Origin of the sequence: Bacteroides sp. OM05-10AA (assembly GCF_003439055.1) — a bacterium.
Lineage (GTDB): Bacteria > Bacteroidota > Bacteroidia > Bacteroidales > Bacteroidaceae > Bacteroides > Bacteroides intestinigallinarum.
On the sequence record NZ_QSUR01000027.1, the window covers coordinates 1 to 57,671 of the forward strand.

Consider the following 57,671-nt stretch of genomic DNA (forward strand, 5'->3'; position numbering starts at 1 on the left):
ACTATTTATAAATCTAACATTACATAATCTCCAACTCTTCATAACCAAATACGGAACTGCGTACCTTGCACGGATTTCACCCTATAGCCAACCGAAATAATAACATCAAGATTGTAATAATTAACTTCGTGGCTCTGAGTCTTATCTTCAATCGCACCATGCTGAGTGGTTGTTCGGAATTTCCGAACAACCATAGTCTCATTCAGTTCTCCTTCCTCGAAGATGTTCTTGATATGCTCACTTATCGTAGATTTAGCCTTTCCAAACAGAGAGCCGATCTGCGTTTGCGTCAGCCAAACCGTCTCCTCAGAGAATAGTACATCGACTTTTATCGTACCATCCTGAGACTGATATATGATTATTTCGTTTTCTTGTTCCATGCGTATAATGTAACTATGGCTCTATACAATTTCTACTTTGAGATTTAATCCAAATGCCTCTGATATTTTCTCAATCTGCTGTCGCTTCTGTCCGGTTGAACTATGAGTTATCAGGTATAACCCTTTGCCAATCTCCTTCTGATTATAGAAGTTATCCTGTGTATTAGAGACGAGGGGAACGCCACACTGAACGATTCCGAGAGTGCGAACTTTCTCCACACCAGCCAATACGACAACTTCTTGTAATGTTTCGTATGCAAAACGATTCTCAATTACTTTTCCGTTCGGTAAAGTTACACGCAGGTTCGTTTTCGCACTTTTAGAGGGTGAGTTGCGTTTAATCGTCCCGATATTATGCTCAATCTTTGGATCGGGTATAATCTCGATTGTTTCCATCTGCTCCGTAAAATTGCGTTTGCGAGAAATACGCACACTCAGAGGCTCATTCGGCACATAATCAACAACCAACACCAATTCCCGCTGAATCTGATTGATAATCGGCTCTATCTTTTCAGAAACGACGGGTAAAATTTCTTTTTTGATGATTTCTTGCTCCAACTCGGAAGTTTGCTTCAATAGGTCATTACCCAATTCCAAACCTAATTCTTTTAGGTTTTGGATTGTACTATATAGTTTTTGTAATTTAGTCATAGGATCGTTACTTTTTTATTGTCAGCTTTAGCTTGTTGATATAGTGGATAAAGAGAACTTTGCTCATTGAGTGACGCAAACACAACCTCGTCGGCAATAGATATAATGTATTCATTTCGCAATCTGGCAGCTACCTCTGTTTGCCGAGGTGAGTTTGAAACTGATATTATTTGCAATAGACCTTCATTAACGGCAATCTCAAATTCTATCGGTAACTTTTTGTAGGGAGCACGACCGAGAACAAGAATTGTGGGTGTTTTTGTTTTGAGTAGAAAATAGAGTACATCCTTTTCGAGTTTAGAATGAAATCCGCTCACCACACATCGCCCCAACTTTTTTTGCTCTGTTGCCCAGTCATAGCACCCCAACACCGACTCTGAAGAGATGGTGCGAGAGGCAAGAAAAGCTACATTAATCGATATACTCATAGTTTTATCGCAAATCGTTATCTACGCAATATTTTTCAACTATGGGAATATAATTCTCATACCAATACCACTCTTTGCCACCAACTAAAACGCCATAAGTGTTATCTCGTTTTGCATTTATACTCTTCCAGCATTGGGTGAATTGGTATTGATTTAATTTTGAAAATCCCTTATCAATGAGTAATTTGATTATTGCCTTTGGTAAATATTTCTTTTTTTCTTTTTCCTTTATTATAACATACTCTTTATTTATCCCTTCAGCTTCAGGTGAGTTTGCAGGAATAAATTCTATTACTTTATCTGCTTGCCCTTTTCGATTTACTGTTTTGGGCACAAATAAAACTCTATATGAATATTTAGGGTCGTTATATATTTCATCATTAATGGCGTCATCAAATTTTGTAATATAAGTAGCAATATTTGACGGTAACCCAACGATATCTGTCAATTGTTCAACTTGGGGATCTGACAATGATGTAAATTGCAAAGAAAAGGATAGATATTTACTAATACTAAATTGGTTACCTAACAATGAATTGACAGCATTATTGTAATTTATACAGCATGCTTGGAATCTTGCACTCAGCGCATTGTCAATTTTAGTTGTCATTTGATGTTCAATCTCATGTCGCAACCCAATAAGAAATTTGAGATTTTCTTTTACTGTAATATCTAATGGGCACGCATCATCATTTAAACATCGATCCAATTCCCAGTGTTTTTTTGCGCCATATTTTGTCCTATCATATTTTTTGCGCCCATTTGCATTTTGCTTATAATAACAATAATCAATGCCTTGACTTTTATAAAAAGAGTGTAAAAGATAAGTCCATGATATTACAGCAAGAACAATGAATGTTTCTGCTTTAAATTGAATATTAGGATTGTTATATACTTGCACCGCAGAGAGCATCGCTTCGCGTGATTTTACAGCAAGCTCATTCTTTACAGACCATAATTTTCGATTTCCCATGCTTTCTTAGTTATCATTCGTTATCAGTATCGAGCTCGGAGCCCATGCGGTATTTGATGTCGTAGTTGATGATGAAATCTAACTCTTCGTCTGTGAAGTTATAATGTTTGGCTAATACTTTATCAATCTCGTTGATAATCGGTTTAGACGCTCTCACATAGTATTGTTTTTGCATGATTTGACCTTTTGTTTTAGATTTAATTATCTCTTGTTTGGCATTAGTTTCCAACGATTGCAAATAATCGTCACCTAATTTATCAAGCAGTGAAATAACATCATTATTGTCGCAGTTAAATCTAAATCCAAAAATCATATAATCTTTTAGATTAAACATATCAAAATGTACGGAGTAGTACCACCAAAACACATCACTACTTAAAATTGAAACCAATTGAGTTGGTGTTAATACGGCAAAGGAAGTACATTTTTCACTTGCTGTTTTTGTGTCAAAACTCTTATTAAGAAATACTTTCCAGTATCTTCCACCAGCAGTTCTATAATAAAGCCGATTATTGCTATCAACATTTGATAGCAAGTATGAAATAGGATTATTCTTATAAAACTTTTCCAATATGGATGTCTCAATTTTATCTTTTTGTTTTAATATAGAAACAGAGTAACTTTGTGATTGCTTATTCTGTTCAGAATAATGCAATGATACGAATAATAAATTTCTATGCGCAGACAACCATCTGTTAATCCCTGTAGTGAAGAAGCCTTGATTATTACCTCTTCTTATTATTTCAATAATGAGACGTTGATCAACTCCTGAAAATAAACCACTTGGCCTTTCATCATACGCAGAGATCCAAGTGCTTTGATTTTCGGATAATTTTATTACTTTTTGCAAAGACTCCATTCTGTTAGTGTTAATGGAAGGAAGAGGAACAATCAGACCTACTGCAGTATTTAAGTGACTTAAACTAAAGCAACGTTCTGCAATAAAAGCATGAAGATTTGAGCAAGACAATGTCTTGTATTTCTTAGCATCAATAGCATAAACACTTTTCAATTTATTCCCATACTCCACATATGGCGGATTTCCAATTACAACATCGAAGCCACCATTACCTTGAATAATCTGATAAAATTCAGCTATCCAATGGAATGGTTGATGAGAAGCAAGCCATTTTTCGTAAGTACAAGCACTAACAGAATGATGCATTTTTTGGTTCAGTAGCTCATTCAATTCTCTAAGTCTTGTTTGTAAACCATCTTTGGCACGTTTGAAATCTTCAATACTATCATGTTGATTCAATTGAATATGCTTAAATATATCATAAGCCATTGCAACCTTTTGCATCTCAATTTCTATCTTTTCCTCAAATTCAGCTTTAGCAAAGATGTCCCCGAAAGCAATATCATTCATCAACTCTTCTTTAGTGGCATAGCCCACTAAAGTATTTCCGCAACGGATATTAAAGTCAATATCGGGTAGCGGGTCAAGTCCCAGGTTGTCGGCACGCCTATCCACATCGACAACGGCAACCATCTTTAAGAAAAGACGTAGTTTAGCTATCTCGGTAGCCTCTACCATTATGTCAACTCCATATAGATTGCGTAGGATGATGCTCTTGTAGATAAAATGCTGAATATTACTACGGTATTTATTCTCAATCTCGTGGAGCTCCTCGGCAAAAAGCTTGTCATTCTTGCCGTTAAATTCTATCATACGGTCGATACATATCTCGTATAGTGGCTCCAGAATGTTCATCGCGGCAAACAAAAACGCCCCTGACCCACATGTAGGGTCAAGTATGGTTACTCGCTGCAAAGCAGAATAGAAGTGCTTTACAAAAAGGTGATCTTCAGTTGTAGCCAATAGGTCATACACAAATTGGCGGATGTCAAGATTATAGGTGATAAAATCATTTATCGAAGTAATCTCTCCGCCTGCAATTTTATTTTTGATGTCGAAATAACGTGCCCGACGGTCAATCGTCTCTCGCCATATTTCGGTAGGTAATGCCAATTCATCGTGCGTTTTCTCATTCCACCTAACTCGACGCTCCAAAAGATTAGGTGCGGAAGTATCGATGCCTTGTTCGATATAATCTGGCAGAGGTTTATCACACCCCCTGCTAACAGCACTGTAAATGTACTTATCCCCACTATCTCGGAGCATATGCCACACAAAGCCGTTTGCCTTAAAATCTTTTGCAGATGATGTTTTTGCCACCTCGTCCACAAGAAAAGGAATAATACAGTTCTTGCCTATGTACTCAGTAATATCCTCTTTCGTGTAATAAGCCCCCATTTGAGCCCGGTCATTGATATACTGCTCGAAAATATAACCCAACACATCGGGGTTAATATCCTTACCTGTTGCCGTAATCCTTGTGTCGAGATGCCATCGCCATTTGTCGAAGAATTCAAACAACTCTTCGAATGCTTCATCGGGAATGTCAATGTCTTCGTATTGTTTCTCTAATTGGTGCTCGTCGAACATACCACCATTAAGGTATGGGATACGCCCATAAATTGCCTCAAACTCTCGGTTGTGGATCGGATTATTAAGTCCACCATGAAACAATACACACAAGAATCCTTTATAGAAACTACTAAAGAATTTATTGTTACCTCGTTGTTGTTTAGACCATTCTAATTTATTCCGTAGATAGTCTACATCAAAATTCAAAAAACCTTTCTTCTGAATGAAATAACAAAACATCAGTCGATTGAGCATCACCGAAGCATACCACTGACGATCTCCTTCTACTTCAATGCCCTTAATGAAAGAGACAAACGAATTATGCTGTTTTTTGAATCCGGCATAGAATTCTTTGGTAATCTTACCCGAATTAACCTCAAATGCTTGATGAATGCGGGCGGTCACATCGACAATTGTTACCTGTTCATCTATCTCAAAGCTTACATTGTCGAGCTTACTAAATAGGAACTCAGCCTTAGTAGCTTCTGTATACTCAATCGTAACTAAATCACGCTTCTCGACAGTCTTAACTGGTGTTACCCAAAGGTGGTGTTCTGAATTTCGTTGCGTAAATATCAATATATAATCATTGGAATATCTACGCAATTTCATATCTATTTTTCGACATAGTACATTTTGAGGAATTACATCGACCTCACACGTATAGACTAAAAATCCACTTTTATGAGCGACGGCTTTAAAATCAAAGTCAGACTCGTCAATGGCAATTGAAGTGTCGTACTGCGTATTACGGACATTGTCCCATCCTAACTCATTGAACAGTATGCGGAAATCTGCTGACTTAATATAGTTATTAAAGTGTGTTCTATTCATAATTACAGTACATTACTTAAGCCCATTGAACAAATTATTTGAGGATCTCTTTGCATAGCCTCATCTTCGTTGATGATACACAACTCATCGTTTTTTCGGAGTTCAATCACCATATCAACAATGTCATCAATACGAGCTCCTCTTTTAAGTTGTTGTCCTAAAATGTATTTGGCATTTTCATATAGAGGATAGTTATATATATCATCCGTTGCAAGCTTTATTTCATCCTTAAAGAATAAAGATCCCTGTTCGTTCTTACAATACCCATCTAGTAAGGTATAAAGACGATACTTTGTACTAAATCTGCTCCCCAATATGCCACTTGTACGCACCTCCTGTTGTTGCATCATCGATATTGATCTTGATACTATCTCATGGTGAGAGTCAAGTGCTTTAACTGGGGATTCATCCATAGAGCAAGATAGAGCTTTAAGGATAGTTTGCTGAGATTGAGTAACAACCTTCATCTTTTTATCCATCCACGTGAGCATATCATTTCCTTCAGGAGTTTTTGCGTAGGTAATTACCCCCTCTTTTAGCATGCCGTGAGTATTCGCTTTTGTTGAATAAACAACATTACTTAAACTAGGGATGATTTTTTTTAATATCGGATTAGCTTCCGTAGCTGATTTCCAGATTTGAAATGCTTGGGAAGCCAAGTCAATCTCGCCCTCTTCTTCTTCGTCAAGCACTCCATTCTTTTCATTATATATATCCGTTAGGTTTTGCTCATTACCTTCAAAGAAAATCTCATCTCCACCTACCACATTAGCACTTTCATTGATGCGATTATTCAACCTGTGGCGAAGTCTAATAATACTTTCAATACCGTCTGCAGGGAAGAATGAGTAGCAGAATATCTCTTCGGCTGACTGCCCAATTCTATCTACGCGACCGGCACGCTGAATCAAACGGATAATAGCCCAAGGTAAATCGTAGTTTATAACGATATGTGAATCTTGTAGGTTTTGTCCCTCACTCAATACATCTGTAGCAATCAGCACACGATATTGCTGTTCGATTGGTAATGGATGTTCTACCTTATTGCTTATTGGTGAGAACTGTTCTACAATTTGTGTCGGATTGGCAGTGTTACCAGTTACACATCCTACATTTGTTATTTTCCTAGCGACTAACTGCGACTCCAAATAGCTTGCAGTGTCCGAAAATTGTGTAAAAACAATTACCTTTTCTCCATTGTGCGTTTTAGTAATCAGGTCAACTAACGCATTGAGTTTCTGATCCTCTTTCGGTTGCCACGCTCCACATAGTTTAATCATAGCGATTAGCGTGTCGCAATCTTGTTTTAGGGTCTGCTTAAGCGTCCGAGTGAAAAATTGGCTATTAATCCAAGAAACATTACTTCTGTTGTCAGCACTAATCTTTTTGTAGTACCTTTCCCCTAACTTGAGATATTCATCATGATCATCACAAAATGAAATTGCATCCTTAACCCTTTTCTGCGTTTCAGAAATAGTACTTTCAAACAGGGTATTACCCTCATCGTCATCTTCACTATAGCCATCTGGCAAACTACCTTCTTCGCCTATTGGAAGAGGTAATTTATTTTCAATTGCATATAAAAATATTGCATTTCTGAGTATGTGACGATAGAGTGAAATCAAAAAAGAGACACCACTACTATCTAAGCGTTTGAAGAAATTAGTTCTACAAAATCCCATCATACGAGCACCGGCACGTGATAGGTTATCAAGAATCTGTTTTTCAACTTCGGATGCTTCGGATTGTTTTTTATCCGAAATATATCTGCTTAAGCCATAACGAGGCAATCTGAGACCACTCATCAAGTCTATCATTTCAGCAGAATATAGTCTGCTAAACTGATCTCCTTCTACGGTTGGAAATTTTATTGCTTTGGGTAATCTTTCAGGAAAATATGAACGAGTCCCATCTCTAAACTGCAAATACCGTCTATTGCGGTCATTGTCCAGTGGAGCATAGTTGTCCTTAATAAAAGTACGAGTTCTTCTTACCAAAAACAATCGCATTAATTCCCGCCAATCATCAGCAGAAGTGCTTCTTTCAAAGGCTTTGATGCTGCGTATAAAGTCTTCGCTATGCCTCATTGAGAACTCTCGTGCTCCACCAAGGCTGCGAATATACTCTTCGGGTTGCACTCCTAGATCAGCATCTTCACGGATGAATAGCTTAAGCTGATTACTTAAATCACTAAAATCTTTATTGTATGGCGTAGCAGTCAATAGTAGCACTTTGCTACCATGATACTCTATTAGCTCTCGTATATTCCGATACCTTGCCCCATTGTTATTTCTTAGATTGTGGCTTTCATCAACGATGACCAAACGGTAATACTTCATTTGCTTATAGTCTAATCGTTTGGATATAGATATAATATCTGCCTTAAGATCATATTTGATGACGTATTTTTTCCACATCTCTTGTAGATTGGCAGGGCAAATTATAAGGGTACTACAAGAATTACGCATCTCATAAACCTTTGCAATGGCACAGGCTGTTATTGTTTTCCCTAAACCAACAACATCACCAATCATTGCTCCACCACGTTTATCCAAATGCCGAGCAGCTAATTTCACTGCGGTCTCTTGGAATTCAAACAAATCTTCCTTAAACTCAGTTGGTAGCTCATATTCATTGATACCACTTCGTGCCTCTTGGCTTAAGTGATATGCTGTTTTAAGATAAATATAGTAAGGAGGTATTGTATTTACCGAAGCCCAACTCTCATCAATTATTTCTACTAACTCTTTTGTAATATCAACGCAGTATCTATCTTCCCATCTATCATTAAACCAAGTGGCAAATTTCTCAGCACTATCGCTATCTCCAAATTCTGCGTTCAACTCTCCCTGCCCGGATAACCCACCATAAGTAAGATTGCTGCTACCCATGATAGCTTGAATCTTATTAAAATGGTCGTCTGGTCTATGTGCTAAATATAATTTAGCGTGTAGGGGTTCTTTAAGATAAAGTTTCACAGCCACACATTCTTCTTTCATTTGTGCCGACAACCGTCTGAGTGTCCACTCGTCATTTGCAGTTGGAACTCCTATAGTAAGTTGTTTGCGGAATTCGTTTGCAATCTGACGTTTGCATTTCTTCACAGCTTCAGTATCAATAAGGTTATTATTGATCGTTGAATACATCTCTCGTATCAACTCATCGGGTGGGCGGTGCATACCTATTAGCAGCCTGCACGTCCTTAGTACACGCTCATCGTTTCCGTTTTTCTTTTCGTATATCCAATCACCTTGTAGGTTATCAATCTCGTTGACAATTACTTTCCAGCCCCTCAAATTGAAATAGCCAACACAGAAGTCGACTCTCTTAACCCCAACATTAGAGATGATCCCCTGCAATCCGGGAGTAAACATTGTTTCTATATTATCGTATATTCTTGCCATAATCTATTTACTACTATTAAACAATTCTTTCATATCAATATTCAGCAATTCGGCTATTTTAGCGAACGTTTCGACGGATGGCTGTATAGAATTGGAACACCATCTCGATACCGTAGCAGGATCTTTCCCTAATTCCTCGGCAAGCCATTTGCCTGTCCTTTGTTTCTCTACCAAAACGACTTTTAATCTATTGATACGCTTCATGTCGACTGATCTAACTTGATATTTCATGTAAAGATATTGATTATTCCCGGAAATGGTATAATATTTAGCAAAAAATTGATAGCCTAACTATTATACTCTTTGTCGTCCCTCTTTTGCTATTGTAATCGGATTGATGTTAGCTCGTATATTTTCACATTATCTTATAGGATTTCCATCACCAAAATCGCCCGACTTCGGAGGGTGATTACTCCCGCAGGGCAAGGCTTTTTAGAGTAACTAAAAAGGTATCGGGTAACTCGATACACACCTTGCTGTGGGAGTAACCCACAAGCCTTTGAGTAACTCAAAGGACACCTTGCTGAGTTCAAATGAACTCAAAATCCGCCTTTAGGACGGATTGAAAAGTTAGCTTTATTTCCGGTGTATTTAGTACATTCAATCAGCAAACTGTGTCTGCTGGTTATATTATGCAGATTTAGAGGTAAGGGAGTTGAGTTGCATTAAAATCAATAAAAAAAGCAAGCACTCCGGTGCAGCGAATGTGCTTGCTTTTAGAATTATGCGTCATTGTCGGGTCGGTCGTTTTCGTTGCAGGGGCTTTTCTCTGTGCAGGGAGAGGGAACAGGCAAGTTTTACGGCTGAAATACAACCCGAAGCATAGCGCAGGTGTGGAGATTTCAGCCGTAACCCGTTAGGGCTTGAACTTGAATATTCACTCGTACGGAACAACCTTTGCCCCTTCAACGTAAATGAGTGACACGATTACAAGAATTATGATACTGTTGTATAGACGTATTGTCGTATTGGTTTAATGACTTCAATAAGTATAGACGTCTCAATTTACGTATTCAGATTGTTTTTGCACAAAATTTCTGCCTACAGAAATATATAAGGGTATAACACTTTGAGTTATTGCCGATATCATTTTTTGAATCACAAAATCTCTGAATAACTGAGCATTCATCGAGTTTATCCGAAACGCAAGAGCCATAACCATATCCAGCCCGAAATAGTCCTGTAAAATGTTGCGACCAACCAACGTTGCGCCGTTGGTCGTGTCCTCTGCAACAACGTTTGATTTCAGAATTGCCCGTATGTTGGATTTGATGGTGGGTAGCATTACCCCGAACAATTCTGCTATATCAAAGTCCCTCATCCAAATAGTTTTAGTCGGATTACTCGGTAAAGTAATTATACCGTCCTCGCTGATAGTTATCTTTTCTCTTTTCATCGTCTATTATTTTAATGGTTGATTAAATTGCCTGACAGATAAATGATTCCATCTGTTCAATCTGTTTCGACAGCTTCTCCATATCTCGGCTGACTTTCTCCGCTGTAATCTTCGCATAAATCTGCGTGGTGCGGATGCTACGGTGTCCAAGCATTTTAGAGAGTGTCTCAATGGGCACATCGTTCGACAGGCACACGGTCGTGGCGTATGAGTGCCGACTTTGATGCCACGTGACGTTTTTCTCTATACCACAGTGATTTGTGACTACTTTAATGCCATTTTTGCAGTTGGGATAGCAGGGAACGGGTAACAGCTTGCCCTCTTTCGCCATACCTTCGTATTTCTCGATGATGTGTTTGGCAACTTCCAATAATCGGATGTTACTTTTCGTGCCTGTTTTCTGGCGGGTGGTCTTAATCCATAAATGACCATCAAAGGATATTTCCAGATTCTCTTTTGTGAGGTTCGCCATATCCGTCCAACTCAGTCCGGTGAACGTGCAGAAAATAAACAGTTCACGAATGAGTTCATAGCTTTTCTTCTTGAACGTACCATTGATAAGCAGTGTGATTTCCTCTTTCGTCAGAAAGCCCCGTTTAGTTTCTTCTTTCGTGATGCTGTACCCATAGAACGGATCACGTTGCAACCGGCCATTATTGATAGCCATATAGATGATTCTCCGTAGTGGCATCATGTATGACCAGACCGTATTGGTGCAATGGTCTTTCTTCGTTCTTAGGAATAGTTCAAAGTCGGTAATGAAGGCAGGGGTAAGTTCTTTGAGGGCTATATCGCTGACCTTGTAGCGTTGTTTGATAAACTCGGACAAGTGGTTGTATACGGTGCAGTATTTCCAATAGCTGCGCTCGCTCTTGATTTTGCCAACTTGTTTGGCGTAATCCTCGTTGTGCTGACTGAACACGGCAAGCAGGGTTTCATGTTTCATGCCCATCCCTAAGAAAGCATTTCGCACTTTCTCGGCGGTTACATAATTGTCACGGTCGCATATCTCCTGATAGGCTTTATTGATACCCACACGGATTTTATCCAGCATCCGGTTGCCTTCCTGTGCAATGAGGCTTCTGCCGGATAATCTGCCCAATTCGACATTCCATGATTTTTCCTCTACATCCAGCTTGCAACTGAATTGAGATACTTTGCCGTTTACGGTCACACGACACATGACTGGCACAAGCCCGTTCTTCTTTGTGGCATTGCGCTTGAGATAAAATAAGACTCTAAATGTTGATCTCATACTCTACATTTTTTTGATTGCAAAATTATTACCTGTAGAGTTGTTTCTTGATACGCAAAATACTGCCAATCAGTGCAAAAGAATCGGATTTACTTCTTTTTTCATACTATCGCCTCCTTTTCTCGAAAATTCGGTTACATTTGCAGGCGAATAGCGTTTGAAATCCATGTAAATCAGCTCTTTGAAAACCATCTTAAATCCTGCTGCCAGCCAAAAGAAAGTAACGGGATAGTAATGTAACTCTGTCCTCACTTGGCTTTTTGTTGGTTTCGGATGGCTTTCTGCTCTCTCCTTCCTCTCGCTTAAAACGCTATTCATCAGCCTTATTACTGAGCTTTGCGCTAAGTTTCAATTTTAGTTCTTATCTTTGTCCCCGATATCTGAAATTTGTAAATAATAAAATTGTAAATCAAATGATTACTATTGAACAACTTAAAGACGTGAAAGAGCGCACTGATGCGCTGAGGAGGTATCTTTGACATCGACGGGAAGAAAATTCAAGTCGAAGAAGAGCAATTAAGAACACAAGCTCCGGGATTCTGGGATGACCAGAAGAGAGCCGAAGCTCAAATGAAACTGGTGAAAGACCTGCAAAAGTGGATTGAGGGTTACAACGAACTCAAAACGCTGGCAGACGAACTCGAACTGGCATTTGATTTCTATAAAGAAGAACTGGTGACTGAGGAAGATGTAGATGCTGCTTATGTAAAAGCCAGTGAGGCGGTAGAGGCACTCGAACTCAAAAATATGCTTCGTGATGAAGCCGACCAGATGGATTGTGTGCTGAAAATCAATTCAGGTGCCGGTGGTACGGAAAGTCAGGACTGGGCTTCCATGCTGATGCGTATGTATCTGCGTTATGCCGAGACGAATGGTTATAAAGCTACCATTGCCAACCTTCAGGAAGGGGATGAAGCCGGAATCAAGACCTGTACTATCAATATCGAAGGTGACTTTGCTTATGGTTATTTGAAAGGAGAGAACGGTGTGCACCGTTTGGTCCGTGTTTCTCCCTACAATGCGCAGGGTAAACGTATGACCTCTTTTGCTTCTGTGTTTGTTACTCCGTTGGTAGATGACAGTATTGAAGTTAATATTTTGCCTGCCAATATCTCTTGGGATACGTTCCGAAGCGGTGGTGCCGGTGGACAGAATGTGAATAAGGTGGAGTCCGGTGTCCGTTTGCGTTATCAGTATAAAGACCCTTATACCGGTGAGGAAGAAGAAATCTTGATCGAGAATACCGAAACCCGTGACCAACCAAAGAACCGTGAGAATGCAATGCGTCAGTTACGTTCTATCTTATATGATAAGGAACTGCAGCACCGTATGGCAGAACAGGCGAAGGTGGAAGCTGGTAAGAAGAAAATCGAATGGGGTTCTCAAATCCGAAGCTACGTATTTGATGACCGTCGTGTGAAAGACCACCGTACCAACTATCAAACCTCGGATGTGAACGGTGTGATGGATGGCAAAATAGATGGTTTTATCAAAGCTTATTTGATGGAGTTTTCTTCACAAGAATCATAAAAAATAAAATTAGCAAGAGTTATTTTTGGAAAGTTAATAGATTTGTACTTACTTTGTTAGCGTTGAACTTTAAAGCTAACTATTATGGGTAAGGTGAAGAAAAAAGTAGCAATTAGTAAGAAAGAAGAAGAACAAGCCCAGAAGGTTGTCAAAATAGTGTTCGTCTCATTAATTATTTTGGCATTGATTATGCTGATCGCATTTTCCTTTTTCGGCTGATAAGTTCGCCACAAACTATACGGTTAACCCAGATTGTTTGGTTATTGATAGGATGAATATCAAATCCGATCTGTGTTAATCTGCGTAATTTGTGGCGAACTCTTTGTTTTGTAATGCATTTGTGTTCTCTGTAATATAAATGTAACTTTTCTGTCATTTTCCCGTAGTTAATTTGTCATCTCCGTGTATCCTCGCAGTTGTACTTTTGCCGTGAATTTAGTAGCAGACAACTGAAATGAGTAGAATCACAACAACCGTCGTTATGCTTTTGCTGGCGACAATGGCCTTTGGACAGGCAAAAGAAGATGCAGGGGATGGTAAGATGCTGGATAAGCAGACCATGGAGTTTAAGGATTATCTGCCGGAGATTCACGGAACAATCCGGGGAAAGTACGAATACCAGACAGAAACAAGTGAAAGCCGTTTTGAAGTACGTAATGCACGCTTCAGTGTTTCGGGAAATGTGCATCCGATAGTTGCTTATAAAGCGGAAATCGACCTTTCCGATGAAGGCTCTATCAAGATGCTCGATGCGTATGCACGTGTTTTTCCGGTGAAAGACCTGAATTTTACGATTGGTCAGATGCGCGTTCCTTTCACAATAGACGCTCACCGTTCACCACATCAACAGTATTTTGCAAATCGCTCATTCATAGCTAAACAAGTAGGAAATGTGCGTGACGTTGGTTTTACGGCTGGCTATACGAATAAAGGTGGCTTCCCTTTTATCCTTGAAGGAGGATTATTCAACGGCTCCGGTTTGACCAATCAAAAGGAATGGCACAAAACGCTGAATTATTCCATAAAAGCACAGCTATTACCTAATAAGAACTGGAATCTGACACTCAGCACCCAAATGATAAAACCGGAAAATGTGCGTATTAATATGTATGATGCCGGTATTTATTATCAGAATGATCGTTTTCATATTGAAGCGGAATATTTATATAAAATGTACGGGCATGAAACATTCAAAGATGTTCATGCAGTGAATAGCTTTATTAATTACGATTTGCCATTGAAAAAGATATTCAATAAAATTTCTTTCCTGGCTCGCTATGATATGATGACCGACCATAGTGATGGCAAAATGGATGAAACGACAAAAGCCCTGATTATAAATGATTATGCTCGCCATCGTGTAACAGGTGGAATCACATTAAGTCTTTCCAAAGCCTTCATTGCCGACCTCCGGCTGAATTTCGAAAAATATTTCTATAAGAACTCCGGAATCCCTAAAGAATCGGAACGGGATAAAATCGTGATTGAATTCATGACGAGATTCTGATATAAATTGAGAATTGAAAATTGAGAATTAAAAAATGATAGTTTGATACCTCACACCGTGTATCAGAAAACTACAGCGTTTTGATTCTCAATTTTCAATTTTTAATTTATCTTTGTGTCATGGCACAAGAAATAGAACGTAAATTTTTGGTTACCGGTGAATTCAAATCTTTGGCTTTTGCGCAGAGTCGCATTGTACAAGGGTATATCAGTAGTGCTCGTGGGCGTACTGTTCGGGTTCGTATTCGGGATGACAAGGGGTATTTGACGATAAAGGGAGCCTCTAATGCTTCCGGTACGAGCCGTTATGAGTGGGAAAAGGAACTGCCTTTATCAGAAGCAGAAGAATTGATGAAACTTTGCGAACCGGGGATCATTGACAAGACCCGTTATTTGGTGCGCAGTGGCAAGCATATATTTGAAGTCGACGAATTTTATGGTGAGAATGAAGGTCTTATCGTGGCTGAAGTAGAGCTTGAGTCAGAAGATGAGGTCTTTGTGAAATCCGGTTTTATTGGTGAGGAGGTAACCGGAGATATACGCTACTATAACTCACAGCTAATGAAAAAACCGTATAAAACGTGGTGAACGTTAACAAATAAACCGTATATTTGTTCTTAGTATAAAAAAGAGAGCAGTGTATGGATATGGAACAGTTATACGGTTATGTGCCGCGTGAATTGGTTACTTTTGTTTTAGTTACTTTGTTTTCATTACTAATCGGACTTTCGCAGCGTCGAATCAGTCTGAAACGTGAGGGTGAGACTACTCTTTTCGGAACCGACCGTACTTTTACTTTTATCGGTATACTGGGTTACTTGCTTTATATACTCGACCCTACGGATATGCGTTTATTTATGGGAGGCGGAGCCGTGTTGGGATTGCTATTGGGATTAAACTATTATGTAAAGCAATCACAATTTCACGTCTTTGGCGTGACTACCATTATTATAGCTCTGATTACTTATTGTATGGCGCCTATCGTAGCCACCCAACCTTCCTGGTTTTATGTCATGGTGGTCGTGACAGTGCTTCTGCTGACCGAGCTCAAACATACTTTTACGGAATTTGCGCAACGAATGAAGAATGATGAAATGATTACGTTGGCAAAGTTCCTGGCTATCAGTGGCATTATCTTGCCGATGCTTCCACATAAGAATTTGATCCCGGATGTAAATCTCACTCCTTATTCTATCTGGCTGGCAACAGTGGTGGTATCCGGTATTTCTTATCTTTCTTATTTATTAAAGCGATATGTATTCCATGAATCCGGAACATTAGTCTCAGGTATTATCGGCGGATTATATAGCAGTACGGCTACTATCTCGGTGCTTGCCCGTAAAAGCCGGAAAGCCTCGGAGCAAGAAGCCACTGATTATGTTGCTGCCATGTTACTGGCTATCAGTATGATGTTTCTGCGCTTTATGATATTGATACTTATTTTCAGTCGAGAAATCTTCTTGTCTATTTATCCGTATCTATTGACTATGGCAGTGGTGGCAGCTATTGTGGCCTGGTTTATTCATTCCCGTCAAAAGCGTTCCAACGACCAGCCTGTTGAAGAGGAAGAGGATGATAGCAGCAATCCGTTGGAATTTAAAGTTGCTTTGATTTTTGCCGTACTCTTTGTCATATTTACTTTCTTAACTCATTATACACTTGTTTATGCAGGTACAGGCGGATTGAATCTCCTTTCTTTTGTATCCGGTTTTAGTGATATCACTCCTTTCATATTAAACTTATTGCAAAATACGGGTAGTGTTGCTGCATTGATAATTACTGCTTGTAGTATGCAGGCTATCATCAGTAATATAATGGTAAACATGTTCTATGCTTTATTCTTTGCTGGGAAAGGAAGTAAACTTCGTCCTTGGATTCTGGGAGGATTCGGGGTAGTGATTGCTTGTAATCTCGTGTTGTTGCTGTTCTTCTATATTTAAAGAGGCTTTTAGGTATAAAACAACTGTTATTTGTATGGACGAGATAGATTCTTAGATTTATTTTAGAATAAAATGCTCATGTATATAATTCCATAAAAATATCCCTATCTATTTTTACTTGATATTAATAGATAGGGATATTTGTAGAAAGAGCCTTTACCAAGACCAGTCGCTCTCTTTGTAATTTGCTTCTACTGCTGTCTCGATCTCATCAGGTAGATTATGATAGAAATCAAGCCCGGTTATGGATTCTAACTCATCGATAGATTTTGCACATGCTTTAATATTTTTTGATTTGTCGCTTTTGTGCTCTATATAAAATCCAATAGCTTTGTACTGTCCATTCTTGTAAGATAAGATTGTACTGAAGTAATATTTAGGTATCTTGACACCATACGTACCTGTTTCCAGTATTGCATAATCTATGGATGTTCCTTTCACAATGTAAGTTGTATCTTGAGGATTTGACACCTTTGCCCACTCCTGTACTTTGTTCTCTATCGCATCCCAAGTACTTCCACCTTGGTTGAATCCGGTTATTAGTTGCGGACTGATATTAGAATAATAGAATGTCTGACTATTTGCTTCACGGCTATATAATCTGTCACTTGAAGCTACCATGTGTCCTCTATTATACGGTGAATAGTAGTCTTGTTTGTCAGTCCTGTATTGTGCCGGAATATTAGTATCTGGTTTATAATCGTCTTTACGATCCACATTCTTTTGAGAAGTCACATTGTCAAAAGTCAATGCTACCCAACGTACATGTTTTTTCGTACAATCGTATTCATAACTGTAAGTGACAGTCTTTTTTCCATTCTCTGTAGTTGTCCAGGTATGAAAAATGTTCATGCTTCCACCTTTCAGTTTAGGAATTTCGATTCTTCCTGCATACCCTGATGGATTAGGGTCCGGATCAGGATCTGGATCTGGATTTGAACCATTGCCTGCTAATTGTTTGAGTGTGAATTTGGCCTCCTCTTTTCCGGCTGTGATTGTAATAATGACACTTCGTTCAGCTCCGGTATTTGCTTTCATATATCCGCTGATTGAGCCGTTTCCATTGCCGGATGTTCTACTCAACGTGCACCAAGTCTCACTACTTGAAGCCTGCCATGTGCCGTCAGCTTTTACACGAATGATAAATCCACCTCCGTTTCCATTGATTTGCGTTTGGTCTATAGAGGCGATTTCTTGATTCGTATTGCCCGGATTATCAGGGAGTTCGGGAGAATCCTGTTCACTACATGAGATTGCTGTGCTACAGGTTATGAACAGGATGAATAGTTTAAATAATGCTTTTGTCATTTCATTTCTTTGATTAAATAAATAATAGTAGGCAAGTGATCGCTATATCCGTTTAGCCATACACCACCTGCTTGTGTCCGTTTAGGATATCCTTTGTATTTCCCTTCTTTTTGGAACATAAAATCACGGCGGAAAATTTCATGTTTATAAAACTTCAGTGTGCTGCGGTCAGTACCTAGTAGATTTCCGGTAAATACGATTTGATCGAACAGATTCCATTTACCTTTGTACATCAGAGTTCCGTATCCTTTCTTCAAAGTATCCCACCACGGATTGTACAAGTCTGTAGGACCTACATCAGCAGGTTTCCGCTTAGCTCCAAGTGCTACAGCCATACTTTTATCCATCGGGTCATCGTTCATATCCCCCATGATAACAATTTTGGCTGCGGAGTCTTCCCTTAACAGTGAGTCTTTGATAGCTCTTACCTGTTCTCCTGCACGTTCACGTGCTGGGGAAGCCGCTGCTCTCGAAGGCCAGTGATTGACGATAAAGTGCATCTTCTCTCCTGCAATATTACCGCTGGCAATCAGGAAACCGCGCGTCTTATGTATCGTGTCATTGATATATACATAAGGTACGAGCTTGCTATTCGTCAGTTCAAATAGTTTGGGATTATAGAAAAAAGCACAGTCCACACCACGTCGGTCTTCTCCTTCGTAGTGAACATACTGGTAACCTCTGTCCGCTAAAGCAGGTTGTTTCAGTATGTCTTCTAATACTCTGTAATTTTCGATTTCAGAAACGCCGATAATGGCGGGACCCATTGGCAACTTGTCGGTACTTAACAGGCTTAATATTTCCGACATGTTTTTCAGCTTAGCCTTATACTTCATCGTATTCCACTGATTAGTACCGTTAGGAAGATACTCGTAGTCATTCTTACCTTCATCGTGAATGGTATCAAACAAATTCTCCATATTGTAGAACGCTACACTGTAGAGGGCAAATTTCTTTTCCTGTCCATAGGCCATGAGGACGAAAAGAGCGAGTACACCTAAAGTCATTAAGCTTTTTTTCATCTTTGAAATTGATTTTAAAAGTGGGTAATTTGTCATTTGTATGACAAATATCTAAAAAGAAAACGAAAAACCCACCCTTGCGAGTTACTTTTTTTGTAAAAAACATTGTTATTTATAAAATTCTTTGTTATTTTGCGTAACAACTTATTTCATTTGTATTGCAAAACGAAAGACCAATTAACATTAATATAAATTAAATTATGAAACAACGACTAGGGTTAGCGATCGTGCTATTTTGCTTAATGCCAGCACTTTTTGCTCAGCAAAAGGCAAAGCAAAACGCCCGTGAGGACAATGCTTCTTTCATGTTTACAGAATCACAATTGAATGAGGATGATGATGCAGCACAGAGCACATCTGCATTGGTCACTTCTAACAATGATGTTTATCTGTCAAATGTAGGTTATCTGTTTAGCCCAATGAGATTTCGTGTGAGGGGATATGATTCCCAGTATAGTGACATGTATATCAATGGGGTACAGTTTAATGATGCAGAAACAGGACGTTTCAGTTACGGATTAATAGGAGGATTAAATGATGCTACCCGTAATAAGGAGGGGATCGGTCCTTTTGAAATTAACAACTTTACTTTCGGAGCCATAGGGGGAGCTTCCAATATCAATTTACGTGCCAGCCAATATGCGGCCGGTTCAAAACTCACCTTATCAGGTAGTAACCGCAACTATATCTTGCGTGGAATGTATACTTATTCTACAGGTCTGATGAATAATGGATGGGCCTTTACCGGTTCATTGGGATATCGTTGGGGTAACGAGGGAAATATTGAAGGAATCAAGTACAACTCTTTTTCTTACTTCCTCGGTGCAGAGAAAGTATTCAATGATCGCCATAGTCTCTCTTTGGCAACTTGGGGAACACCTACAGAGAGAGGGCAGCAAATGGCGGCAACTGAAGAAGCCTATTATTTAGCAAACAGTCATTATTATAATCCGAACTGGGGATATCAGAATGGAGAAAAACGAAATGCGCGTATTGTACGCCAGTTCGAGCCATCAGCCATCGCTTCATGGAATTTCACCATTGATGATAATAAGAAACTGGTGACGAGTGCCGGATTCAAATATTCCAATTATGGCAAAAGTGCTTTAGGCTGGAATGGTAATGCAGCCGATCCGCGCCCGGATTATTATAAAAAGTTGCCTAGCTCTATCTTCGACGTGTGGGAATCCGTTCCTACTGCCGATGAACTGCAGCAGTTTAATGAGGTTACTGATAATTGGAAGAATAATAAAGCTTATCGTCAGTTGGATTGGGATGCTCTTTATTTTGCCAATAAACAAGCGAATGCATTAGGTAAAGAGACGCTTTATTATGTGGAAGAACGTCACGACGACCAGTTAGCTTTCAACTTGAGTTCTGTATTCAATCATCAATGGAATGAGCGCAATAGCTATGTTGCCGGAATTGCAGTGAATACAACCAAAGGTATGCATTATAAGAAAATGAAAGACTTGCTGGGCGGACAGCTTTATACGGATGTCGACAAGTTCGCAGTACGTGACCATGGCGCTAGTTCCAGCATGGTGCAGAATGACCTCGATAATCCTAACCGTCGTATTGGTGAAGGTGATAAATTTGGTTATGACTATAACATCTATGTGAATAAGCAGAGCGCATGGGTACGTTATCAGGGTAATAATGGCGGATCATTAAATTATTTTGCTTCCGGTAAAATCGGATCTACACAAATGTTCCGTGACGGATTGATGAGAAACGGACGTGCGCCATTGAAATCACTTGGTAGTAGCGGTACGGCGAAGTTCCTGGAAGGCGGTATAAAAGCTGGCCTGAATTGGGCTATCAATGGTAATCATTCCTTTACGTTGAATGCCGGATATGAAGAACGTGCACCGCTGGCTTACAACTCTTTCATCGCTCCGCGTATTAAGAACGACTTTGTGAGAGATTTGAAAACAGAGCGTATCATTGGTGGTGATTTGACTTACAACTTCAATACTCCTTGGGTGATGGGACGTTTGACGGGTTATTACACTCGTTTCCAGAATCAAGTAGAAATGGATGCTTTCTATAACGATAGCGAAGCACGTTTCACTTATCTTTCTATGAACGGTATTGAAAAGGAACATTGGGGAATAGAAGCTGCTGCTACCTTTAAATTGACAAGTGAGCTGTCATTAACAGCTATCGGTACTTGGAGCGAAGCTAAGTATACCAATAATCCGGATGCTGTATTGACGTATGAAAGTGAGAATGAATCAAACCTCGACCGTGTTTATGCTAAAGGTATGCGTGCCAATGGCACTCCGCTTTCTGCTTATAGTCTTGCTTTGGATTATAACGTAAAAGGTTGGTTCTTCAATTTGACAGGAAATTATTATGATCGTGTATATATCGATTTCTCAAGCTATCGTCGTCTTGGCAGTGTATTGGATAAGAATGGTGCCGGTGTAGATGCTAACGGAAATCCGGTTCTCAATGTACCGGGTCAGGAGAAACTGGATGGCGGATTTATGTTGGATGCTTCTATTGGAAAATATATCCGTTTGCGCAATGGAAAGAGCATTAGTCTCAATTTAAGTTTGACTAATATCCTGAACAATACAGATTTGCGTACAGGTGGTTTCGAACAAAACCGTGATGATAATTACAAAGACGGTGACGCACGTGTTTACAAGTTTTCCAAGAATTCTAAGTATTTCTACGCATTCCCGTTCAATGCTTTCTTGAACATTGGTTATAGATTTTAAGAATGTGTAGTTATCAATCCAAAACAAAAAGAAAGGAAGAAACAATTATGAAGAAATTACTATCTATATTATGTACCGGATTACTGCTATGTGGCGCAGGTCTCACTTCCTGTGAGAACTATGATGATCCGGTGACGGGAAATGCTTATGGCAATAATTCGATCCCGGAAGGACGTACGATTTCAATAGCGGCATTGAAAGAGAAATACAATGATTTCATCGATACAAGCAAAGATACTTATACGACTATCGAAGGTGAAACACGTATCGAAGGAGTGGTTATTGGTGATGATGAAAGCGGTAATATATACAAGCAACTCGTTATTGGTGACGAGACAGGCGCCATTATTGTAGGAGTGAACACAACAGGCTTGTATGCTTTTTGTCCAGTTGGTCAGAAGGTCGTAATTGATTGTAAAGGCTTACAAATAGGCAGTTACCGTAAACTTGCACAGATCGGAACTATTTATGATGGGAAAGTAGGACGTATGCCCGAATATGTGTGGAAGCAGCGTGTACGTTTGATTAATGAACCGAAACTGTTCTATGATGAATTGAAACCTTTGGAGATTTCTACAGCAGCCGAATTGACTGCAGTGGATATGAAACGTGCTCCATTACTTGTAAAGCTAAAGAATGTGTCTTTCCCTGATGCAAATGGGACTGTAACTTATGCAGCAGAAGAAGATGTGGCTAATCCTAATCTGTCTTTTGTGGAACGTGATATAAATTATGCAGATGGAACAAAAAGCAAAGCAGTTGCCCATACAAGCATCTATGCTAACTTTTCTAATGATGTTCTTCCACAAGGGACTTTAGATGTCACTGGCATACTAACTCGTTACAATACTTCATGGCAGTTGATTATTCGTACTAGTAATGATGTGAAACGTAATAAATAATAAACTAATAATATATAATTATGAAAAAGATTCTAAATGCTTTATTCTTGATGCTGCTTGCAGTGTTTACATTTAGTTCATGTAGTGATGTACCGGCTCCTTATGATATATTGGGAGAAGGTGACGTTCCGGGGTTGTCGGGTGATGGTACAAAAGAGAATCCATATAGTATAGAGGCTGTACAAAAGAAACAAGACGGTACAATTGCTTGGGCAGAAGGATATATTGTAGGTACTATAGAAAATTATCAAGATCCCTCTGGAAGTGCAAAGTTTGCAGCGCCATTTACAGCAAGCAATAATTTATTGATAGCTGCAAGTGCAACAGAAACAAACGTAAAGAATTGCGTTGTTGTACAATTAAGCTCAGGAACAGAATTGCTTACAAAATTGAATCTTGTGAACAATGCTGCTAATTTAGGACATATTCTTGCTATTCAGGGTTCATTGGAAAAGTTCTATGGCTTTCCGGGAGTGAAGAGCACAACTGCGGCAACATTGGATGGTAAAGATGTTGGTGATGGTGGCGACCCGACTCCGGGTGGCAGTACTACGATTACGGAAAATCAACCTTATTCCGTATCATTTGCTTCAGATCTTGCAGGATTTACTGTTGAAAATAAAGTAAGTGAAGGCTTAACTGGAGATGTTTGGTATTATAGTAAAAAATATACTGCTGCTACTTCCAGTTCATACAACGGTACTACAAATGTTCCGGCAGAAGGATGGTTCCTTTCTCCTGTTTTAGATATGACTGCTATCAGTAAAGCTACATTGACATTTGAACATTCTTCTTATAGTGAAGGTAAACCTGAAGAGTTGATGTTAAAGGCTAGAGAGGAAAATGCTTCAAATTGGACTGATTTAGTTATCTCTAATTACTCTAATGGTCGTGATAATCATGTAACTACTACTATTGATCTTACGGCTTATGCTGGAAAGAAAGCACAAATCGCTTTTGTATATAAGAATCTGGCAGGAGGAACAAATAATACATGGTATATTTATAATTTGAAAGTTGCTGCTGGTGAAGGTGGTGGAGAAACTCCGGGAGAAGGTACTGAATTATTGACTAATGGAGGATTTGAAAATTGGGTAGATGGATATCCGACAGGTTGGAAGTCTGTATCTACCGCAGGTAATGCAACTCTTGAACAGTCTACCGATAAGCGCACTGGTACATATTCTGTTTTGGTAAAGGGTGACACGCAAAATAAGCGTCTTGGTAGTGCAGAAATGACATTGAAGGCTGGTACTTATGTGTTCTCTGCTTATTTTAAAGCTGCTACGGCAGATAAGGCTAGCGCTCGTTTGGGGTATGTTCCAATTGATGATGCAGGTGTTGCTGGAAACTATGAATATGATGCTGAATATGTAAATGATATAGCTAATACAGACTGGGTTACAAAAAGTTATACGTTTACTTTAACAGAGGAAAAAAAGATATGTTTGGTTGTAATGAATTCTAAAAACCCAGGAAAAGACTTGTTGATAGATGATGCAAGTTTGAAAACTGAAGATGGTGGAATCGTTGGCGGTGGAGAGGTGCCAGAACCTGATCCAGATCCTGCGCTAGATCCATACGAAAGTAATATCGCTATGCCTACTACTTCTGACTCTAAAGTTGATTTTTATTATAATTGCACTGTAAATACCTTTGCTAGTTTAAAATTGGGGAAAAGTGGTGTTGCTGGAACCTGGACGTCCGAAGTTTTAGGAGCTGTAAAGACAAAATTGTCTTTTTATTCTGTTGCTTGGACTGGTAAGAATGATACAAGTCTAACTGTAGAAATTATAGGTGGAGGTACTTTTGAAGGTGGTGAGGTTTCAAAGACGGTGAGTTTGACGGCGAATACGGGTTTCTCAGGTTCGGGAAGTGCTTTTACAATTGTGCCTGTTGTTGATACAGACTATCACGAATATACTTTAATTGGTACTACGGCTAATTCTAAGATTAAGTTTTCGACTGATAAAGAACGTGGAGCAGTCTTTGGCGTTAAGGTAAAGTAATAATACTAGGCTAGTATAGCAAAATATCTCAAAGAGGGAATGTTTTTTCTCTTTGAGATATTTTTTTCTTTTCCTTTTATATAGGAATATGTATCGTAGATTATCATAAGAATTGAAATATGAAATATTTTAAAAAATATCTGTTATTGAGTCTATTATGTATAAGCTTCTATGCTTGTGATAAAGGCGAGAATGACGACTCCAATAATTTTGCCACCGGCATCGTAGAACTTCCAGCTCTCCGCAATGGTGCAAACGATGTATTCATAACCCACTCTACTACTTTCAATGGGCAGAAAGTAACCTCTTTCAGTATGGAATACGATAAGAGTAAGAAACATTCCCGTTGGATTGCCTTTCGATTTGACAATCAAACAAAACAGCAAAATGTATCACGTAGTGATGAGCCTTTTGATGCTGATCCTGCTATCGGCTCACAATACCAACGTGTGCAAGCAGATTTTGGAAAACAAGGTTATGATAGAGGGCATCTTTGTGCCTCTGCCGACAGACTTTATTCACGTGAGGTGAATGAACAGACCTTCTATTACACGAATATGAGTCCTCAACGGAATAAATTTAATACAGGTATATGGTTGACTTTGGAGGGACAGGTGCAATCATGGGGACGTAGCTGTACATCTTCAGATACTTTATATGTGGTAAAAGGAGGAACGATTGATAAGGAAGATCAGATCAGAGGATATATCAGTAACGACCTTAGCAAACCCATTCCTAAATATTATTATATGGCTTTGCTGTTTAAAAAAGGAGATTCATTCAAAGCGATCGCTTTTTGGATGGAGCATACCGACACTCCGAAATCAACAAAGTTAGTTGACTATGCATTGTCAATAGACGAACTGGAAGAAAAAACAGGAATCGATTTCTTTCCGAGTCTAAATGATAATCTGGAAAATGCACTTGAAGCTACTTACTCAACAAAAGCGTGGCCGGGATTGGAATAAGATCCTCCGTTAATGATAACATTTTTTTCAAGGCGGGGTATACTTCAGGATTCTACCACCCATTTTTCGATATTACGGGTTTTCTCACTGAAGTTAATCCCTATCTTGAATAGTTTCCGCCCATCCGCTTCGAAAGGCAGCGCATAGCATTTGTCGTTAATCTGCTGCAAAGCCTCTTCTGCTGTTCCGTTTAGCTTGAATTCCATAATATAAATGAATTTGTCTGTCTGCAGAACGAGATCTATGCGTCCGTTATTGGTGTGGTATTCCACTTTGGTGTAGAAACCAACCAATTTGAAAACAATGAAAAGCACGTTCTCATAATGTAATTCCTGATCTCGGATAACTTCGTAAGTCGTATCGGCGAAGAAACTCTGAAGGCGGCGGAAGAAAGAATCATAGTCTCCGGAACGCACTCCATGGACAAACTTTTGAATCTCAAACGGGGATTCTGTCTTATTCACATTCGCATAAAAAGGAAGCAGAAAACGAATAAAGCCTTCTTCTACTTCACGATTGGGGAAACCTAAACGATATATCCCAAATTCTCCATCATACCCTTTGATAGTGAGATATCCGCTTTGATAAATCACCGGGATCGGATTGGTTGATTCGGAGTCGATGCTGTTCAATACTTGCGCATCGGTTTCTTCGTGTGCCATCCGTTCCAGATCATAATGATGCTTTTTCAGTAATTTCACCAGATAGGTAGGTGTACCCGTCTCAAACCAATAACTACCGAATTCTTTATATTTGAAAGCATTAAGCAGACTAAACGGATTATATATGCCGATAGAATTATGTGTAAAATGATAGCCGTCATAATATTCTTTTAGTTTTGTACAGAGCTTGTCATACGACAAACCTTGCGTCTCTGCAAACTCATGAAGTTCGACATCTAAGTTCTCATGAAGCTCCTGATCGCTGACACCACAGATTTCAACATAATCTTTTCTCATCGATATGTCATCCAAATTATTCAAGTCGCTAAACACACTGACTTTGCCGAACTTGGTAACACCGGTCAAGAATGCAAACTTTATATAGCCATCCATTGTTTTGAGTGCTCCGTAGAAAGGTTTTAAGGTATCCCGGAATTGCTTTTGCAATTCTTCATTTCCGATGGCTTGTAACATGGGCTTGTCATATTCATCTACCAAAATAACTACACGCTGCCCTGCCTGTTTGCAGGCGCGTTCTATGATGCCGGCAAAACGCAGGGAAAATGAGCGCTCGGATGGCTCGGCACCATAGAGCTTTTCCCACGCAGTCAACGATTTTTCGAGTATATTATCCAGACTTTCCGGTACATCATATTTTTCGATATTAAGGTCCAGATGTAATATCGGATATTTAATCCAGTCTTTTTCCAGCTTTTCTACAGCCAGCCCTGCAAACAGTTCTTTTTTTCCTTGAAAATAGGCTTCCATAGTAGAGATGAGCAGGCTTTTCCCGAAGCGGCGTGGGCGGCTTAAGAAATAGTAACTACCGGTTTTTATCATTTGATACATTAATGCCGTTTTATCAATATAGAAATAACCGTCATTACGAATCTTTTCGAAATTCTGTATGCCAATGGGATAAATTTTAGTGCTCATATACTCCGGTTTTATAAATCAATTACACAAAGGTAATAAATTTCCGGGTACTTCATCGCTTTTAAAAAGAGGAAAGTATAAGTATGATTGCTTTTAACCGAATGAAGTGTAGAAAACAGTACGTACTGTTTGAAGTCTATATTTTAATGCCTATATTTGTCTACATTTCATTTATATAAGATAGGCATTATGGATACTACTTTCAGAATATACCCGATAGGGATACAGAATTTTGAAGACTTACGTAATAATAACAACGTCTATGTGGATAAGACGGAGTTGATTTATCGTTTGGCTAATACCAATAAGGTTTATTTTTTGAGTCGTCCCCGTCGTTTCGGAAAAAGTTTGCTGGTGTCCACTCTTGATGCTTATTTTCGGGGGAAGAAGGAGTTGTTTCAAGGTTTGGCAATGGAGCGTTTGGAGAAAGAGTGGAATGCCTATCCGGTGTTGCATCTTGATTTCAGCATGACGAAGTATACGGCACTTTCTGACCTTGTGGGGCAGTTGAACTTGAATCTGTATGATTGGGAAAAACTCTATGGGAAGGAAGAAGTGGAAGATACACCGGCAGAACGTTTCCGGGGAGTGATTCGTCGTGCTTATGAACGGACGGGCAAACCGGTAGTAGTACTTATTGACGAATACGATGCTCCCTTATTAGACAGTAACCATTTGCCGGAACTACAAAATGAACTTCGTGAAGAAATGCGGAAATTCTTCAGTCCCTTGAAAGCGCAAGGAGAATATCTTCGGTTTCTTTTCCTGACAGGTATCAGTAAGTTCAGTCAAATGAGTATTTTCAGTGAATTGAATAATTTGCAGAATATCAGTATGAGAGACGATTATAGTGCTATCTGTGGTATAACCGAACGGGAATTACGTACACAATTGAAAACTGATATTGAAATGATGGCGCAGGCTAATAATGAAACCTACGAGGAGGCTTGTACGCATCTAAAACAACAATATGACGGATATCATTTTAGTAAAAACTGTGAAGATATTTACAATCCATTCAGTCTGTTCAATGCATTTGCTCAAAAGAATTATGCCAATTTCTGGTTTTCTACCGGGACGCCTACTTTCCTGATAAATATATTGCAGCAGAGTAATTTCGACATTCGCGAGTTGGATGGTGCTATGGCTACTGCAGAGCAGTTTGATGCACCAACAAGTGTTATTACCGATCCTCTTCCTGTACTTTATCAGAGTGGCTATCTTACCATCAAGGGATATGATCCGGAGTTTCAACTCTACACACTGGCTTATCCTAACAAAGAAGTGCGGAAAGGATTCATAGAATCTCTTATGCCCGCTTATGTACATTTACCTGCTCGTGAAAATACCTTCTATGTCGTCTCTTTTATCAAGGATTTGCGTGCCAGAAAACTGACCGAATGTCTGGAACGAATCAGATCTTTCTTTGCTTCGATTCCCAATGATTTGGAAAATAAGCAGGAAAAACATTATCAGACAATCTTCTATTTGCTGTTCCGTTTGATGGGGCAGTATGTAGATGCAGAGGTAAAGAGCGCAATCGGACGGGCGGGCGTAGTAGTAAAGATGCAAGATACCATTTATGTCTTTGAATTTAAGATAGATGGAACACCGGAGGAAGCTTTGGAACAGATAAACAATAAAGGATATGCTATTCCTTATCAGCCCGATCATCGGAAAGTGGTAAAAATAGGAGTTAACTTCGATACTGCGACAAGAAGCATTGGTGATTGGAAAATCGTAGAGGAAGTATAATTCTTTCTCTCCCTGTTGATTTCGTCAATTCCTCTTTCAACCTATCACCATCGTTCTGAAACTCTTTATTCATCGTGTTTACAGAGCGGTGATAGGTCATCCCTAACCTATCACCGTATCTTTCACCTATCACCTGAACGAAGAGGTGTATAATTATTCTCTTTTCGGCTTGATTCGGACTACTTTATAAACATTCCCGCGCTTGGTATGTATAGAAGGCACTTGATTCTTTTGTAATATTCTCCCGAATTGAATAATATTGCAATCGGATATATGAATTCTACTGTCGTGCTGCACCTGTTCCAGTATCTCAATAGCAAGAAGTAACTCATATTCTTCCGCCTCTTCTTTAGCAGCCCGGAAAAATTGGTGGAATAACTGCTCCGCAATGGGGATCACTTGAAATTCCTGATTGGCTTCGGTCATAACCTTTTCATCTTCAGTGTCGAACCAGTAACGTTCTCCCCTGTAAATATCGTGCATTGCTTGTGCATAAAGTTGTTCGTAATCAATCGGAGAACAGTCAATCGGGGCGGTCACATTGATAACAATGTAACGTCGGCTTCCGGAGGTGTCAGTCAGTAAGTCCTTGTGGTTGCTTGTTCCTATAAATGAAGCGTAACGGCGCATCTCTTGTGTGGCTGTGCCATGGGGCCGACGGATATTAACTACAGGCTTTTGCAGGATATGCTTCAGGAAAGCCTGTTGACTCACTCTGTTTTGATCGAACTCGTCCATGTTAATGAGCGCGAAACGATTTAGAGCCAGTTCGGCATCCCTTTTGTTACTGAAATCAATGCGGTCGGTATAGTATATCTGTAATTCCGGTGGCAACAAACTCCGGCAGAAAGTCGATTTTCGATAGGCTTGCGGCCCAACTAATAATGGCACTGTACAGTTGGCATACTTGCGATCGGTGTGACGCCAGTGTTCCACCATATTTAGAAACCAACGGTAAAATAAATTCGGCCAGTGAATGTTGTTGCAAGGAACACGGGAAGCCAGTTCACGAATCCGGTCGCGCCCGTCCCAACGGATATCTACTCCGAAAAGAAAATCCTCAATAGGGCTGAATATCGGAATACGGTCGGAATCGAGGTAACGGATCACGTCCCGGTCCCATAGGTTGAGGCCTTCCAGGCGTGCGTTCATGGCAATACTGTTGCGTATACGGTTGGTGATGGGGCGGAAACAAAAACAAAAGGTGTTCCGTTCGCGATATTCCGTAACAGTCGTCATTGTGTTGTAACGAAATTCGTATCGGCGTTGCATAAACTCTTCTGTTCGGAATTCCAATTCTTGCTCTGTCGATAAAGGTGATTTTTGTCCGAATCCTTTTGCTCTTGTGTATACGTTTTGTATGTTTTGCCGGATAAGAAATTCTTTCTTCTTGGTATAGAAATGAGCGATTGCCCAACGGGCTGTTTCTTCTTCCGGTATGCCTGCCTGAAAACAGTTTTCCGCCAGGTGGACCAATAATGGCTTGAGATCTTCGTCGGAATGTAGGTGTATGTTGGGGTGAAGTTCGCTTAATGAATGGTAAGCCTTGTTCAGGGCTGCTTCGAAGAGTGCGGACAAAGTTTCAAAGCTGTCATAACCGGGAATCAGCCGTTTGAAAGGAGATGTTTCTGCTTGTACGGATTCTTTGTAGGTTGTGTCCGATGGCATTTCCAGTGGCTGACGCATATAAATGACGGTGGAGTCGGGATTATAGTAAAGTTCCGGATCACACGTTTGCCGGCAGAATTGCTCCAATGTCGGGTTTTTCAGTTCAATGGAGTAGGAGAGTGCCGGTTGATAAAGGCTGACGGCTTTTCTGTAGGCGTGAGCTTGGAATATTTCTGCTTCTTCCCGGTCTTTGGGAAGTGATTTGTCCGGGCGGGTGAAGCGTAGCCATATTTTTACGGAATGACCGCTGGAACCCATAAAAGCGGCAAAAGTCTGTGTAAGTTCTGCTGCCTCTTGTTTGATACGGTTTACTTCCGTCCGGTTTGCCAGATGATTCACTTCTATTTGTACAATGCCGTTATATCCGGTCATTTGTGCGCCATTTGTTGTTTTGCGGAAGTTAGCCGCAGGGATAACTTTGGGTAGTTTTTGAACTGCTTCCAGTTTACTGTCCGGTGAGGCATAACGTATGCTTGTCCGTAGATTACTTATCGGGCGGGCTTTCGTTTCATGCTTCATCGCTTCTATTTGTAGGTTTATGTCCAACGTCCGCATGGTTGATGTTCCGTCGTTGTCCCGCATCAAAGTAAGTTTCATGTTAAAAGTGATTATTGTTTATGCTTTTTATTAAAGGCTCATAAAGGTAGGCTTTATTATCCGGTCTGCCAAGCTATATCGTACTTATTTATTGTTTATTTTATGGGGGATTCTGTTCTTTTATGTGGTCACAAAATTCTATTGTGGAAAGAGTTAATCGCATTAATATACTAAAAGGAAGAATGCCACATTACGGGATAAAAAATATTTCATGCCTCAAAACACTTGGTTTCAAGGCGGGAAACTCTTATCCCCCGCCTTGAAACTTTAGTTCCACCATGGAGAAACTTTGGTTTCATCGGTAGGAAACTAAAGTTCCCTAGCCTTTGAAACTAAAGTTTCGTACCGGGAAAATAAGTGTTTCAAGCCTTGGAAATAAGAGTATCGTATGCTGAAACAAGAATTACCCCTTATTAAAACGACTGTTTGCTATCTGCTTTTTCAAAAAATAGGCGGTGAGAGGTGATAGATGAGGTGATAGGTTAATAACAACCTGTCACCATGCTGAAAGTATTATAAATAGGGAGTTTCAGGAAGTCGGTGATAGGTTGAAAGAGGATTTTCATTTTTATATGTGAGAGAGCTTGCTGGATATACATAACTTCCTGCATTTATTTCCATATTTCCACTGCATTTAAAAAAATATATATATCTTTGTCATACGCTTTCTGCTCATCAGCGTGATGAAACTAGCAGGAGGCGGTATATGTTACTAAATGGAATATGTAATGTATTGTCTCTCCCACTCGAAACTTAGCAATTTCATATAGAGGAGAGATGATTCAACAGATATTCCACGCTGGCGGCTTTATAATCAACATATCCGTTAAAGATGTGTTATATATAAACGATTGGCGTGGGTGTCTGTTGTTATCATTGTCTTTCTATAGGGTATGCTAAGACCTCGAGTGGAGATAATGGTGCAACAGCATTCACGTCTTTCTTGTATCCGGTCGGTTTCAGCAATCCTTTGAATCTATAACCAATTCCCCACCCGTCGGAAATAAAGAGAACGTGGATGCCCGTTGTGTCACATAAACAAAATAATATTCAATCTTTATTGTGGAACACATTAAAACAAGAGCATTATGTCGAAATGGATTAGCGTAGAAGAAGCGGCGGCCAAGTATGGAATTAACAAAGAAGTTATCTGGCTTTGGGCGGAGATGAAAAGATTTCCTATGTCGTATGAAGAAGGGATCACTGTTGTGGATGAAGAAAGTGTTGAAGGATTCCTGTTTCAGAATAAAGACCGAATTACAGCCGAGTATATCGATACATTGGAAGAACTGTGTATTGAAAAGGCAAATATCTGTAATTTATATGCTGAAATTATCGGTTGTCAGGATAAAGAACTCTTGTGTCAAAGGGAACAAATTGCCCGGATAAGCGAGATATTATCGGCCATGGAAAGGCAAGACGTCCGGCTCCGGGATTGTAAGAAAGTACTCACGAAATATGAACAAGAATTCGATGGCTGCTGGATTGGAAGAGTCTGCGCTAACTTGAGGCGTCTGAAACGACTGATACAACGGTATATATCATCTTTATTTCATTTCAAATAAAGAAGATTTGTTACCCTTAAACGGGAATGTTTAAATATACTAGAAATATACTGTAATAAGATATTTTATCCATTCGTTTTATATTCTTAACTCCGAAAAATTCGTAAGCGTAGATAAACCAATTACTTTTGGCCTCTGAATTTGCATCATTTTTGAATATACCACGTATAATAAACATAAGCTAAATATTTCTAGTCATGAAACACAGACTGTTACTACTATTGCTATTCGTGTTCGCTACATCTATGACTGGGTGGGCACAAAAATCCACGGCTCCTTCTTATACTATCAAAGGAGTACTTCTTGATTCTTTAACACAAGAAGGAGAACCGTATGCCACGATTAAGATAACTCCCAAAAATGCTCCGGATAAAGCTGTAAAGATGGCGGTCACAGGGGCGAATGGTAAATTTCAGGAAAAACTGAATGTTGCTGCAGGTAGTTATATAATCACGATTTCTTCCATTGGCAAGTCGCCTATAGTAAAAGAATTCACTTTAAAACCTTCGGTCAGGGAGATTGATTTGGGAACGATGATTTCTTCAGAAGCCAATAATGTGCTGAAAGGAGTGGAGGTTGTTGCACAGAAACCTTTGGTAAAGGTAGATGTGGATAAGATTGAATATAATATTGAAGATGATCCGGATTCAAAATCAAACAGTATATTGGAGATGCTTCGGAAAGTTCCTCTGGTCACGGTGGATGGAGAAGACAATGTACAAGTGAACGGCAGTAGCAGTTTTAAGATTCATGTGAATGGAAAGCCCAACAATATGATGAGCAATAATCCGAAGGAAGTGCTGAAAAGTATGCCGGCGAATACGATTAAATATATTGAGGTGATTACTTCACCGGGAGCTAAATATGATGCGGAAGGTATCGGAGGTATTCTGAATATCGTCACAGTGGGTACCGGATTTGAAGGATATACGGCTACTTTCAGAGGAAATGCCAGCAATAACGGGGTAGGTGCCGGCACTTATGCAATGGTAAAACAGGGCAAACTGACGGTTTCTGCCAACTACAACTATAATTATAATAATAGTCCGCGCAGCTATTCCGACAGTTACCGGGAGAATTATGAACCTGATAAGGAGAATGAAAAGTTCCTGGAGTCGGAAAGCAGTTCCAAATCGAAGGGTAATTTCCAATATGGCAATTTGGAAGCCAGTTACGAGATTGATACGTTGAGGCTGCTGACTGTGGCTTTCGGAATGTATGGTAGCAATGACAAGAGTAACAGTGACGGAAATACGATTATGCACGGAGCCGACCGCCAGAATTTTGCATATCGCTATCGAACGGACAATCACGGAAAAGGATCATGGTATTCCATCAACGGAAATATAGACTATCAACGTACTTCCCGAAAGAACAAAGAACGGATGATTACCCTTTCTTATAAGATCAACTCTCAACCCCAAACGAATGATTCCTATAATACTTATCTGGACATCGAGCCTGATGAGAATAAACTGGATATCATCAAAGAACTGTCATTGAAGAATTTCCATTCGGACGGAAAGACGAATACGATGGAACAAACCTTCCAGGTGGACTATACCACTCCGATTGGAAAGTTGCATACGATTGAGACGGGTGCCAAATATATTTTCCGGCGCAACTCCAGTGATAATCGGTTTTATGAAGCCGAAGGGGAAAGCGAAAACTATGCATATAATGAGAAACGCAGCAGCGAGTACCGCCATCTGAATCATATCATTTCCGCTTATGCCGGATATACGCTGAAATATAAGGATTTTACTTTCAAACCGGGACTTCGTTATGAGCAAACCATACAGGAAGTGAAGTATCTGGTCGGTGCAGGCGAGAATTTTAACTCTAACTTTAGCGATCTGGTTCCTTCCGTCTCTTTGGGAATAAAACTAGGCAAGACGCAAAACCTCCGCGGTGGATATAATATGCGCATCTGGCGTCCGGGCATTTGGAACTTGAATCCTTATTTTGATAATCAGAATCCAATGTTTATCAATCAGGGAAATCCGAACCTGAAGAGTGAAAAGAGCCATTCGTTTGATTTGTCTTACAGCAGTTTCACGGCCAAGTTCAACATCAACCTCTCTTTGCGCCATTCTTTCAATAACAATGGAATTGAAAGAGTCAGTCGCTTAATAACCGATAAAGACGGAGAAATATTTGAAGGTGGTCATAAAGCTCCTTATGGTGCTTTGTATAGCACGTATGATAATATCGGTAAAAGCCGGGAAACAGGATTGAATTTTTATTTGAACTGGAATGCTTCTCCCAAAACGAGGATTTATATCAATGGGCGTGGAAATTACAGTGATTTGCGGAGTCCTGCTCAAGAGTTGCATAATTATGGATGGAATGCTTCTGCGTATGGAGGAATTCAGCAGACTTTACCGGGAAAAGTCCGTTTGAGCTTGAACGGAGGTGGAAGTACACCGCGTATCAGTTTGCAGGGAAGGGGTTCGGGATATAATTATTATAGCTTGGGATTGAGTCGTTCTTTCCTGAAAGAGGAACGTCTTTCTTTGAATATTTATTGTAGCAATATCGTAGAGAAATACAGAACTTACAATAATCACACGGAAGGAGTCAACTTTATCTCGAAAAGTTCGAGCAAGTATCCAAGCCGGTATTTCGGCTTTAGCGTCAGCTATCGGATTGGAGAGTTGAAAGCCAGTGTGAAGAAAGCTGCACGCAGCATCGACAATGATGATGTGAAAGGTGGCGGAGGAGGTGGAAACACTGGTGGCGGAGGTGGTCAGTAGACCACTTCCACGCACCGTGGTTCCCACTTATTTCTGTCTCACATCTTGCTTGTTGGTGTTAAAACCAAGTTTGGTCAATCCGGCTTGTACGTCAGGATGGCTCATGAAAAGGTTCCATAACAACCCTGTCCGGTAATTTTCGATCATTACAGCGATAGGTCCCTGATCGATAGCCAGATACCGTTGCGGATACCAATTATCCGTTTCGCTGAAAGCATCATAGAATCCGAAAGGACCGAACACTTTATCTCCCATACCATACAAATGGCGCATTACTTGCATGGAATACTCCGGTGTATAGACAATCGATGAAAGTGCGGCGGTAGGGGAGATGACTCCTTTGTCGTCCTGCTCGTTGGGTGAATGAGCTGCATATCCATCAACGGAGTAGCTGGCAGTCAGTCCCCAACAATCCGGTCCGAAACCTTTGTAATGTTTGGGGTTGCGGATGCAGTAAGCACGGTTGACTAATGTCAGGTTGCGCATTTCGTGGAAGTAGCTGGGGCAGTATTCATCTTTCAATCCCACCGGATCAAGTCCGAGGAAAGAATATTGAGCCCAGAAAAGCGGTCCGGCTTCCGTGCCCTGATAGCGGAGATGCAATTCGATTCCTTCTACTTTATGGGGAGAGACGATGGCTCCGTTCTGTGCCCAACCGTCATGATAAACAGCGGCAGGTACTCCATGTGTAGGAGAAGCGGCGGCAAGAATATACATAATCATACATTCGTTGTAACCGTGTACGGGGAAATCCATTTCCCAGCCATACGTCGGACTCCAATGCCAGTAGAGGACATTTTGCCCGCCTTTCCGGTACCAGTTCCAGTCGACATCCCGCCAAATCCGGTCGATACGTTGAGCGAGTGCTTTCTCTTTCTCATTTCCGTTGACGTAATATTGGTGTACGGCAAGCAGACCTTGTATGAGGAAAGCTGTCTCTACCAGGTCGCCTCCATTGTCTTTCTGGCCAAACGGTTTCACCTTTCCGGTGTCACCATACCACCAGTGGGGGTAGGCTCCGTGGAAACGGTCTGCTTTTTCGAGGAAAGAAACGATGCGTTCCATCCGTGCCCGTCCCTCTTCGCGGGTGACGTAGCCGCGGTCGATTCCCGCAAGGATAGCCATGATGCCGAAACCGCTGCCGCCGGAAGTGACTACATTGGCATCGTTTTCAGGATATACGCCGTCCACATGATACCGTTCGGGAGCCAGACCGCTATTCGGTTCGGCACCTTCCCAGAAATAGAGGAAAGTCCGTCGCTGAACGGTGTCCATCAGGGCGTCGTCCGACAGGGAGTCGGTGGCGGCAGTAAGGTTGTCATTCTTGCTTTTCCCTTTACAGCTCTGGAAAGTCAGAGTGATGGCGGATAGAAACAGTAATATGAGCGGAAGTGCGCTCATCGCTGCGATTCTTTTATATTTATTGTTCATAATCAAGGTCATAATTTATTGGATTAGGCACGGATTACACGGATTTCACGGTTTTAGGAATTGTGGTTACATAAAACAACAGCGTAATCCGTGTAATCCGTGCCTAAAAGTTTAGTTCAACGTAAATTTCGCAGTTTTCACATCCCGGCTGTTCGTACCGATCATCACTTCAAAGTCGCCCGGTTCGGCAACCAGTTGCAGGTCATAATTGTAATACCGTAGCATTTCCGGTGCAATCTTGAAACGGACAATCTTCATCTCTCCCGGTTCCAGGAATATTTTCTGGAAGCCTTTCAGCTCTTTGACGGGACGGGTACTGCTGCCTACAACGTCACGGATATAAAGCTGTACGACTTCCGTGCCGGGCCATGTTCCGGTATTGGTAACTTCCACTGCTGCGGTCAATGATCCGGTCATATCCATGCTGGAATGGCTCAAGTCGATGTCACTGTAAGAGAAAGTTGTATAAGAAAGACCGTAACCGAACGGATAAAGCGGATCATTATCCACATCGAGATAGTTACTGCGGAATTTCTCAAACCATTTACCTTCTTTCAAAGGACGTCCGGTATTCTTGTGCGCATAATAAAGAGGTATCTGGCCTACGTTCTTCGGGAAAGTCATAGTCAGTTTACCACCCGGATTGACATAGCCGAAGAGGGCGTCGCCAATGGCATAAGCTGCTTCACTACCTCCAAACCATACATTCAGAATGGCGGGTACATGTTCCTGTTCCCAGCTCAACGTAAGCGGACGGCCTGTAAATAATACCAATACTACCGGTTTGCCTGTCTTTAAAAGCTCTTTCAACAGATTCTGCTGTACATCGGGAATGTTTAAATCCGTGCGGCTGCTACTTTCACCACTCATTTCGGAAGATTCGCCTAAGGCAGCGATGATAATGTCCGACCGGCGGGCTACGTTCAACGCTTCATCCAACAATTGTTGGTCGGTGCGGTTATCGCGGTTCAGGGAACGACCGAACATCGTTGCCCGTTCTTCGTAACTGGCATCACTCATCAAATTACTTCCTTTGGCGTACATGATATTCGCTTTTCCGGCAGTCATCTCTTTTAGTCCTTCCACGAGAGAAGGGCAGCGGTCGAGCACGGCTGCTACGCTCCATGTACCCGGCATATTACTTCGGCTGTTTGCCAACGGACCGATCACTGCAATATTTCCTTTCGGATTGAAAGGCAGTAACGGATTTCCGTTCGGATTACCGTCGGGGCTGTCGTTCTTTAGGAGGACGAAACTTTCTGCTGCAATCCTGCGGGCTGCATCGCGATGCGCTTTGGTAAAGATGTCGCGTGCCGGACGTTTCGGATCGCAATATTTATAAGGATTATCAAATAATCCCAGTTTATATTTGGCTTCCAGAATACGGCGACAAGCAGTATTCAACGTTTCCATAGAGACTTTTCCTTCCTGAACGGATTTCTTCAATGTTCCAACAAAACCTTCGCTTACCATATCCATATCCACTCCGGCATTGATGGCACGGGCCGATACCGTTTGAAGATCACCGATACCATGATCGATCATTTCTGAAATACCCGTATAATCGGTTACCACAAAACCGTTGAATCCCCACTGTCCGCGGAGAATGTCTGTCATCAACCATTTGTTGGCAGTGGCCGGAATACCATCCACTTCATTAAAAGAAGCCATTACGCTACCTACACCTGCTTCAACGGCTGCTTCATACGGCAGCATATAATCATTGAACATCCGCTGACGGCTCATATCTACGGTGTTATAGTCACGTCCTGCTTCTCCCGCACCATATAGTGCAAAGTGTTTTACACAAGCCATGATTTCATCATTCCGTTCCATGTTATTCCCCTGATAGCCGCGCACCATCGCTTCGGCAATCATGGCTCCGAGAAACGGGTCTTCACCGTTACCTTCGGACACACGTCCCCAACGAGGGTCGCGTGAAATATCCACCATCGGGCTGAAAGTCCATGAGATACCGTCGGCACTGGCCTCTACGGCTGCAATGCGGGCAGATTCCTCTATGGCAGTCATATCCCAGGTGCAAGACAATCCGAGTGGGATGGGGAACATCGTTTCGTATCCGTGAATAACGTCCATACCGAACAGTAATGGAATTCCTAAACGGGATTCTTCCACAGCCTGCTTTTGTACTTCACGTATTTTCTCCACTCCTTTCAGGTTGAACAGTCCTCCCACTTCGCCTTTTTTGATTTTAGCGGCAATATCGCTGCTTTTGGCTTGTCCCGTAGTAATCTCTCCGGTGACGGGAAGGTTCAACTGTCCGATCTTTTCTTCCAAAGTCATTTTGTTCATCAATACGTCGATGAAGCGATCCATATCCTGTGGCGACTTCTGTGCCGATGCGGTCAGAAAACCTGCGGCAAACAACAGGATGGATAGACTTAACTTTTTGTATATCATGCTATTATTCCTACTTTTATATCCATTACTCTAAAGTCCTCCCTATATGTTGAATGTCCGGCACCGAGGAGGACATCGTTCGACACCGAGAAACAGTAGTTTCGGCACCGAGGAAACAACCGTTCGGCACCGAGAAACTTTTTTATTGATAGTCGGGGTTCTGTACCAGTACTCCTTTAGACTTGTCAATCTCTGTTTGAGGCAATGGCAGTAATGCGTTTTTGTCCTGATAATTTGTTTTACCGGCTGCGTGCAGTACTTCCTTTGCAATACCCCAACGAACAAGATCGTAGAAACGGTCGAATTCCATTCCCAGTTCCACACGGCGTTCGTGGCGGATGGCATCACGCAATTCTCCCTGGTCGGTGGTCGTTACTTTAGGCAATATATTGGTATTGGTACCTCTGGCACGTGCGCGGACCTGTTCCAAATAGTCGATTGCTTCACCCGGGATTCCTTTTTCGTTGGCTGATTCAGCTCCCATCAATAATACATCAGCGTAGCGAATCAAGCGAATGTTTACCCAGAAGCCCTTGTTGGTGTATTCTTTACGCAAAGCCGGATCGGTATATGCTTTCTTATTGAAGTAAGCACCTATTGCCGGAGAAACCGGAGATTCGCCATAAGGCTCATTGGTGTTTTCCGGGGTGATAGGATCATCATCCGAGTGGCGGAAATAGAGTAGGGTGGCATTCTTACGCGGGTCACCTTGTTCATAAGCCTGTGCCATATATTCTGTTGCCATGTGCCATCCCCAGCCTAAGTCCCATTTACCAGCTCCGCGAATGCCTTGTACTTCGCAGAATTGGCTACCGATAATATCACTTTGGGGAAGAGCGGCAGTAGCTGTACATTGCAGTTCGAATATGGAACCGCCGTTGTTTTCGCCGTCGTCCGTGAATATCTCGTCGTAGGGAGTCTTCAGGTTGTACAATCCTTTTTTAATAACGTCGGTAGAGGCCGTGTACATATTGTTCCAATCGTTGCGCATCATATAAGTACGCGCGTGTAAAGAACGGGCGGCTCCCCAAGTCAAGCGTCCGGTGTATTCGGTGCTCCATGTTTCCGGCAATGACTCTTCCGCTGTTTTCAGGTCGTTGTCTATCTGCTCGTAGATTTTATCCACCGTTGTTTTCGGGATATTGGCTTCCGAAGCATCGTTGATTTTATAAGTTACCAGAGGTACTTCACCGAAGGCTCTTACCAAATTGAAGTAGCAATAGGCGCGGAAGAAAGAAGCCTCTCCTTTATTGATAATGTCTTCAGCCTCTGTCTGTCCGGCTGTTTCTTTATCTGCGATGGCGGTAAGTATGTCATTGCATTGGTAGATGATGGCATAATTTTTCCCCCAATAAGCACCCAGCAAACCGTTGGTCGGTGTGTACAGGAAGTCGTCGTACATTTCGGCTACATCAGAACCGTCACTGGAAATACTTCCTTTTTCCGAATCTTCGGAACGGAAACAGTGGATGGCAAGTGCAGGAGGTCCGGCGGTGACATCATAATTACGCATCATCGTATAGACGTTGTAAATCTTACCGTTGACCAGTGCGTTCGGATTATCATCTTCCGTGAACTGTCCTTGTGGACTACGGTCCAGGAAGTCACTACAACCACCTAGAAATAAGGTCGTTGAAGTGATAAGGGTTGCAAATATATATTTATTCAGTTTCATATAATGATAGTTTTAAAGATTAAAGTGGTGTCCCGCATGGAAAACTGGCAGTGACACCTTATCACTAGAATGTTAAGTTGATTCCGAAAGTATAGACTGCCGGTACGGGATAGCTGCCGTTGTCTACTCCGAATGCAGTAGCGGTACCTCCCAATTCCGGTGTATATCCGGTGTTATGTTTCCATGTCTTCAGGTTCTGTATGTTCACATAAACCTTGAGTGCCTGTAAACGTATCTTTGCAAGCAGGCTCTTGTCGAATGCGTAAGCCAACTGTATATTACGGATACGGAAGAAATTTCCGTTCTCAATGTAATAGTCGGAGTTCATCGTATTGATGGAATGTTTGGTATTCAACAAGGGTTGCGTGTTGGAAGTACCCTCTCCGTGCCAACGGCCCAGACGTTGCTCCAGGTAGTTGAATTGGGCAAAGTTGTAATTGTCCCATGTGCGGTAAATCTTGTTTCCACCCTGTCCCATCATGTCGATGCCTAACGACCAGTTTTTGTAATCTACTCCGAGAGATAAACCGTAAGTAACTTTAGGAGTCGGATTGCCTATCATGGTACGGTCTTCCGGAGTGATTTTACCATCACCGTTGACATCGGCAAACTTCAAGTCACCGGGGGTAACTGTTGCCAGGGTGTTTTCCGGAGATGCATCGATGTCGGCTTGTGATTGATAAACGCCTGCTACCTTATATCCGTAGAAATATCCGATAGGATACCCCGCCATCGTATAACTTTGTTGCTTATCTCCGGCAATGATGGAATATCCATCCTGAACGAGGCTCTTCACTTCATTCTTGATGGTAGTCAGGTTAGCACTGACAGAATAACCCCATTCGCCGATCTGGTCACGCCAGGTCACTGCCATTTCTACTCCTTTATTCTGAATCTGTCCCAAGTTACCGATGCCGGGGATTGTTCCGGAAATACCGGGAACTTCTGCCAGCAAGTCTTTGGTGTTCTTCATGTAATAAACACCTTCAAAATGCAAGCGGTTACGAAGAACATTCGTTTCGAATCCGGCTTCCCATGCTTCTACTTTTTCCCAACGGAGGTTAGGGTTGGGCAGATAAGCCAGTTGGTAGCCCGGATAAATGATAGACGGCTTTCCGAAGACTGCCGAATAGGCATTGGTCAATAGCGGTTCGGCAGGATAGGCTTTATCCAGATTCTGGTTTCCCAGTGTACCGTAGGATGCTTTGATTTTCAACATGTCAAGCCATTTGATATCTTTCATGAATTCTTCTTCAGACATCAGCCAACCTCCACCCAGGGAGAAGAAGTTTTGCCATTCGTTGCCTGTATAGGAGAAAGCGGAAGAACCATCCCGGCGGAATGAACCGTTGAACAGATATTTGCCTTTATAATTATAGATGACACGTGCAAGCACGGATAGCGTACTGCGTTCCCATTGGGTACTTCCATTGGTAGCTGTGGCGGCATCGCCGATGCTGACAAACCATTTGTCCGGATCGTCGGGAATAACCAGTCCTACACCTTGTTTACGTGCTCCGTCCAACCGGCTCAAAGAGTTGTAGTAAGTCGTAAAACCGGCGGTTGCAGTCAGGTTATGATTGCCATTATCGAAACTATTGGTATAGGTTAATACATAGTCGCTCTGTACTTTCGTCTCATTTTCCTTGAACTGGCTGACTTCTGTCTTTCCTGTTCCCAACGTAGAGACGTTTCCGCTAACTGCGGCATCATATACTTTTACGATCGGTGTGTAGGTACGTCCGTTATTGGATGCATAATCCATTGAGAACGTAGCTTTGAATTTGAAATGTTTCAGGAAGTCCACTTCACCGTAAATGTTACCCGATGCCCGATAATTCTCGGCTTTGGTAGTATTCGCTTTTAAGCCTATATCTACCATCGGGTTGTTGATCTGTGCTTTCTGGAATTCGGGCAGAGAGGTATATAATCCATATTCTTCGTTATACACCGGAGCAATAGGAGTGGCACGAAGAGCATTCAGCACCTGCTTGGAATCGGCAGGGAGCATACGTGCTCCGTTAAACTGAAAACCGACTTTCAAGAAGTCTGTAATCTTATAATCATTGCTGGCGTTGATGGTCACCTTGCTGAATTTCTCATGCTCGATGTTTCCCTGTTCGTAAGAGTAGCCTACACCCAGATAGAAACTATGTTTGGGCGAAGCCCCTGTAATACTAATGTTGTTGTTTGTAATGAAAGCAGTTTGGAAAATTTCGTCTTGCCAGTCTGTATTGGCATCCCAACCGGTATAATCGAACGGAGCGTCTCCCTGATTGGCAAGTTGTTCGCTATATAGTTCCTTGAATTGCGAACCATTCACCATTTTCACCTTGTCCACTACTTTTTTGAAACCGAAAGAAGTGTTGATATTCACCAGTGTCTGTCCCTCTTTGGCTTTCTTTGTGGTGATGATAATCACACCGTTCGCACCGCGAACACCGAAGATAGCCAGAGATGACGGGTCTTTCAGAATCTCCATAGACTCGATGTCTTCCGGATTCAGAAAATTGATGTTGTCGTTGAATAGTCCGTCGACAATGTAAAGCGGTTTATATCCGTTGATGGAGTTTGTTCCGCGGATACGGATTTCCGGATCAGAGCCGGCCCGTCCGGAGTTTACAATCTGCACACCTGCTACCTTTCCCTGAAGGGAAGACAGCGGATTCATAGCCGGTTTGTTGGCTATTTCTTCTCCTTTGACATTGGTGATAGAACCTGTCAGGTCTCTTTTCTTTGCACTACCGTATCCGATAACGACTGTTTCGGCTAGCACTTGCGAGTCTTCTTTTAAAGTGACATTGATTACGCTCTGTGTCCCCACTTTGACGCTTTGCGAAGTCATTCCCACGTATGAAAATACCAGCACGTCCTCCGGAGTGACAGAGATTGAATATTTACCGTCCATATCCGTGATGGTTCCGGTGGAAGTTCCTTGTACGAGTACCGATGCGCCGATCAATGGCTCATTGGCAGCATCCGTCACTGTTCCTGTCACCGTCTTTGTCTGTGCAAAGACTGATGCAGAGGCCAGTAGCAGGCAAACAAGCGTCATGATGCTCCTTGACCTGATGGCTTTTTTCTGAAGATGTTGTAAAAGTCTAGTCCTCATTGCATTAAATTTTTCCATTTGTTATTATTTAGGTTGAAGTCTTTTTTCTGCCGTCTTTTGGCGAGAGTAACAAAGGGAACAAACGAAATTCAAAAAAGATTTAGGGAAAAAGGGGAAATGCTTGTTTTTAACACAATAGTAAAGGCAGAGGGGGAGAGTGGAAGCTGAAATAAATAGAGCCTCCATTGATTTAATACGGAATCAGTGTGTGGGGATAGAATTATGCTTTATGACTTGTATGTATCTTTGTATTGTTGTGGAGTAAGTCCTGTCAATTTTTTGAATAAGCGGTTGAAATAAGACTGGTCCTCATATCCTAGCAGATAAGCAATGTTCTTAATCGACATGTTGTCTGTTATCAATATGAGCTGTGCTTTTTCAATTCTCTTCTGGTTGATATATTGCAATGGAGTGTTGTTTACCTCTTTTTTGAAAAGCCGGATGAAATGGTCTTTGGACAGGCAGGAGATTTCTGCCAGCGAATCTATTTCTATTTTTTGATAGATATTCTTCCGGATATAAGACAGGGCTTTTTGAATCCGGTCGTCATTTGTTTCAATTTTAGGCTTGGCATTTTTTAGGAAACGTGCCATGAGTTGATAAACTATTCCCCTTGACTCTACCTTATCATAGAAGTCTCGTTGTTTGTTTTTGATGATACTTTTAATCAATGTCGGATTGTTGTCATAACTTGTCGGATCAGATTGCGGCAAGTGCATGGTCGGGTTGATCTGGCACAATCTTTTTATGAGTGGCAGTTCTAAGTCGCCTGCCGGTATTTCCACAGGAAAGTTATAGTCTTCCAGAATGCTCATTTCCGATTGATGGTCTTCATATATATGGAGGTAATAATGCGAGAAATAGGCCTCACATGAATAACTGTGAGTTGTAAATGACGGAATCAGGTAGAGGTGGTTGGGGAGTAACTCCTGTACTCCTGACGGTAAGATGATACGTGCGGTTCCTTCGGTCACATAGTACAGTCTGGTGAATGGACTGCTGACGTTTTTCCAGTTCCAATCTGCGTTATGGATGGCTAGTCCTACGTTTAATATCAACAAATGTAGTTGGTCGATGGATTGTGTCATAACTTTAGCGAATTAATTGTTTTAACATACAAATATCGATAATATCCTATATGATGACGTGTTTGGATAATGAAAATCTCAATTTGCTGTTCTATTTTTGTATCGTCACAAATATAGAGAAATTATAAATAGTTATATCATGAAAACAACACACTTATTATTGATTTCTGTTTTATTATTATGCGGAGAGACAGTAATAGCTCAAAATTATCCTGTTCCGGTTTCGGAAAAGAATGAGAAAATGATGAGAGGGAAATTTGAACCGACTTGGGAATCCCTGAAAAATTACAAAGTTCCCGAATGGTTTAGAAATGCCAAGTTTGGTATTTGGGCTCATTGGGGACCCCAGTGTGTGGAAGGTTCCGGTGACTGGATGGCGCGTGAGATGTATTTTGAAGGTTCGGGAGCTTATAAACATCATGTGGAACACTATGGACATCCATCCGAGGTCGGTTTCAAGGATATTATTCCTTTGTTTAAAGCAGAGAAATGGGATCCTGATAAGTTAGTTGCATTATATAAGAAAATAGGGGCGCAATATTTCTTTGCTTTGGGTAATCATCATGACAATATGGATCTCTGGGATAGCCGGTACCAACCGTGGAACTCGGTGAACATGGGACCTAAGCGGGATATTCTTGCAGAATGGGAGAAGGCTGCGCGTAAATACGAGCTTCCTTTTGGTATTAGTTTCCATGCCGATCATGCCTGGACCTGGTATGAGCCTTCACAGCGTTATGATAGAGAGGGGGCGAAAGCAGGTATTCCTTATGATGGAAAGCTCACTAAAGAGGATGGTAAAGGTAAGTGGTGGGAAGGATATGATCCCCAAGATTTGTATGCACAGAATCATCCGATGAGTGAAGGTAGCTGGAGTAATGGCATGATTCATAGACAATGGGGATGGGGAAATGGAGTTTGCCAGCCAACAGTGGAGTATTGTACGAATTTTTATGACCGTACGTTGGACGCAATAAACCGCTATAATCCTGATCTGATTTATTTTGATGTAACCGTACTTCCTTTTTATCCTATCAGTGATGCCGGGTTGAAGATTGCCGCACATTTCTATAATCATAATATGGCGACTCATAAGGGGGAACTGGAAGCTGTGATGTTTGGTAAGATTCTGGATGAGCAGCAGCGTAAGGCTTTGGTTTGGGATGTAGAGCGTGGTGCTCCCAACAAGATTATTGAAGAGCCCTGGCAATCGTGCTCATGTATCGGAGGTTGGCATTACAACACCTCTATTTATGAGCATAATGGTTATAAGTCGGCTGCGTCAGTCGTAAAGCTGTTGGTTGATATTGTCAGCAAGAATGGTAATTTATTGCTTAGCGTCCCTTTACGGGCAGATGGAACGTTTGACGAAAAAGAAGAAGTGATTCTGAATGATTTGGGTGACTGGATGACTGTCAATAAAGAAGCTATCATCGATACTCGTCCGTGGAAAGTCTTCGGTGAAGGTCCGATAGCGGAATCTGCTATCCCTATCAATGCGCAAGGGTTTAATGAAGGTGCTTATGACAAGGCAACTTCAAAAGAGATTCGATTTACACAAACGGATAAAAGCTTATATGCTGTCGTATTGGCATGGCCGGAAGAGAAACAAATCACGATTAAATCATTGGCAGCAAAAAGTGAGTTGCATCCGGGTAAGATCAGTAAAGTTGAATTACTGGGCTACGGGAAAGTTTCGTTCACCCGTTCTGAACAGGGGCTTGTTATAAATATGCCTGATAAACGGGTGAACGCGATTGCACCGGTGTTTAAGATTAGAAAGTAGATACATGAGAGATCAGGACTTTAGAACATCTGTTCTGCAGTCCTGATACATTCAATGACATCTTCCTTATCTCCGCTGAAAGGACCGGATTTCTCTATTTTTAAAGTCGACATGGCTGCAGCAAAACGTCCTGCTTCTTCAATGCCGGCACCTGACACCCGTTGGTATAGATAGCCGATGGTATAAGTGTCTCCACATCCTGTTGCATCCACCACTTCTTTGGGTTTATAGGCCGGGATGCGATAAAATTCTTTTCCGTTGAAAATAAGTGAGCCCATGCTTCCCAAGGTGACTAATACTTCTTTTACTCCCCATTTATATAATTGACGGGCAGCTTCACGCGGATCGGAAAGACCGGTCAGCACTTCCATTTCATGCTCGTTGACTTTGAGGAAATGAATATATTGCAAGGCTTCTCTCTTATCTGTCCAGTCCACCGGATAAACGTGGGTGTCACGAACCTCGCGCAGGTAACCTTGCGAATCTACTGCAATCAAACCTTTCTGGGATAGTGCTTTGATGACTTCTAATGAAAAATCATCTGCCAGCAGAGAACCGAGGTGGTAGATTTGTGCATCTATCTCTTTGAGCTGGCTGGCGGTGAACGGATCGGCTTTCGCTAATACACGTTGGGTACGGTCGTCCGGATTGGCACCATAGATATTTTCGAAGTATACGGAGTGCTTGCTAGGTAAGGCGGTTACGTTAATACCCGCTTCGCGTAGTTGCTCTACAACTTTCATCTCGGTGGCGCCTACTGCCGTTACCAGCGCATAATCAATATCATTAAAATGACGGATGGCATGTGAGCAATAAAAAGCTGTTCCTCCCGGCATGTAGACAGTGTTTTGAGGAGTGACTACTTTGTCTAATGTGATGTGACCGATGCAGCAAAGTTGATGTTTATTCATATCAAATCAATTCAAAAGCCTCCAAGATAGTATCCTGAAGGCTTCTAGTTTATTTTACTTAAATCAATGAGCTTCTAATTCTTTCGCAAAGGTATTTTTTATTTCTGATAAACCTAGTTAAAGTGACAAAAAAACACCAGATCTCATACCTTAATCCTTTTGAAATTCGTCCGTTTCTTATGATTTACCATTCATTCCACGCTAATTATCAACTCTTTTCCTTCTTTCAACTTATCATGTGTAATGAAGTAACTTTCAACTTTTTCGTTGTTATAAGTTATGTTTGTTATCTTTTCTCCATTTCCTTTTTTGCTAATAGTGAAATCTTTGCCATTCAAATTAAATGTTGTCTTGTCGAATAAGGGTACAGTGATAATATACTTGGGGTCAGCGGGTGAATATGTATATAACCCTATGGCATTCAATACATACCACGAAGACATCTCTCCTGCGTCATCCATACCGCAATATGCTAATTTTTCGGGTCCCATGCGATAATAATCGTTCAGGATCTTATTCAATATTTTCTGTGACTTTTCCTGTTTGTCTACAAAATAGTACATATAAGGAACGCTATGTCCAGGTTGGTTTCCATGACAATATTGACCGATAAAAGTAGTCAGATTATGTGCTTCATATCCCTCCCATGGGATCATGAATAATGAGTCTAATTTCGTTTCAAATGCCTCTTTGCTGGGGAATAAATTAATGAGACCTTGAGGATCGTGGAGAGCAAAGAATGTGGATTGCCATCCATTAGCTTCACGATACATATATTCATAGAATGGTCTCTTAGGGTCGAATGGAGTAACCCATTCTCCATTTTCCAACCGGGGACGCATCTGCTGTGTGGTAGAATCGAATAAATGTTTATAGCTATCTGTTCTTTTCATTAGCTTTTCATAATTTTGCATATCGCCCAATTCTTTTGCCAGCAAGGCAGTGGCATAATCATCGTATGCATATTCCTGTGTTTTTGTCACGGCTGCTTTTGCTACTGTTTCCAATTTGGGATCTTTAATATCCATTTCGGATATCCATCCTCGTTCCATATACTCTTTAATATGAGGTCTGCTACCTTCGCCCTCTGCAAAAGCATTGTTTAATAGTATTTTATATGCTTTCTGCACGTCAAAATCACGGATGCCTCTTAAATAACTCCCTGTAACAAAGGCAGACGCATGATCTCCATGGAAAAATCTTGGCATAAATCCTTTAATTTCTCCATAATCGGTAATAGACTTTATGACATCCGCCGTGACATCAGGAGAGACCATACCCAGCAAAATCAACTTATTGCGATAATCATCCCAAAAAGAAGGTTCACTGTAGTAACGAAATCCTTTGTTTACCACCTCGCCTTTGGCGTTAACATATTCTCCATTAACATCGCTCAATAATATAGGCCATAAAAATGCTTTGTAAAGAGCAGAATAAAAGGTTTCTTTTTGCTCCTCCGTACCGCCTGACACCTGAATTTTAGATAACAATCCTTCCCATGTGTCGCTTGCCTCATTTCTTACTTGCTCGAAATCTTTATTGAGTATCTCTGCCTCCAGGTTTTTCTTTGCATTTTCAACACTAACATAAGAGAAGCCGACCTTCATTTCGAGAGGATTGTCTATGTTTTCATTGTCGATAAAGTTTATAATGCGAACTTCTGCATCTCCATCTTTCAATGATTCTATATCCTTGATCTTATGGTTGGTAACTGCATAGAAATAGAAAGTAGGACCTGTTTGTTGATAGCCGCTGAACACGTTATCGCCCGACTTCTCTATATTCCAGCCTCTTATATACTCATTAGAATGGGAGAGGTCGGCCAATAGTTTTTTCTCTTTCCCGTTTTTATAAGTATATTTGTGATAACCACATCGTAATGATGAAGTCACCTCTGCATTAATATCATATTTTTTGAGATAGACCTGATAATATCCGGGACTTGCCGATTCGTTATCGTGACTATACCCCGTATAATAAGATTTTGGATCAACATTCCCGCTTACCGCTATAAATGGAACATAACAGAGATTCCAATGCCCTTTGCTGGTATGAACAAAAGCATGGATAATAGTATCTTCATACTGATAGCCCGAGCCGCTTCGCCACATGGTGACGGGAGTGACTTGTACCATAGAGTTAGGTAAGGATGCACCGGGAAAAGTCTCCCCTCCCCATGCCCTGCGAGTGGGATTGTACCCTAAATCTATACTGTCCCACAAGGTGGTAGTCCCTATAAATGGATTGACATAATCGGTCAAACGTTTGTTCTTATCCTTCTGAACTGCACATCCTGCCACAATGGCTAGAAGGGCGAGAATGATAGTCGCTTTAATTTTTCCAAACATATATTTTCTATTTAATCAATTTTCATCTGAATACAGGAGCGCTATATCCGGTATAAGTGGGATATGTATTATTCACAACCGGCCATCCATTTATCCAATTTACTTTATCAAGCATCAGGCAACGATAATCGAGCTCGTCAACATATCCATGATACAGAATCCAGTCCTGACCCGCATCGTCTGTGATGATGCGCGAACAATGTCCGGTTGAAGAGAATCGGTTATTGCCTTTCAACATTAACTCATGCTTGACATCGTTCATATCTTCCCCTTTTTTATTGGTATATGGACCCATGATGTTATTCGATTGTCCGACAACTAAACTGTATGTACCACCTTTATGATATTGGCCGGTAGATAATATCAGATTGTATACTCCGTTTTTCTTGATAACATAGGCGGCTTCGTATTGACCTCCGGCAACTTTCTTTCTTACTGCTCCTTTCTTGATAGACATTCCATCGGCAGTTAATTCTATCACGCTAATTTCGCGAAAACTGCCCCAGAACAGGTAGTTACGGCCATCCTCCTGATAAAGATAAGCATCAATGGAAATATCGACTCCCTGCTCATTACTGTCTATTAGTTTTCCATGATCGGTAAAAGGACCGGTTGGCGAAGATGAAGTAGCTACACCGATGGCATGCTTCCATTCGGGTGCAGGCTGTGAGTAGTATATCATATACTTGCCATTCACCTTACTTACAGTAGGTGCCCAGATACCAGCATCATTCATTCCTGTTATTTGAGGATGAGTTGCATCTGTGAAGATGGAGCCAGCTCTTGTCCAGTTAATAAGGTCTCTCGACTTCATAATAGGTGCATTTTTCATATTGGGATCTGTCAGAGAGTGTTCCGTTGCATACAGATAGAAGTAGCCATCCTCTCCCCTTATCACATCGGGGTCGGGTAAGGAAAAGGCTGTAAATACAGGGTTTTGGTATTTGGCGGTATAACTTCCATGAGAAGTGATGTCCAGAAAATCATGAGTATAATTCTTCTCGGCTGTCATTGAGATCAAAATAGTGGTATAATACCTGTTCAAGTCATTTTCATCACATAGTTCGGCTGGAAATTTAAACTGTGCTCCATCCCATTGTCCGGTTGCAGTGGGGGCCATGTCTCTGTAGCCGGGTCTGTCAATGGCCGGCCTTTGTCCGAATTCAGGTCCGAGTTGTCCCCAGGCTTCTTCTTGTTCGTTAATAGTGAAGATTATTTTGTATCGTTCGTCAAAGCCCCAGTCAGTAGCGAATAATTGTACATTATAATCTTTTAGTTCCCAGCAGCCCTTTGAGGTATAATTAAATTCATTTTTCCGTCCTGTCCAGCTAAAACGAATTGCTACCTTATTTATTCTCTCTGTGGTAACCTGATAGGTATTGAAGTTCAAACGGATGCGATAAGTCCCTGTCTGTGTTACTGTTGTTCCAGAGAACTGCTGTCCGGTAGTCTCGTTCAATGTTATACCATCTTCTTTCAGGTTGAACGTTCTTTTTTGCTCACCTAGTTGCGAATAAAAAGAATAGGGTTTGTTAGCTTCCAGTTTCGTATATATTTCATAAATCGTGGTGCTGTTATATTCTACTTTTTTCACTTCTTGACCATCTTCTGCTCCCTCTCCGGTGATGTATAATTTCTCTCCCTCTTTGATGATGCCACCTAAATCGGCTGGCAGAACGAAAGTGATACTTCGAAATTCTTCAGATAGAATGGTATTTAAACCTTTAGTGGTCTGTATAGCCCATTTTAGTTTTATATTGTTGCCGGCAATACCTCCGGCAGAGGTTGCGATATCTTTAAGTTTGCGTTGTGTTAGTCTGATATTGGTATTTGCCCCTGCATTATCTGATGAAGCCTTATATACAGGAGCTGAAAAATTGCCATTTTCTTTATCGAATAGAATCGTATAATTAACATCTTTAGTTTCGCTTTTTGACCATTCGAATAATAGATCTGTAACAGATTGTAATACAATGTATTCATCATTGACAGGGACGTTAAGACTCTTAACAGCAATGAGTTGCTCGTCTTCTATTTCATCTTTGTCGTTACAAGCAATAAAACTGATTCCCAACAGACTTATTATTGCTAAAGTGAGTAAGGACTTAAAATTAATATGTTGTTTCATCTGATATTATTTATGATTGGATATAACAGGAGGTGCTATTACCCTGCAATTAGCCAAGATTGCAGGGTAATAAATAGATGGGTAGTTTATTTGTTATAGATTTTACTTAATCTACAAATCCATTTTTCTCTAATAAAGCCATAGCTTCTATAGTTGTTGTACCGCTAATGGCGGAACGTAAATCGCCCCATGATGTATCACCTTTTGGCATTTGCCACCACGTAGGACTCATTTTGATATCCGGTTTTTCGGTTCCAAGAGTCCATAAGTAATTTGCATTATTCTTCAGGAAAGCAACAAAACGCATTCTGTCACCGTCTGAAAGATCCGGATGCTGTATAAGTATGGTAAAGTAGCGTACAAATATACCTTTGAAGAGGTTACAGTCGTGTCCGCCGCCATCACCGGTTTGTTCGCCATAATCCCTCATAACCTTATAGGCGGTATTTACATTGTTTGCTATATGATAACGGGCTACTTTCACTGCATCGTTAAAATATACTTTCTCTTTGGTTATATTATATAACTCGATAGCTGCTCCCATAAATGTTCCTACATCATACGAATAATCTCCATTTGTAGTGTCATAATTTTCAAATATCCGGCCTGTAGACAATACGGTACGGTGATATTTCATCCATTCGTATATCCGTAGTGACCATTGTAGATTAGTGAATCCGTTTATGGTCTCATCTGGGTATTTTTGTGCAAATCTGGCTGCAATAATAGCTGCAGGTCCGTTTGATGGTATACCTTTCCCCATACTTTCAGCATCAGTTCCTACTTTCCATTGGATACCTCCACCGTCGTAATCATTCCAACCTTCGGTGATCCATGTCCACAGATCGTGAGATGATTTTAAGAACCGGTCATCATTGGTTGCATAGTATGCACGTAGATGAGCCATTGCATGCCAACCCATATCGTCATAAAAATCGTGTCTCCATTTGCCTCCATTTTTATTTTTTACTCCATCATAAAAATCCCAGATTACTTTTTTATACTTTTCATCATGGGTACGCAAGTAAGCATCCACTACCACATCCAGACCATGAGCTTCGGGCCAATAGTCGTTTTGTGCTATTTGTCCGTCGAATGTATTGTTGAAACATCCCACAGATGTGTTCCAATACCTGTTTACAAAAGTCGTTGAAGCGCTGTCGGCTGCTGCTGTCCATGAGTACTTAGGAAACTGGTTTACTTCTATATATTCATCGTCGTATGAGCCACACGACATCAGAGAACATGAAAATGTAAGGAAAATCCCGAATAATATATTTTTCATAATTGCTTCTGTTTTTAGCAGTCTGTTTCCCTTACGAGAAACAGACTACGTATGGTTTAGTCACCTGTATTTATATTAGTAAAGTCGTGAGTGTAATTTTTCTCTGCAGTCATAGATATCGTAACATCTGTAAAATATTTGCTGAGATTATTTCTGTCACAAAGTTCTTCCGGGAATTTGAATTGGCTACCATTCCATTGACCATTATCGGTAGGAGCCATATCACGGTATCCGGCTCTATCTATGCTAGGCCTGTTATCAAAGAACTTGTCTTTAATTTGTCCCCAGTCTTCTTGTTTGCCATCTACGGTAAATTCAATCTTATAACGTTCGTCAAAGCCCCAGTCTGTCTTTTGTAGTTGCACATTATAGTTCATGAGTTCCCAAACACCTTTCTCGGTATAATTGAAAATACCGCGCACATTTGTCCATGAATTACGTATGGCAACCCTATTAATCTCTTCGAAAGAAATCTTCTTGTTCTTGAAATCAAGTTTAATACGATAGACACCTGCTTTATCTATTGCATAAGTAAGTGCTTCGCCTCCGGCAGTTTCTTCAAGAGATTCTCCATCTTCTTTTATTGATATGATTCTGTCAGAGTTGGCTTGTAATCTGGTGTAGAAATAGAATGGTTCGCCAGCTTCCAGTTTGGTATATATTTCGTAATAAGTGCCCGATTCAGCTTCTATCATCTTCACACGTTGTCCTTGTTCCGAACCTGCTCCACCAATGTACAATCTTTCTCCATCGTCCAAATCTTCGAGACCTGCCATACGGAGTAAGGTTATTGTTCTCGATTCTTGAGCCAAAGCGAAGTTCATTCCCCTGTTTGAGCGCACGGTCCACTTTACAACTGCTTCTTCTTCAGACTTTGCACCGGCAAGCCGGGCTATTCTATTCAAGCCTTTTTGCGTAATGGTAGCTCCGGTATTCAAACCATTGCCGTCTGCCTGATAAATATATATAGGGTTAGAAAAGTCCCCGTCGAGTTTATCGAATAATATATCGTAATAAACCACGCTGTTATCTTCCGCTTGGGCTTTCTCCCATTCAAAGTACAGGTTTGATACATCTTCTATTACTGCATATCGATCTTCAACCGGTTCGTATAATTTAGGAACTGAAGTGACAGATACACTCTCAAATTCTTTCACTTTCTCACAACTTGTAAATACTCCTAATGCTAATGTCAGGAATGTTATGGACGTAAATAATATTTTGTTTTTCATCTTTTTATATATTAAATGATTAAAAATAAGCGTCATGATTAATATCCGGGGTTCTGACCCAGATTGGGATTGATCGTAAATTGTTGCCTCGGCACAGCCCATAGATAATCCCGATCCCTGTTGAATGAGTTTTCATGGTATGAGAAGTATGTCAAATCACCGCCACTCAACTTAAATTTGGCTCCTCTGAATGGTTCATTCAGAACTTCTTCTGCAATTTTCCAACGGCGTATATCATAAATACGCGTTCCTTCCAGTGCCAACTCTACGCGTCGTTCGTCCCTGATAATTTGACGAATATCTCCACTTGTTGGATAGTCCATTGCCGCAGGTGTTTCATTGAATCCGGCACGGCGGCGGAGCTGTGTTATTGTTTGCTCCCAAATTTCGGGAGTCATTTTCTCCAATTCGTACATAGCTTCTGCGTACATCAACAAAACATCGGCATAGCGCAGTGTTACAAAATTGATGTTGCAACTCCATGAAGTACCTACTGTCCACGCACTTGGACTCGGGTCATAATACTTCCTATAGAAATATCCGGTTTGCGAACCACTGGCATGACCAATCTTGTCTTTATTCTCTTTTGATGCACCGTTGGGATTTACATTTACTGTATAGGAAGAACCGTCTCTTTTTTGCACTATGCTGCCATGACGAACGATTGTCATATCCATACGCGGATCACGGTTTTCATAAGCGCTTTTTGCTTCATCCCATTTGCTTCCATCTCTCATCAGATAGGTGTCTATAAGGCTTTGAGCAGGACTTGCGACTATGTATTGCACCGATTCCAGATTGAATGGAACATATGTGGATATATCACTCCATGTACGTACTTTAGGCACATACTGGATATCCAGAATTATTTCGTTATTATATTCATTTGCTTTATAAAATATTTCCTGATAATTGGAATGAAGTGAATATCTTCCATAGTCAGCTTTGTCAATCAACTTTTCTGTATACTTTTTCACTCTCTCCCAATCGTTGAAATTTAAGGCTACACGGGCGTTAAAAGCTACTGCCGCTCCGCATGTAATCCGTCCTCTATCGGCTCTTGCATACCGTTCTTTGGTCGGCAGTATTTCTGCTATCTCTTCCAACTCCTGATGTATCCATTCTACGATGGTAGCTTGTTTGGTTCGTCCAATGGTTCTTGCAGTTTGTTCGTCAATATCCTGCGTAAAGAATGGTACATCTCCATACCAATTTGTCAATTGGAAATAGAGGAAAGCACGAATAAAGCGGGCTTCAGCTTTCATCCTGTTTTTGAGATTTTCATCCATTTCTACTCTATCGATATTGGCTAAAAGTGTATGGGTTGTTTTTATCCCACCATATATCTCACCCCAAACTTTATCGAAAAGACCTGTCGAGGATGTAGCCTGTCCGTTACTGATTGTTTTGATATCATCACCACCGTATCCGTTATAGAGGTTGTCACTCAATCGTTCGTCACGGAATACCCATTCCGTACTATTCATCTGGCGATATGCCATATGCAAAAGCGAAGCTGCTTTTTCTTCTGATGTCCAATAGTTTTCGTCAGTAAATTTATTTGTAGGGGATACATCCAGATCGACGCAGCCGGATGAAAATATGCAAATAAACAGACACCATGAAAAATATTTAATTATTGTTGTTTTCATATATTATACTATATCTGATTATTGTATTTAAAATACGATCTCAATACCACCACCATAATATTTCAATGTAGGATAGTTACGTCCACTGTTTGCACCACCGGCATTCATGCTGTTACCAAATTCAGAAGACTCCGGATCGATAAATTTATTTTTTGTGATTGTTAATAAATTCTGTCCGGTTGCATATACCCGTACTTTGCTCATACCTATTTTCCTTGTTATAGTTTCCGGAATAGTATAACCAATTTGTAAGTTTTTCAATCGCAGATATGCTGCATTATAAATGTTTCTGTCGGATGAATGCTGGTAATTGTTCGCATACGAGGATGTTGCATAATCATTTATCAACCGTGGATATTTGGCATCTGTGTTGCTCGGACTCCAATAATCCAACTGGTGTTCGAACATGACAAAATAATAACTTCCATGAAATGGCTCAACCATTTCGCCACGTAATGCCATATCACGTTTGCCTACACCTTGCCACAGCATATTGAAATCAATCCCTTTCCAGTTGAGTAAATAGTTGAATCCAAATATATAGCGAGGGAAAGCATTGCCCAAGATATAACGGTCGTTGTCATCTATAACTCCGTCTCCGTTGCGATCTACATACTTCACGTCTCCGGGTGACAAGTTTGCTCCAATAAACACTGCTGAATTCCGTATTTCTTCTTCGTTCTGATATAGGCCATCTGTTTTAAATCCGTAATAACTATGCAGAGGAACGCCTTCGCGAACAATACGTTCTATTCCGTCGACTTGAAAAATATCCTGTTTGCCATATTTGATTACTTTATTAAAAGAGTCGCCTATATTGAATCCGAAGTTATGAGTAAAGTCGGAATGATTCAGACGATAGTTGATAGACAATTCCCATCCGCTGTTTCTCATTTCTCCAATATTTTTATAGGGCACAGCTCCTCCTAATGTGCTCGGAGTTTGTGGAACTAATAAAATATCGGTAGTGTATTTATTAAAGTAGTCGAAAGATAGA

General features: G+C 40.9%; 38 protein-coding genes and 1 pseudogene (1 of these 39 running past the window's edge). 13 read left to right on the forward strand and 26 right to left on the reverse strand.

The window, feature by feature from the left end; genetic code table 11:
• Nucleotides 1-44: 44 nt before the first annotated feature.
• The 10 genes and pseudogenes from DXB58_RS19010 to DXB58_RS19055 form a co-directional block, all read right to left on the reverse strand.
• Nucleotides 45-380, reverse strand: a pseudogene (locus DXB58_RS19010) (virulence RhuM family protein); the annotation flags it as partial.
• A 21-nt stretch (nt 381-401) separates the two neighbouring features.
• Nucleotides 402-1,031, reverse strand: coding sequence for a hypothetical protein (locus tag DXB58_RS19015; protein WP_233527323.1), 630 nt, complete (start codon nt 1,029-1,031; stop codon nt 402-404).
• Nucleotides 1,028-1,459: a hypothetical protein gene (locus DXB58_RS19020; RefSeq protein ID WP_122137890.1), complete on the reverse strand. Its 432-nt coding sequence runs from the start codon at nt 1,457-1,459 to the stop codon at nt 1,028-1,030. Before DXB58_RS19020 ends, DXB58_RS19015 begins: the two co-directional genes overlap by 4 nt.
• A gap of 4 nt (nt 1,460-1,463) precedes the next feature.
• A complete protein-coding gene (locus tag DXB58_RS19025; protein WP_122137891.1) occupies nt 1,464-2,432 on the reverse strand; it encodes a DUF3644 domain-containing protein in 969 nt (322 codons plus the stop codon).
• A gap of 13 nt (nt 2,433-2,445) precedes the next feature.
• On the reverse strand, nt 2,446-5,697 hold the full coding sequence (locus tag DXB58_RS19030; RefSeq protein ID WP_122137892.1) for a DNA methyltransferase: 3,252 nt from the start codon (nt 5,695-5,697) through the stop codon (nt 2,446-2,448).
• A 2-nt stretch (nt 5,698-5,699) separates the two neighbouring features.
• Entirely contained in the window at nt 5,700-9,101 is a 3,402-nt protein-coding gene (locus DXB58_RS19035; RefSeq protein WP_122137893.1) for a helicase-related protein, read from the reverse strand.
• Between the two features lie 3 nt (nt 9,102-9,104).
• Complete coding sequence (locus DXB58_RS19040) at nt 9,105-9,332, reverse strand: helix-turn-helix transcriptional regulator (RefSeq protein ID WP_122137894.1); 228 nt, start codon at nt 9,330-9,332, stop codon at nt 9,105-9,107.
• A 769-nt stretch (nt 9,333-10,101) separates the two neighbouring features.
• The gene (locus DXB58_RS19045) at nt 10,102-10,497 is read right to left on the reverse strand and encodes a hypothetical protein (protein ID WP_122137895.1); all 396 of its coding nucleotides are present in this window, start codon (nt 10,495-10,497) and stop codon (nt 10,102-10,104) included.
• Nucleotides 10,498-10,519: 22 nt separating this feature from the next.
• Nucleotides 10,520-11,752, reverse strand: coding sequence for a site-specific integrase (locus DXB58_RS19050; RefSeq protein ID WP_122137896.1), 1,233 nt, complete (start codon nt 11,750-11,752; stop codon nt 10,520-10,522).
• A 69-nt stretch (nt 11,753-11,821) separates the two neighbouring features.
• On the reverse strand, nt 11,822-12,070 hold the full coding sequence (locus DXB58_RS19055) for a hypothetical protein (protein WP_122137897.1): 249 nt from the start codon (nt 12,068-12,070) through the stop codon (nt 11,822-11,824).
• Nucleotides 12,071-12,165: 95 nt separating this feature from the next.
• On the opposite strand from DXB58_RS19055, the gene prfB reads away from it, so the two are divergent.
• The 5 genes from prfB (at nt 12,166) to DXB58_RS19075 (ending at nt 16,728) form a co-directional block, all read left to right on the forward strand.
• A protein-coding gene (prfB, locus tag DXB58_RS19060; protein ID WP_122137898.1) for a peptide chain release factor 2 occupies nt 12,166-13,282 on the forward strand; the annotation gives its coding sequence in 2 pieces (ribosomal slippage) (nt 12,166-12,228 and nt 12,230-13,282; 1,116 coding nt in all).
• Between the two features lie 84 nt (nt 13,283-13,366).
• The gene (locus DXB58_RS28370) at nt 13,367-13,501 is read left to right on the forward strand and encodes a hypothetical protein (RefSeq protein WP_004299554.1); all 135 of its coding nucleotides are present in this window, start codon (nt 13,367-13,369) and stop codon (nt 13,499-13,501) included.
• A 235-nt stretch (nt 13,502-13,736) separates the two neighbouring features.
• Complete coding sequence (locus DXB58_RS19065; RefSeq protein ID WP_122137899.1) at nt 13,737-14,789, forward strand: porin; 1,053 nt, start codon at nt 13,737-13,739, stop codon at nt 14,787-14,789.
• Between the two features lie 119 nt (nt 14,790-14,908).
• The gene (locus tag DXB58_RS19070) at nt 14,909-15,376 is read left to right on the forward strand and encodes a CYTH domain-containing protein (protein WP_122137945.1); all 468 of its coding nucleotides are present in this window, start codon (nt 14,909-14,911) and stop codon (nt 15,374-15,376) included.
• A 59-nt stretch (nt 15,377-15,435) separates the two neighbouring features.
• Entirely contained in the window at nt 15,436-16,728 is a 1,293-nt protein-coding gene (locus tag DXB58_RS19075) for a DUF4010 domain-containing protein (protein ID WP_032853303.1), read from the forward strand.
• A 156-nt stretch (nt 16,729-16,884) separates the two neighbouring features.
• On the opposite strand, the gene DXB58_RS19080 is transcribed toward DXB58_RS19075, so the two are convergent.
• Together DXB58_RS19080 and DXB58_RS19085 are read right to left on the reverse strand one after the other, a co-directional pair.
• Entirely contained in the window at nt 16,885-18,036 is a 1,152-nt protein-coding gene (locus DXB58_RS19080) for a DNA/RNA non-specific endonuclease (RefSeq protein ID WP_122137900.1), read from the reverse strand.
• A complete protein-coding gene (locus DXB58_RS19085; protein WP_122137901.1) occupies nt 18,033-19,058 on the reverse strand; it encodes an endonuclease/exonuclease/phosphatase family protein in 1,026 nt (341 codons plus the stop codon). The genes DXB58_RS19080 and DXB58_RS19085 overlap by 4 nt, the downstream gene beginning before the upstream one ends.
• Nucleotides 19,059-19,258: 200 nt before the next feature.
• Between DXB58_RS19085 and DXB58_RS19090 the strand changes: the two genes are divergently transcribed.
• The 4 genes from DXB58_RS19090 (at nt 19,259) to DXB58_RS19105 (ending at nt 25,666) form a co-directional block, all read left to right on the forward strand.
• Nucleotides 19,259-21,787 (forward strand): TonB-dependent receptor, encoded by a 2,529-nt coding sequence (locus DXB58_RS19090; protein WP_004299561.1) that lies wholly within the window; start codon nt 19,259-19,261, stop codon nt 21,785-21,787.
• A gap of 47 nt (nt 21,788-21,834) precedes the next feature.
• Nucleotides 21,835-22,689 (forward strand): DUF5689 domain-containing protein, encoded by an 855-nt coding sequence (locus DXB58_RS19095; protein ID WP_122137902.1) that lies wholly within the window; start codon nt 21,835-21,837, stop codon nt 22,687-22,689.
• 20 nt (nt 22,690-22,709) lie between these two features.
• The gene (locus tag DXB58_RS27975; protein ID WP_199487991.1) at nt 22,710-24,698 is read left to right on the forward strand and encodes a DUF6359 domain-containing protein; all 1,989 of its coding nucleotides are present in this window, start codon (nt 22,710-22,712) and stop codon (nt 24,696-24,698) included.
• 119 nt (nt 24,699-24,817) lie between these two features.
• Nucleotides 24,818-25,666, forward strand: a complete 849-nt coding sequence (locus DXB58_RS19105; protein ID WP_122137903.1) for a DNA/RNA non-specific endonuclease — start codon at nt 24,818-24,820, stop codon at nt 25,664-25,666.
• 44 nt (nt 25,667-25,710) lie between these two features.
• On the opposite strand, the gene DXB58_RS19110 is transcribed toward DXB58_RS19105, so the two are convergent.
• Nucleotides 25,711-27,264 carry an ATP-binding protein gene (locus DXB58_RS19110; RefSeq protein ID WP_122137904.1) on the reverse strand — a complete coding sequence of 518 codons (1,554 nt, stop codon included), beginning with the start codon at nt 27,262-27,264 and terminating at the stop codon, nt 25,711-25,713.
• 189 nt (nt 27,265-27,453) lie between these two features.
• On the opposite strand from DXB58_RS19110, the gene DXB58_RS19115 reads away from it, so the two are divergent.
• Nucleotides 27,454-29,019, forward strand: a complete 1,566-nt coding sequence (locus DXB58_RS19115; RefSeq protein WP_122137905.1) for an ATP-binding protein — start codon at nt 27,454-27,456, stop codon at nt 29,017-29,019.
• 153 nt (nt 29,020-29,172) lie between these two features.
• On the opposite strand, the gene DXB58_RS19120 is transcribed toward DXB58_RS19115, so the two are convergent.
• Complete coding sequence (locus DXB58_RS19120) at nt 29,173-31,284, reverse strand: BT4734/BF3469 family protein (protein WP_122137906.1); 2,112 nt, start codon at nt 31,282-31,284, stop codon at nt 29,173-29,175.
• Between the two features lie 1,088 nt (nt 31,285-32,372).
• Between DXB58_RS19120 and DXB58_RS19130 the strand changes: the two genes are divergently transcribed.
• Together DXB58_RS19130 and DXB58_RS19135 are read left to right on the forward strand one after the other, a co-directional pair.
• Nucleotides 32,373-32,849, forward strand: a complete 477-nt coding sequence (locus tag DXB58_RS19130; protein WP_122137907.1) for a hypothetical protein — start codon at nt 32,373-32,375, stop codon at nt 32,847-32,849.
• Between the two features lie 197 nt (nt 32,850-33,046).
• Complete coding sequence (locus DXB58_RS19135; protein WP_122137908.1) at nt 33,047-35,605, forward strand: outer membrane beta-barrel family protein; 2,559 nt, start codon at nt 33,047-33,049, stop codon at nt 35,603-35,605.
• Between the two features lie 27 nt (nt 35,606-35,632).
• Here the strand turns inward: DXB58_RS19135 and DXB58_RS19140 are convergent, their stop codons facing one another.
• The 5 genes from DXB58_RS19140 to DXB58_RS19160 form a co-directional block, all read right to left on the reverse strand.
• A complete protein-coding gene (locus DXB58_RS19140; RefSeq protein WP_122137946.1) occupies nt 35,633-37,036 on the reverse strand; it encodes a glucoamylase family protein in 1,404 nt (467 codons plus the stop codon).
• Between the two features lie 111 nt (nt 37,037-37,147).
• Nucleotides 37,148-39,457, reverse strand: coding sequence for a beta-glucosidase BglX (gene bglX, locus DXB58_RS19145; RefSeq protein ID WP_122137909.1), 2,310 nt, complete (start codon nt 39,455-39,457; stop codon nt 37,148-37,150).
• Nucleotides 39,458-39,599: 142 nt separating this feature from the next.
• Nucleotides 39,600-41,132, reverse strand: a complete 1,533-nt coding sequence (locus DXB58_RS19150; RefSeq protein ID WP_122137910.1) for a RagB/SusD family nutrient uptake outer membrane protein — start codon at nt 41,130-41,132, stop codon at nt 39,600-39,602.
• Between the two features lie 64 nt (nt 41,133-41,196).
• Complete coding sequence (locus DXB58_RS19155; RefSeq protein ID WP_122137911.1) at nt 41,197-44,262, reverse strand: TonB-dependent receptor; 3,066 nt, start codon at nt 44,260-44,262, stop codon at nt 41,197-41,199.
• A gap of 209 nt (nt 44,263-44,471) precedes the next feature.
• Entirely contained in the window at nt 44,472-45,332 is an 861-nt protein-coding gene (locus tag DXB58_RS19160) for an AraC family transcriptional regulator (protein ID WP_122137912.1), read from the reverse strand.
• 139 nt (nt 45,333-45,471) lie between these two features.
• Here DXB58_RS19160 and DXB58_RS19165 point away from each other — a divergent pair, with 139 nt between their 5' ends.
• Complete coding sequence (locus DXB58_RS19165; RefSeq protein ID WP_122137913.1) at nt 45,472-47,118, forward strand: alpha-L-fucosidase; 1,647 nt, start codon at nt 45,472-45,474, stop codon at nt 47,116-47,118.
• 20 nt (nt 47,119-47,138) lie between these two features.
• On the opposite strand, the gene DXB58_RS19170 is transcribed toward DXB58_RS19165, so the two are convergent.
• The 7 genes from DXB58_RS19170 to DXB58_RS19200 form a co-directional block, all read right to left on the reverse strand.
• Nucleotides 47,139-48,029, reverse strand: a complete 891-nt coding sequence (locus DXB58_RS19170; RefSeq protein ID WP_122137914.1) for a PfkB family carbohydrate kinase — start codon at nt 48,027-48,029, stop codon at nt 47,139-47,141.
• A 191-nt stretch (nt 48,030-48,220) separates the two neighbouring features.
• A complete protein-coding gene (locus DXB58_RS19175) occupies nt 48,221-50,377 on the reverse strand; it encodes a GH92 family glycosyl hydrolase (RefSeq protein ID WP_122137915.1) in 2,157 nt (718 codons plus the stop codon).
• 22 nt (nt 50,378-50,399) lie between these two features.
• Entirely contained in the window at nt 50,400-52,505 is a 2,106-nt protein-coding gene (locus tag DXB58_RS19180; RefSeq protein ID WP_122137916.1) for a family 43 glycosylhydrolase, read from the reverse strand.
• 106 nt (nt 52,506-52,611) lie between these two features.
• On the reverse strand, nt 52,612-53,790 hold the full coding sequence (locus DXB58_RS19185; protein WP_117932216.1) for a glycoside hydrolase family 76 protein: 1,179 nt from the start codon (nt 53,788-53,790) through the stop codon (nt 52,612-52,614).
• A gap of 56 nt (nt 53,791-53,846) precedes the next feature.
• Nucleotides 53,847-55,022, reverse strand: a complete 1,176-nt coding sequence (locus tag DXB58_RS19190) for a SusE domain-containing protein (protein WP_158571573.1) — start codon at nt 55,020-55,022, stop codon at nt 53,847-53,849.
• Nucleotides 55,023-55,060: 38 nt separating this feature from the next.
• Complete coding sequence (locus DXB58_RS19195; protein ID WP_122137918.1) at nt 55,061-56,674, reverse strand: RagB/SusD family nutrient uptake outer membrane protein; 1,614 nt, start codon at nt 56,672-56,674, stop codon at nt 55,061-55,063.
• A 27-nt stretch (nt 56,675-56,701) separates the two neighbouring features.
• On the reverse strand, nt 56,702-57,671 hold the end of the coding sequence (locus DXB58_RS19200; RefSeq protein WP_122137919.1) for a TonB-dependent receptor. 2,147 nt of this gene lie beyond the right edge of the window; only the last 970 of its 3,117 coding nucleotides appear in the window; its start codon lies off the right edge, out of view — the gene reads right to left on this strand; the stop codon is at nt 56,702-56,704.

Excerpts from the sequence above, each read along its gene's own strand:
- DXB58_RS19120 (WP_122137906.1), bottom strand. The coding sequence starts at position 31,284 with ATGAAACTTACTTTGATGCGGGACAACGACGGAACATCAACCATGCGG.
- DXB58_RS19170 (WP_122137914.1), bottom strand. The coding sequence starts at position 48,029 with ATGAATAAACATCAACTTTGCTGCATCGGTCACATCACATTAGACAAA.
- DXB58_RS19065 (WP_122137899.1), top strand. The coding sequence starts at position 13,737 with ATGAGTAGAATCACAACAACCGTCGTTATGCTTTTGCTGGCGACAATG.
- DXB58_RS19110 (WP_122137904.1), bottom strand. The coding sequence starts at position 27,264 with ATGAGCACTAAAATTTATCCCATTGGCATACAGAATTTCGAAAAGATT.
- DXB58_RS19055 (WP_122137897.1), bottom strand. The coding sequence starts at position 12,070 with ATGAATAGCGTTTTAAGCGAGAGGAAGGAGAGAGCAGAAAGCCATCCG.
- DXB58_RS19115 (WP_122137905.1), top strand. The coding sequence starts at position 27,454 with ATGGATACTACTTTCAGAATATACCCGATAGGGATACAGAATTTTGAA.
- DXB58_RS19070 (WP_122137945.1), top strand. The coding sequence starts at position 14,909 with ATGGCACAAGAAATAGAACGTAAATTTTTGGTTACCGGTGAATTCAAA.
- DXB58_RS19020 (WP_122137890.1), bottom strand. The coding sequence starts at position 1,459 with ATGAGTATATCGATTAATGTAGCTTTTCTTGCCTCTCGCACCATCTCT.
- DXB58_RS19045 (WP_122137895.1), bottom strand. The coding sequence starts at position 10,497 with ATGAAAAGAGAAAAGATAACTATCAGCGAGGACGGTATAATTACTTTA.
- DXB58_RS19150 (WP_122137910.1), bottom strand. The coding sequence starts at position 41,132 with ATGAAACTGAATAAATATATATTTGCAACCCTTATCACTTCAACGACC.
- DXB58_RS19095 (WP_122137902.1), top strand. The coding sequence starts at position 21,835 with ATGAAGAAATTACTATCTATATTATGTACCGGATTACTGCTATGTGGC.
- DXB58_RS19090 (WP_004299561.1), top strand. The coding sequence starts at position 19,259 with ATGAAACAACGACTAGGGTTAGCGATCGTGCTATTTTGCTTAATGCCA.
- DXB58_RS19030 (WP_122137892.1), bottom strand. The coding sequence starts at position 5,697 with ATGAATAGAACACACTTTAATAACTATATTAAGTCAGCAGATTTCCGC.
- DXB58_RS19040 (WP_122137894.1), bottom strand. The coding sequence starts at position 9,332 with ATGAAATATCAAGTTAGATCAGTCGACATGAAGCGTATCAATAGATTA.
- DXB58_RS19015 (WP_233527323.1), bottom strand. The coding sequence starts at position 1,031 with ATGACTAAATTACAAAAACTATATAGTACAATCCAAAACCTAAAAGAA.
- DXB58_RS19190 (WP_158571573.1), bottom strand. The coding sequence starts at position 55,022 with ATGAAAAACAAAATATTATTTACGTCCATAACATTCCTGACATTAGCA.
- DXB58_RS19135 (WP_122137908.1), top strand. The coding sequence starts at position 33,047 with ATGAAACACAGACTGTTACTACTATTGCTATTCGTGTTCGCTACATCT.
- DXB58_RS19185 (WP_117932216.1), bottom strand. The coding sequence starts at position 53,790 with ATGAAAAATATATTATTCGGGATTTTCCTTACATTTTCATGTTCTCTG.
- DXB58_RS19140 (WP_122137946.1), bottom strand. The coding sequence starts at position 37,036 with ATGAACAATAAATATAAAAGAATCGCAGCGATGAGCGCACTTCCGCTC.
- DXB58_RS19155 (WP_122137911.1), bottom strand. The coding sequence starts at position 44,262 with ATGGAAAAATTTAATGCAATGAGGACTAGACTTTTACAACATCTTCAG.
- DXB58_RS28370 (WP_004299554.1), top strand. The coding sequence starts at position 13,367 with ATGGGTAAGGTGAAGAAAAAAGTAGCAATTAGTAAGAAAGAAGAAGAA.
- DXB58_RS19105 (WP_122137903.1), top strand. The coding sequence starts at position 24,818 with ATGAAATATTTTAAAAAATATCTGTTATTGAGTCTATTATGTATAAGC.
- DXB58_RS19165 (WP_122137913.1), top strand. The coding sequence starts at position 45,472 with ATGAAAACAACACACTTATTATTGATTTCTGTTTTATTATTATGCGGA.
- DXB58_RS19130 (WP_122137907.1), top strand. The coding sequence starts at position 32,373 with ATGTCGAAATGGATTAGCGTAGAAGAAGCGGCGGCCAAGTATGGAATT.
- DXB58_RS19195 (WP_122137918.1), bottom strand. The coding sequence starts at position 56,674 with ATGAAAACAACAATAATTAAATATTTTTCATGGTGTCTGTTTATTTGC.
- DXB58_RS19025 (WP_122137891.1), bottom strand. The coding sequence starts at position 2,432 with ATGGGAAATCGAAAATTATGGTCTGTAAAGAATGAGCTTGCTGTAAAA.
- DXB58_RS19085 (WP_122137901.1), bottom strand. The coding sequence starts at position 19,058 with ATGAAAAAAAGCTTAATGACTTTAGGTGTACTCGCTCTTTTCGTCCTC.
- DXB58_RS19180 (WP_122137916.1), bottom strand. The coding sequence starts at position 52,505 with ATGAAACAACATATTAATTTTAAGTCCTTACTCACTTTAGCAATAATA.
- DXB58_RS19035 (WP_122137893.1), bottom strand. The coding sequence starts at position 9,101 with ATGGCAAGAATATACGATAATATAGAAACAATGTTTACTCCCGGATTG.
- DXB58_RS19080 (WP_122137900.1), bottom strand. The coding sequence starts at position 18,036 with ATGACAAAAGCATTATTTAAACTATTCATCCTGTTCATAACCTGTAGC.
- DXB58_RS19175 (WP_122137915.1), bottom strand. The coding sequence starts at position 50,377 with ATGTTTGGAAAAATTAAAGCGACTATCATTCTCGCCCTTCTAGCCATT.
- bglX (WP_122137909.1), bottom strand. The coding sequence starts at position 39,457 with ATGATATACAAAAAGTTAAGTCTATCCATCCTGTTGTTTGCCGCAGGT.
- DXB58_RS19075 (WP_032853303.1), top strand. The coding sequence starts at position 15,436 with ATGGAACAGTTATACGGTTATGTGCCGCGTGAATTGGTTACTTTTGTT.
- DXB58_RS27975 (WP_199487991.1), top strand. The coding sequence starts at position 22,710 with ATGAAAAAGATTCTAAATGCTTTATTCTTGATGCTGCTTGCAGTGTTT.
- DXB58_RS19050 (WP_122137896.1), bottom strand. The coding sequence starts at position 11,752 with ATGAGATCAACATTTAGAGTCTTATTTTATCTCAAGCGCAATGCCACA.
- DXB58_RS19160 (WP_122137912.1), bottom strand. The coding sequence starts at position 45,332 with ATGACACAATCCATCGACCAACTACATTTGTTGATATTAAACGTAGGA.